We start from the raw sequence: 57671 nt of genomic DNA, 5'->3' as shown, positions 1-57671 counted from the left end.
CTTCTCTGCTGGATATACTATCAATGGATTACATCAGAACAGCTAAAGCAAAGGGATTATCAAACAGAAGAATAATTTTTAAGCATGCTTTGAAAAACTCTTTAAATCCGATTATTACTTCTTCAACCGGTTGGTTTGCTACAATGCTTGCCGGTTCTGTTTTTGTTGAATATGTTTTCGATTGGAAAGGAATGGGTACAATGATAGTAGATGCTCTTGATAAATATGATATGCCTGTTTTGATGGGAAGTATTGTTTTTATCTCGCTTCTGCTGGTACTTTTGAATATCTTGGCTGATATTCTATACGCTGTTGTGGATCCGAAAGTTAAGTTAATTGAAAAATAGAATAATTAATATTTGAATGAAGAAAATGTAAAAATTCGGAATTCAAAAACTAAAAAATAATATTATGAGAAAAACTATTGTTGCCGGAAATTGGAAAATGAATCTAACATTTACTGAGGCAGAAGATTTACTTTTTGATTTAAATGACCAACTAATTGATACTCCGCCAGACGCGGGTGTTGATGTTATTGTATTTCCGCCGTTCCCATTCTTGGAAATGGCTGCCGATGTTGCTGATGAAGGTAATATTAGATTCGGCGCACAAAACTGTAGCGAGCATGATAAAGGTGCTTACACAGGCGAAGTTAGTGCAGCTATGTTGAAATCGATTGATACTTCTTATGTTCTTGTTGGTCATTCCGAAAGAAGAAAATACTTTTTGGAATCCGACGAAGTACTTTTGAAAAAGATAAAGCAATGTCTTGAATGTGAAATAATTCCTGTATTTTGCTGTGGCGAAAGCTTGGAAGACAGAGAGGCAAATAAACATTTCGATGTTGTGAAAAATCAACTTGAAGAAGTTGTGTTCAAATTGAGCGAACACGAATTTTCAATGATTATTATTGCTTATGAACCGGTATGGGCTATCGGAACAGGAAAAACCGCAACTTCGGAACAGGCACAAGAAATTCACGCTTTTATCAGAAGTCTTATTGCAAAAAAATACTCTGAAAGAATTGCCGAACAAACTCATATTCTTTATGGCGGAAGTTGTAACTCTAAGAATGCTGCGGAACTTTTCGCCTGTGATGATGTTGACGGGGGATTAATCGGCGGCGCTTCCTTAAACAAAGATGAATTTTTGACAATAATATATTTAGCTTAAAAATCGAAATCTGAAAGTAGATTAAGTCGATGAAATAGATAAAAACCCGAACCTTAAAATGAAGTATACAGAATTAACCTGTCGCGTTAAAACCGAAGAACAAGCAGATATCCTTATCGCATATCTCGCTGAATTTGAATATGAAAGTTTTGCCAATGATGACCCAACAGAGCTTAAGGCATATATTAAAACCGAATTGTTCGATGAAAATATTGTGAAACAATTACAGAAAGAATTAAAAGACGATATCGATTTTACATATTCTTTCATAAATTGTCCGGAAGAAAATTGGAATCAAAAATGGGAGGAAAATTACCAAGCCGTTCTGATTGATGAAAAATGTTATATCAGGGCACCGTTTCACTCGGACTTGGAAAATATCGAATATGATATAATCATACAACCGAAGATGTCTTTCGGTACGGCTCATCATGAAACAACATCGCAAATTATTTCGGAATTGATGACAATTGATTGTAAAGACAAGTTGGTTTTGGATATGGGATGCGGAACAGGTGTGATTGCCATTCTTGCTGCGAAAATGGGTGCGAAATTAGTGTGGGCAATCGACAATGATGAATGGGCTTATGAGAATACTTTGGAAAACATCGAAAGAAATAATGTCGAACAAGCAGTAAAAGCTTTTCTTGGAGATGCTAATACTTTGGAGAATATTAAATTCGATATTATCATTGCAAATATCAACAGAAATATTCTTCTGGAAGACATGAAATATTATGTTGATGTTTTGGAAAATGGCGGAATAATATTGTTCAGCGGTTTCTATGAAGAAGATTTACAAATAATTAAGGAATATGCGGAAAGACAAGGATTAAAGTATATCTCGTCCCGTTCGCAGAATAAATGGGTAGTAGCTAACTTTGTTAGAATATAAGTCTGAAAATATAATATAGAAAACCGATAAAATCAGTATTATTTATGCTTTCCTCTTGAAAGTTTTTACTTGATTTATCGGTTTTCTATTTATTAATATAATCTTATTTTATCTGAAAATCTTAAATCTGTCTTCTACCGGTTCAAAAGTCTTTTCCCCCGGTTCGGCTGTTGGAGTACCGAAAGGCATTTGTGCCGTTAACTTCCAGGTATTTGGAATATTCCATTCCTTAGCAACGGCATCGTCAATTATCGGATGATAATGCTGCAAGGAAGCACCGAATCCCGTATCTTCAAGCAGTACCCAAGTCGCATATTGATGCATCGCGGCTGTGTGTTGCGACCAGATTGTGAAATTATCTGCGTAATTTGGAAATTTTTCTTGCATGCTTTTTACAATATCTTGGTCTTCGAAAAATAAAACGGTTCCATAACCGGCAGCAAAGTCGTTGATTTTTTTCTCAGTTCTTTCAAACGGTCTGCCCGCCATTTTTTCTTTTAAAATTCCCTTAACTATTTCCCAGAATCTTAAATGAGATTTATCAAGCAGTAAAATCATTCTCGTTGATTGGGAATTATATCCAGAAGGAGTATTTTTAATTATCGATGTCAGAATTTCAATTAACTTATCGTCGCTAATAGGAGAAGTATTGCTGATAGAATAATAACTTCTGCGATGTTCAAAAGCTTGTTGTGCGGTATTCATATATTTTAATATTTAAAGATTGTTCTGAGTTTAATGCAAAATTAATAAATTCTTTCTAAAATGTTTAAGGCAATTACTAAATTTGGGACATGAAGTGTAAAAATAAAAAAGGGTGCCGAAAGCACCCTTTTTTCATGATTATTTATTTTCGCTTAATCTCTTATATTGCTCGTATCTCCATTTAGCATTTTCTTCGGTAGCTGCAAACAATTCTTTTGCTTCTGCCGGGAAAGTCTTCATGAGAGAACTATAACGAACTTCATCTAAGATAAATTCTTGGAATTTACCCCAATCAGGTTCTTTACTGTCAAGCATAAAAGGATTTTGACCTGTGCCTTCAAGTTCGGGATTGAATCTCCATAAGTGCCAGTAACCGCATTCGACAGCTCTCTTTTCTTCGGTTTGTGTACGGCTCATACCGGTTTTATTACCATGATTGATACAAGGAGCATAACAAATTATCAATGAAGGTCCGTCAAAAGCTTCGGCTTCCTTGATAGCTTTGAAATACTGATTCTGATTAGCACCCATCGCAACTTGCGCAACATAAACATAACCGTAAGATTTAGCAATCATACCCAAATCTTTTTTACGGATTTTCTTTCCTGATGTAGCAAATTTTGCAACAGCACCTGCAGGAGTAGCTTTAGAAGATTGTCCGCCGGTATTAGAATAAACTTCAGTATCAAGAACGAGAACATTTACATTTTCGCCGCTTGCAAGAACGTGGTCTAATCCGCCGAAACCGATATCGTAAGCCCAACCGTCGCCACCGATAATCCATTGTGATTTTTTGACAAGATATTGTTTTAATGAAAGAATTTCTTTACAATAATCACAACTGCATTTTTCAGCATGAGCAACTATTTTATCACTGATTTTCTTGGTTTCGATTGTACTTTCGCGATTGTCTATCCAATTTTGGAATAAATCTTTTAAATCTTTCGGACAAACATTACATTTTTCGATAGCTTCTTTCATGATGCGTTCGATGCGATCACGCATTTGTCCTGTAGCTACTGCCATACCGAAACCGTATTCGGCATTATCTTCAAATAATGAATTAGCCCAAGCCGGACCGCAACCTGAACGATAGCTTTTACAATACGGAGTTGCCGGAGCAGAACCGCCGTAAATAGAAGAACAACCGGTTGCATTAGCTACTAACATTTCTTCGCCGAAAAGTTGAGTAATACACTTTATATAAGGTGTTTCACCGCAACCTGCACAAGCTCCTGAGAACTCAAACAAAGGTTGAGCAAACTGACTGTTTTTCACAGAAGCAAATTTATCTATAATATTGTCTTTGTAAGTAACTTTCTTTTGTGAATAAGTCCAATTCGGAATTTCATTTAGTTGTGTTTCCAAAGGTTTCATTACTAAAGCTTTTGCTTTTGACGGACAAATATCGGCACAGTTACCGCAGCCCATACAATCTAAAGCAGAAACTTGCATGCGGAAATGCATTCCTGCCATTTCTTTCGGAGCCTTAATGTCGAGGGTAGTCATGCCTTTCGGAGCAGATTTTAATTCGGCATCAGTCATAACTACTGGACGAATAGCTGCATGAGGACAAACTAAAGAACATTGATTACATTGGATACAATTTTCAGGAATCCATTCAGGAACATTAACAGCTACGCCGCGTTTTTCATATTCCGTAGTACCGGCCGGGAAAGTTCCGTCTTCATAACCCTTGAAAGCACTTACAGGTAAATCGTTACCTTTTTGTGCAAGCATAGGAGCAGCTACTTTGGTGATAAATTCAGGAATGTTAGTGTCAACTTTCTGGGCTTCAAGTTTTATTTTAGTCCATTCTTGAGGTATGTCAACTTTAACAACATCACCGCCAAAATCAACAGCAAGATTGTTCATTTCAATGATTTCCTTACCTTTACGGCCATAAGATTTGAGAATAGCTTTTTTCATTTCTTTTATAGCTAATTCATAAGGAATAACCTGAGAAATTTTGAAGAATGCAGATTGCAAAATGGTGTTAGTTCTGTTACCAAGTCCGATTTTTTCGGCAATTGCGGTAGCATTGATGATATACATCTTAATTTTCTTCTCAGCCAATGTCTTTTTAACATGGTCGGGGAGATTCTTTTTAGTTTCTTCAATATCCCAGATTGAGTTATATAAGAAAGTTCCGCCCTGTTTAATACCTCTTAAACAATCATATTTGTTCAAATAAGCCGGAACGTGAACTGCAACGAAATCAGGTGTATTTACCAAATAAGGTGCTTGGATCGGATAGTCTCCGAAACGTAAGTGAGAACAAGTGTATCCTCCGGATTTTTTACTATCGTAATCGAAATAAGCCTGACTGTATTTATCTGTATTATCACCGATTATTTTGATTGAGTTTTTATTTGCGCCAACAGTACCGTCAGCACCGAGACCATAAAATTTTGCTTCGTAAGTTCCTTTAGGAAGAACGGTGATGTCTTTTAATAAGGCTAAAGATTTTTTAGTGACATCATCAACGATACCTACGGTAAATTGATTTTTTGGTTTTGCCGAATTCAAATTGTTGTAAACAGCAAGTATATGAGCCGGTGTAGTATCTTTTGAAGATAATCCGTAACGACCGCCTATGATTACCGGTTTCTTTGAAACAGGAATATCGTTGTTATTAGCAAAAGCTTCCACTATATCAAGATACAAAGGATCGCCGTTTGCGCCCGGCTCTTTTGTTCTGTCGAGAACGCAGATACGTTCAGTAGTTTCCGGTAGAATAGCTTTCAAATATTTAACTGAGAACGGACGATAGAGGTGTACACTAACGAGGCCTACTTTTCCGCCTTTATTATTGATGTAATCAACAACGGTTTTAATAGTTTCTGTAATAGAACCCATTGCGATAACAATATCGGTAGCATTTTTAGCTCCGTAATAAGTGAATGGGGCGTATTTTCTACCGGTAATTGTGCTGATCTTTTTCATATAATCGGCAACAATATCTGGAATAGCGTCAACGAATTTATTTTGAGCTTCGCGGGTTTGGAAATAAATATCCGGATTTTGAGCGGTACCCCGAGTGATAGGATGCTCAGGATTCAATGCATTGTCGCGATAAGCTTGAAGAGCTTTTTTATCGATAAGTTTTGCAAGTTTGTTTTGATCGGCCGCTTCAACTTTTTGTATTTCATGAGAAGTACGGAATCCGTCAAAGAAATGCAAGAAAGGAATTCTTCCTTTTATAGCCGATAAGTGAGCAACAGGAGCCAAATCCATTATTTCTTGTACCGAACCGGTAGCTAACATAGCGAAACCGGTTTGACGAGTACTCATAACATCGGAATGATCGCCGAAGATTGATAGTGCCTGTGCGGCAAGAGCACGAGCAGAAACATGGAAAACACCCGGAAGTAACTCACCGGAGATTTTGTACATATTCGGAATCATCAGCAAAAGCCCTTGCGATGCAGTAAAAGTAGATGTCAGGGCGCCCGCTTGAAGAGAACCGTGAACAGCACCGGCAGCACCGGCTTCAGATTGCATTTCTACAACTTTTACTGTTTCTCCAAAAATATTTTTTCTTCCGAAAGCCGACCATTCGTCGACATATTCTGCCATTGTTGAAGACGGCGTAATCGGATAAATTGCGGCAACTTCGCTAAACATATATGCAACATGTGCTGCTGCGTAGTTACCATCGCATGTTAAAAATTTTTCTTTAGCCATAAATATTTAATACTTAGTGTTATAGATGTAAAACTTATATTTTATAATTGATGTGCAAATGTACGATATTTTTTTATATATACCTTAATTTATAAAGTTAAGAATTAAGAATTATAAATTTAGAAATAAGGTTTTTAAATTAAAATACCTATCTTTGGATTTTAAAAAAGATAGATAGATGAAACCATTAGTAAGTATAATTATGGGTAGTACCAGTGATTTGAAAATCATGGAGAAAGCTGCTCTTTTTTTAGATGAAATGGAAATCCCCTTTGAGATGAATGCTTTGTCGGCGCATCGTACTCCTGAGAAAGTTGAACATTTTGCCAAAAATGCACAAACTCGCGGAATAAAAGTAATTATTGCCGGAGCAGGAATGGCCGCACATCTTCCCGGCGTTATTGCGGCAATGACTTCGATTCCCGTAATAGGTGTTCCTATCAGCGCCTCTTTGCAGGGCTTGGATGCTTTGCTTGCAATTGTTCAGATGCCTCCCGGAATTCCTGTTGCAACTGTCGGAATAGACGGAGCTCTTAATGCAGGAATCCTCGCTGCGCAAATTATTGCTACCGGAGATGAAAAGTTAGCTGAAAAAATAATCATCTATAAAGAAAACCTTAAAAATAAAATTGTTAAAGCTAATGAGGAGTTAGCAAATGTGACGTTTAAGTTTAAAGTTAATTAAACAGTGGAGTCGGAAAAAGTTATAAAATGATAAGCCGATGAAAGAGACAAAACAATTTTAATCTTTAAATCATTATAAATTTAATTTATGAGAAAAATAATACTTATTACAATATTTGTCATTTCTTCCGGATTTCTTTTTTCCCAAAGTTTCGATGGCGGATTGCTTGTTGGTGTGATTGCTTCGCATACCACAGGTACTTATGTAGGTGATGCTCCCGGAAGTTATAATAATGGATCTTTATTTAATAAATCATTCAGCAAACCGGGAATTACCGTAGGGTTTTTTACTAATTTGTTTTTTACACCAAGAAGTGCTTTAGACTTTGAAATTTCATATACCCAAAAAGGTTCACGCAAAATACCAAAATCAAATGATACTATACCGGGACAGGTTTATGAAACCAGACTAAACTTACATTATATTACTATTCCAATACATTATAAATTTATTGCCAGTAATCGTGTAACAATGTTTGTGGGGCCAAATCTCGGAATATTAATCGGTCATAAACACGTTCAAGATTATATGGATTACAGTTATATGTATGATGATCTTAGTAAATTGGATTTGGCAATCGATCTCGGCGCTGAAATATATATTATCGATCAATTAATCTTGAATTTAAAATATTCGGCAACTTTCTTTTTAACCCCAATAAGATCTTATAATAATTCTAATACCTGGTCATACGGGCCATTTAACAAGCTATTCTGGCAAAAAGGTCAATGTAATCAGCTTTTTGCCATAAGTATCAGGTGGGTATTTATGGGAAATAGAGATTTTAGTCTAAGATAAAAGGATTATTTTAAACCTTTCGCATTAGTTATGAGGCTTTAAAAATTCCGGACTTCAAACTATTATAATGGGAAATATACTCCAATCATATATGTAAGCATTACGGGAGTATTTCCCATGGATCTACTGTTAAAAGCAGGTCCTTCATAAACGCGAAATCCTAAGCCTAAAGATGCGGTAAAAATTTTCCTTGCTCTAAAAACAAATATTGGAGATATAACGCTCTGTGTATGCGATCGTCCCATCCCTTGGTTCATGTATTGTAATGAAATAAAAGAACTGCTAATATTATTTGGTTTAATATGGTAATTAATTCCGAAACCAAAACCCACATAACCTATACCTGCTTGAAATCCAAATCTCTTACTGAAAAGATATTCTAAATCTGCCCCAATCAGACTACCACCGCCATGTAAGAAACCAATAGAAATAGCAAAGTTTTTTGTGTCAGTATTTTGGGATATATTGTTTGTGTTTGAATTGGGATCTCTTTGACCGATAGTTACATAAGAAGTTGTTTCCTGAGAAAAAGTTGACAATGATATTAACATTGCAAATAAAATAAATAAAGATTGTTTCATATTAGTATAAATTTTAACTGATAAATAAAAAAAATAACTTTTTAAATTAGGCACAAAGATAATGAAAATTTGTTAATTTAAAGTTGATTTTTTATATTTTTCAGATCTTCTCTCGTATCTATACTAATTGTTTGATAGTTTGAATAATCAACATAAATGCTATATCCATTTTCCAACCATCTTAATTGTTCCAAATTTTCAGATTGTTCCAAAGGGGATAATTCTAATTTTATAATTTTCCTTAAAATACCTGTTCTAAAAACATACAGACCTATATGTTTCAAATATTCTTTTTTCTCAGGCTCCTTGCTAAAAGGAATAATCTGTCTGCTGAAATAAAGAGCTTTATTGTCTTTTCCAAGAACAACCTTTACTCTATTGTGATCGCGGGCATCTTCATAATTAATCTTTTTTACAAGTGTTGCGATATCGGCATTGTCGTTTTTTATTAATACTGATATAGTTTCGTCAATTTGTTGCGGGTGTATATAAGGTTCATCGCCTTGAATGTTGGCAACAATATCAAAATAGAAATTTCTTTTTTCGAGTATTTCTATAGTTTCGGCAACTCTTTCTGTTCCGTTAAGATGATTTTCCGAAGTCATTAAAACATTATCCGTAAAGGACTTTACATGGTTGTAAATTCTTTCATCGTCGGTAGCAACAAAAACCTGGGCGAGAAATTTAGTTTTACAGGCTTGTTCAAAAACCCTTTGAACCATACTTTTGCCGTCAATATCTGCAAGTGGTTTGCCGGGAAAGCGGGAGGAATTATAACGCGAAGGAATGATTCCAACAGCATTAATTTCAGAATAACCCATGGAATTCGGCGTTAATGTTATCTATAATATTTGCAAGATCTGCAGGGTTATTTTCAAAATCGAGATTATCAACATCAATTATCAATAATTTTCCCGAATTATAAGATTTTATCCATTTTTCATATCTGTCATTCAAGCTTTTAAGATAATCTATGCGGATAGAAGCTTCGTAATCTCTTCCTCTTTTCTGGATATTATTAACAAGGGTGGGAACAGAAGCTCTAAGATATATAAGTAAGTCCGGTGCTTCAATAAAAGATGTCATCAATTCAAATAAAGAAAGATAATTCTCATAATCTCTTGTCAACATCAGATTCATTGAATGTAAATTAGCAGCGAAAATATAAGCGTCTTCATAAATTGTTCTATCTTGAATAACAGATTTGTTTTCCTTTCTAATATCAACAATTTGCCTGAACCTACTGTTAAGAAAATATACTTGCAGATTAAACGACCATCTGAGCATATCTTCATAGAAGCTACTTAGATAAGGATTATTGTCGGCATCTTCAAAGTTAGGTTCCCATTTAAAACTTTTTGCCAGCAATTTCGTTAAGGTTGTTTTTCCGGATCCGATATTTCCTGCTATTGCTATATACATAATCTAAGATTTTTGTAACATAAAAAGAATTTCATCAACAATATTTCTATTATTAGATAAACGAGGCATTTTATTTTGTCCGCCTAATTTATTCTTACTTTTAAACCATTTATAGAAAGTTCCTTGCGATACCATAATAACCTCAGGTGGTCGCAATACCATATCATGGAAACGTTTAGCCTTATAATCCGAATTAACCTCCATTAAAGCATCGTCGAGATATTTTGTAAACTCATCAATATCATTAGGTTGTTTCTCAAATTCGACCAACCATTCATGTGATGTATTACCTTCTTTGTAAAATTTCGGGGCAACGGTATAATCCGATAAAATTGCGCCAGTCTTTTTGCATGCAATATTTATAGCTTTATTTGTATTGTCGAGGATAAGTTCTTCTCCTACAACATTGATAAAAGCTTTGGTACGGCCTGTGATTTTTATTTTAAAAGGATTCAAAGACGTAAAAGTAATGGTATCGCCTATAACATAACGCCATAATCCGCTGTTGGTTGAAATGACCATTGCGTAGTTTTCTCCGATTTTTACATCTTCAAGGCCAACGGCAAAATGGGAGCCTTCGCTAAGCAGATCAATAGGAACGAATTCATAAAAGATTCCATAATCAAGAAGTAAAAGCATGTCTTCGGTATTCAAATCATCCTGAAAGGCAAAATAACCTTCCGATGCATTATAAGCTCCCATATATCTCATATTAGGATTCTTTATCAGTGCATTATATCTATCTCTGTACGGAGCGAAATCAACTCCGCCATGGAAAAAGACTTCGAGATTTGGCCAGGTTTCATCGATAGATTTTCCTGATACTTCTTCTATCTTTCTAAGAATGACTAACATCCACGATGGAACTCCGAGAAAACTTACTACATTTCTTTTTACAACAGCTTCAGCTATCATATTTATCTTCTCTTCCCAATCGCTGATTAAGGTTAACTTCTTTGATGGAATTTTAATATATTCAGCCCATTTCGGCAGATTTTGCATTAAAATAGCGGAAATATCACCTACAAGATAATGGTTTTTTCCGCTTACTTCTTGTAAATAACTTCCGGAAACCGAAATATTTTTTCCGAATAGAAGTTTTGTATTATCTCTGTTGTCGATATATGTAGCAACCATCGCTCTTCCGGCATCATAATGACAGCCAAAAAGAGTTTCTTTACTTACCGGAATAAATTTACTTTTACCCGTTGTTGTTCCGGAGGATTTTGAAAACCATTGAATTTTATCAGGCCACAATAGATTTTGTTTGCCGTTCATTATTTCCTGAAAATACGGCTCAAGATCTTCATAAGTACTTAGCGGAACACTTTCCCTAAAATCGGCAATGCTAGAAAATGATGAATAGTTATAATTTTGTCCCCAGGTAGTGTTTGCAGCTCTGTTTATCAGATCTTTGAAAATCGCATTCTGTATTTCAATTGGTTCTTCTTTAAATCTTTTTATTTTTTGCAGATGTTTCCTGAAAAAAACGGAAGATAATGATTTTGTTATAGAAGCCATATTTTTTATTTGTAGTTTTGTAATACAGAATTATTTTAATACTTTTGGGCAAAATTTATAAAAATGATTATTTTCCCAGTTGCAAAGATAAACATTGGTTTGCAAATATTGTCAAAAAGAAATGATGGTTTTCGCAATATTTATACTTTTTTTTATCCTTTTAACGATTTAAAGGATATTTTGGAGATAGTAGAATCAAAATCCGGACAAACAAATATTTTTATTTCAGGAATTGATTTAGAAGGAAATAGTCGGGATAATCTTTGTATTAAAGCTTATAACTTATTATCAAAAGAGTATGATTTACCTCCGGTTGATATTTATTTACACAAAAATATTCCTGTAGGAGCCGGATTAGGCGGCGGTTCTTCGGATGCAGCTTCAACATTGATATTGTTAAATAAGATGTTCAATTTGAATATTTGCAACGAGAACCTAAAAAAAATTGCCGGAATGTTGGGTAGTGACTGTACTTTCTTTATAGACAGTAAGCCCGCTTTTGCGAGCTCGCGCGGTGAAGTTTTGGAAGAAGTTGATTTTAATTTGAATAAGAAGATTATTGTCAAAACTCCGGATATTCATATTTCAACTAAAGAAGCTTATTCTTTAGTAACACCAAACCCTGATGTGCCTGATTTGAAAACATTGGTTTTCGATGATATCAAGACTTGGAGGGCGAATATAAAAAATGATTTTGAAGAAGTTATTTTTCCGCTTTATCCTGAAATTGCAATGATAAAAGAGGAAATGTACGCAAACGGCGCCATTTATGCTTCCATGAGCGGCAGCGGTTCGGCAGTGTATGGAATATTTGAATGATCTGATATTTATATGATATGGAGATTTAAAACATATTGATATAAAAAATCTCAAAATCTTTATTTAGTTTACAGAATCTTTAATTGAAAATTAAAATGTCTGGTTTATGGATAAGATATTTACGGGCATTAACAATCTTTGTTTATATTTTCCTCTATCCGATTACTTTACTTGGGAGCCTTGATCATAATAACAATAGCAACCAATGAAAAGAAAATATTAGGTATCCAGGCAGCTAACCAAGGCATTAAATCACTATTTGTAGCAAAAACTTTTGTAATTTGCATCATCAATATATAAGTAAATGTAATTACAATACCTAATCCGAGATTAAGTCCCATTCCGGCTCTTTTCTTTCTGGATGCTAAAGAAAAACCGAGAACGGTAAGTATTATAGTAGCGAAGGAGTTTGCAATGCGGCTGTGTTTTTCGACTTCATATTCAACAATATTGCGTATTCCCTTATTTCGTTCCTCTTCAATAAAATTATTGAGTTGCTTAAAGTTCATTGTTCGCAAATCGTTAACCACAAAAATCATATCATCAGGCAATAAGTTTATTTTTATAGTTTTACTTGTACCCGACTTAATAACTTCCCTATCATCAAAAATCGTTCTTTCAATATAATTATTAAGCGTCCAGGTGCTATCGGTTTCCGACCATTTTATTAATTTTGATGATATTTTATAATCCATTCCTTCCTGAAAATCAAACTTTTCCAAAGTAAAATCATTTCCTTCATTGGTTTTTCCATTGAAATTCTTTACATATGCATATGTAGAGGGTCCTATTTGCATGTGAATATCATAAGCATAATTAGCATATTTTGCTGATTTTCTGAGATATTGATTTTCAAAATCATTGAGTTTGATATTGGTTTTAGGAATAACAAAGTTCGACAAAACGAATGCAATACAGGTAAGTGTTAAGGCACAGAAGATATACGGCCGCATAAGTCGATAAAAACTTATTCCGGAGCTTAACATTGCAATTATTTCCGATTTCTGTGCTAATTGTGAAGTAAAGAAAATTACGGCAATAAAAACAAATAAATACAGAAAAAGATTAAAGAAGTAGGGAATGAAATTAGCGTAATAATCGAATATTATCATACGAAATGGGATATTTCCGTCTAAAAACTTATCTATCTTCTCTGAGAAATCGAAAACTATAACAACAATTACCAGTAATCCGATTGCAAGAAAGAAAGCCGAGAAATATTTTCGTATTATATATAAATCTAACTTCTTCAAAATATTACATTCATTTTATAAACATGTTATTTTCATATTGCCGCCTTTTCAGGCTGTCAGCAATTCGTATGTTTTTTATTTAAAAGATACACAGGATAATTATTATACCGGTATTTTTTACTTTTATTTAATTTCAGATTACAAATTTAAAAATTCAAGAACTATTATCTATAATTGTGTAAATTACATATTAATTAACATAATTTCCGACCTCACTAAAAATAATACTTTGTTGCACTTCCAATTTATTTAGAATTATAATCTTTTCATAATCGTTTTTAGCGTACTTTCTTTCCAATTCTTAAAATCGCCGGCAAGAATATGTTCTCTTGCTTCCGTAACTAATTGAAGATAGAAAGCTAAATTATGTTGACTGGCAATCATACCGCCCAATATTTCATGTGCAGCAAAAAGATGCCTGACATAAGCTTTTGAATAACCGGCGCTTACGAAAGACGGACAAAGTTCATCAATAACGGAAAAATCTTTTTCCCATTTTTTATTTTTTATATTGATTATGCCCGAATTGGTGAACAACATTCCGTTCCGGCCGTTTCTAGTGGGCATAACACAATCAAACATATCAACTCCGAGTGAAATACATTCGAGAATATTTTCGGGAGTTCCTACGCCCATTAAGTATCTTGCCTTACCTTTTGGTAAAATATCACAAACATGTTCCGTTAATTCGTACATTATTTCTGCAGGTTCTCCTACAGCCAATCCGCCGATAGCGTTGCCTTCCGTTCCGAATTCAGCGACAAACTCCGCTGATTGTTTTCTTAAATCTCTATAAACACTGCCTTGAACAATAGGAAAAAGTTCTTGATGATAGCCGTATTTATTATCCGTTGTTCTATATCTTTCAATACACCTTTTCAGCCAGTTATGAGTTAGTTTAAGTGATTTCTCAGCATATTTGTATTCGCAGGGAAAAGGGGTGCATTCATCAAAAGCCATGATTATATCGGCGCCGATGCTCCTTTCTATGTCGATAACTTTTTCCGGAGTAAAAAAATGGTATGATCCGTCGATATGCGATTGAAATTTTACTCCTTCTTCGGTGATTTTTCTGATATGCGTAAGTGAGTAAACCTGATAGCCGCCGCTATCCGTAAGTATGGGTAAATTCCAACCGTTGAATTTATGTAATCCGCCGGTGGCTTCGAGAATTTCCGTTCCGGGACGTAAGTACAGATGGTAAGTATTTCCCAAGATTATTTTAGCATTGATATCATCTTTTACATCTTTAATATGTACGGCTTTTACCGTTCCGGCCGTTCCGACAGGCATGAAAATCGGTGTGGGAATATCTCCGTGATCAGTATGGAGCACTCCGACTCTCGCCTTAGTATCAGTATCTTGTGCTAATAATTCGTATTTAAACATCAAATAAAAACAAGTCGTTAATAACTTTTCGAAATTTTTGCCAAAAATACGCTTAATTTTCTTTTCAATTGAATAATTTTGCCTTTTGATTTTAAATAAAAAATGTTTTTCAATACAGAGATACTTAAAGATTCACTTTTTATAGTAATTGCAGGCATTACTGTATTACTTTTCATTATTCAAATTATTTCATTGATACGAGCCGGCTATTCTTTTATATTAAAGAAAAAAAACTTTGTATCCGAGAATACCCGCGAACTGCCTCCGGTTTCTATATTAATTTGCATGAGAGATAATTTTCATCTTATCAAAAAACATATCTCCGCATTGAGGAATCAGGAATATGGCGAATATGAAATCATAGTTGTAAATTATACATCGCAAGATGTTGAAAATGAAGATTTCATAATGTGGACAAGGCAGATACCGAATCTTACATATTTTAACATACACGAAAGAAATAATTTTCAATGTTCCAAGATTTATCCTCTTTCTGTGGGAGTAAAGGCAGCTAAGTACGAATTGATTTTAACGACGCATTTGGATTGTTTCCCTACAAGTATATACTGGCTCCGTTCAATGGTTTCGAGTTTGGGTTCTAAGAATAATGTTGCCGGAATTGCCAATTTTAAATCAGGAAAAGGATTTTTTAATAAGTTAATACGTTATGAGCAAAGTTGTTACAATATTGAATTTTTATCTTATATTTCTAATAATCATCCATATACCGTAAGTACAAGAAACTTTTTGTTTAAGAAATCCGATTTTCTCGTTCCGGTAAATTTAATGCATCATTACCAGACTTGTAATGACGGTACTGCGGTTTTCAACAAACTTACAGGAAAGGGTAAAACAGCTTATATTTTTGATGATTATTCCCAAATAAGCATTGATTCAAAGCAAAATATGAGCACTTGGTTTACTCATGTCTCACGAAGATTTTCTAATGTAAGGTATTCAAAATCATCAGGTAAAATAATAAAATTTTTATATACTTTAAGCACATTATTATTTTTTATCGCCTGTATTCTTCTTTGTATTTTATATACACAAATTGTTATACCGATTCTTGTATTGATTTTAATCAGAATGATTGTTTGGTTTTGTATCAAATATAATTCCCTGAAAAAATTAAATCAACCCGATCTGCTTTCTGTTTTTCCTTTTTTGGAAATAATATTATGGTTTTTAATACCGGTTTTTTATTTTTCATCATTGAAGATGAAGAAGAATTTGTGGGTGTAATTAGGATGTTAAAACTGTGATTGTGAAATTTGTAGCTTTATTTTAATATTGAACACTTATTTAAAATAAAAAAGCCTTTATATTTCTATAAAGGCTTTTTTATTGAATTATTATTTTGCGCAGATAATCTTATTTATCGGCTTTTTTGTCTTTGTCGCATGATTTTTCGCCGTCATGATTATGACCTTTGCAACCTTCTTTATCTCCGTGATGATGTCCGGAGCAAGATTTTTTACAGCAATTCATTTTCATGTCGATTAATTCTTTTTGTTCATTTAAACTTAAGGTTTCAAAAGAATCCCATTTAGCTTTCATTTCGGCCATTTTAACTTCCATTTCAGCTTTTTGTTCTTCGGTTAATTCGCATTTAGGAGCGTCACCTTCTTTGCAGCAAGGTTTTCCTTCTTCTTTACCTTTACATGGTTCACCGGTTTCTTTAGATTTGCAGCCTTCTTTTTCTCCGTCATGACCTTTACAACCTTCAGCTTTTTTATCCATGCAGGTTTTTGCTTTAGCAATAAGATCTGTTTTTGTTGCATCGTCTAAGTTATCCCAATTATTCCATTGGGCCATAAAAGCATCCATTTCAGCTTTTTGCTCTTCGGTTAATTGGCATTCTTTTTCACATTTTTGTTCTGTTTTAGGTTTTTCCTGAGTTGTTTGTTCGGTTGCTTTCTTTTGTCCGCCACCACAAGATGTTAATAAGAAGCATAATACTCCGATTAATAAGATTGACTTTTTCATAAATAATTTGGTTTTAATTGTTATTTTCTATTTTTACGTTAAAAATTTAACACTAAGTTTTAACTTGCAAAAGTATAAATAATTAGAAAATAATTAACATTTTTTGAAAAATATCTTTTCGAAAAGTAAAAGTATTATATATATGAGATACAAAAGAATAAAGGACAAACAGCATTGAGTAATTAGGGTTTTCTATTTAATAAATATCTAATGAGTATAATTAGTTGAATATAAGGCACATAAAAACAACAACAAACAACAAATTATCAGTATTATAATAATTGAATGGCTGTGTTTTTTAATATGAATAATTAGAAGTCCGAGAATATGTCCGAAACTCATCATTGATTTCAAGCGTCGAATCCATTATATTATTAATTGTTAACGGTTAATTGTTAATTAAAAAAGCTATTTTTGCAAATAAAATTTTTAGTTATGGATTCAATTAAAAGAATTTTCAAAATCGGTTACGGTCCTTCAAGTTCTCATACTATGGGACCGGTTAATGCGTGTAATAAATTTCTTGAAAACGTTAAAGATGCACCGAGTTTTAAAGTAATTCTGTACGGAACTCTTGCCGCAACAGGAAAAGGTCACTTAACGGATGTAGCTTTATTGCGGCAATTTCCTAAAAATAATCTCAAAATTGAATGGAAGCCGGATGTCTTTCTTCCGGAACATCCTAACGGAATGGAATTTTTTGCCTATGATGCCGACGGTAATGTAATCAAACAACAGAAATATTTCAGTCTCGGTGGCGGAGATATATCTACTGACAGTACACGCGGTAAAGATCATATAATTTACGAGCTTTCTACTATGGAAGATATTCTGGATTATCTGAAAACAAGGCGGTTGTGGGAATATGTTAATGAATGCGAGGGTAATGAAATCTGGGAATATCTTGGCGAAGTTTGGTATATAATGAGAGAATCAATAAAAAACGGTTTGGAACACGAAAGTACTTTACCCGGTGTTTTACAGCTTCCAAGAAAAGCTTCTGCGGTATATAGCAGATTACAAGGAATGAATCATGCGCTTAAACAAAGATATTCTGCGATGGCGTATGCTTTTGCTGTTGCGGAAGAAAATGCCAGCGGCGGCAAAATCGTTACGGCGCCTACATGCGGTTCGTCCGGTATTTTACCTGCGGTTTTGTATGTTTATACCGAATATTATGAAAAGAATGATAAGAAAATACTTCATGCTCTTGCAACGGCAGGATTAATTGGTAATCTTATCAAATATAACGCATCTATCAGTGGTGCTGAGGTCGGTTGTCAGGGTGAAGTTGGTGTCGCTTGTTCAATGGCCGCTGCCGCAATGAACCAACTGCAAGGCGGCTCACCGCAACAAATTGAATATGCTGCCGAAATGGGACTGGAACATCATCTTGGCTTAACTTGCGATCCGGTTTGCGGATTAGTTCAGGTTCCGTGTATTGAAAGAAATGCTTTTGCGGCTGTTAGAGCTATTGATGCCGGATTTTATTCTCTTTTTACTGATGGATCTCATCTGATAAGTTTTGATAGGGTAGTTAAAGTTATGAAAGCTACCGGACATGATTTGCCTTCTTTATACAAGGAAACTTCGTTGGGCGGATTGGCTTCGGGTCAAGGTTTTAATTGTGAAAATGAGTAATCATTATGTTAGATTATAAACCAAATATCAGAATAAATTCAGAAAATAAATATGAAATATTTGATCCGGTTAGAAAAATATTCGTCGCTCTAACTGAAGAAGAAGCGGTTAGACAATATATGATTTTTCTACTTCATTCCAAACATGGAATTTCATACGCGCTTATGGGAGTCGAAAAACAAATTAAGGTTTTCTCAATGACTAAAAGACCGGATATTATTGTTTTCGATAATAAAGGAAATGTTCAAATTATTGTAGAATGTAAGGCTCCTAATGTTGAAATAGACCAGAACACACTGGATCAGATTATTAGATACAACATGAAATTAAAAGCTAAATATTTGATTCTATCAAACGGCGGCAATATTTATTGTGTCGAATGCGGAGAAGGTGCCGCTAAACAAATTATGTTCGAAGAGTTAGAAGTTGAAAATTGAAAAATGTATGAAGGCAACCATATTAAAACAATTTTAAATCTGTAAAAAATTGAATTTATCAGCCAAAAAAGATTATAAAAAATGCTTTTGTAAATAAAAAATTTCTAACTTTGCAAGTTGTAAGAATTTTGTAGAGATTTTCTGGCGAAATCAATTGTAAAAAATAAATAATAAAATAGTATATGAAAAAAACCATCATTCAAATTGCATTATTAGTTGTAATCGTTGTGCTTACAATATTGCTCGTGCGTAGTATAATGGAACCGGTTAAATTTACGCAAGAGAAGAAATTCAGATATGATCTTGCTATTCAGAAGTTGAAAGATATTAGAGCGGCTGAGACTGCTTATCGTGCCGTTAACAAACAATATACAGGTTCTTTTGATACTTTGATTAATTTTGTTAAACATGGAGAAATGGCAATTATAAAAATGATCCCTGATCCTACGGATACTACTTTTAGAAAATCCATTATGGATACTATCGGTTATATTCCTATTATGGATACTTTGTTTAAAAATAGAGTTGATTTTGTGCCTGAAAATATGAAATATATCCCCAATTCCGGCGGTCAAATGTTTACTCTTGAAGCAGGTTTTACGGAAAAAAGTAAAATTATGATTCCCGTGTTTAGAGCATCGGCTCTTAATACGCAGATTCTTAACGGAATGGATGAGCAAACAATTTATAATGAAGATACTAAATTGATGGTCAACGACCTTTTTCCCGGTTTATATGTTGGTTCTATGACAGAAGCTTCAACAGATGGAAACTGGGAATAATTTCTTCGATCCTACTTATATTCATAAATATAATCTATCCGTCTTTTTAACTAAAGACGGATTTTCTTTTATTGTATCCGACGAAAACGGTAATTATTTGCTGAAAAAAAATATTCAAATAAAGAACAGCTCCGATAATTCATTGACCGATCAATACTTGTCGATAATAGAAGATAATAACATTTTAAAGGAAAATTTTAAAAAGAAAAAGATTATTTTCTGTACAGATAAATTTACTTTCATCCCTAAAGAATTTTTCGATCCGGGTGATATTGCTGAATATTATAATTTCAATATAGGTGAACTTGAAGAAAATCATTCGCCTTATTATGTACAGTCATCAGTTTCGAATTTATTTACGGTTTTTTCTTTTAATAAAGATGTTGTAGGGTTTTTAGAAAAAAACTTTACAGATGCGGAGTTTACCGCTTCAATTTCAAATTTTATAGATTTGGTTTCGGATGATGCTGTTGTAATCGGAAATGCTGTATTTGCACACAAAAGAAAAGATATTCTGGAAATTGTAATCTATAAAAACAATAAATTCTTTGCGGCAAATTCTTTTAATGTGAAATCAGAGAAAGATACTGTGTATTTTCTTTTGAGTGCATTTAATAATTATGATCTTGATGGGAACTTTGTTCCGCTTTCGGTTTCGGGAGATGTAAATGTAAAATCGGAAGAATTTAATTTATTGTCTAAATATATTAGTAATCTCGTAGTTTCCAATGAGGATAATAAGTGGTACTTATAAAGGAAGGCGGCTGAATCCACCTAATAATATTCCGGTGCGTCCTATAACCGATATGGCGAAGGAAGCGCTTTTCAATATTCTGAATAATATTATTGATTATGAAGAAATAGAAGCTTTGGATCTTTTTGCAGGACTTGGTAATATTTCTTTTGAACTTGTCTCCCGCGGTTGCCCTTCTGTTATTTCGGTTGACAATAATGTTAAATGTACCGGATTTATTAAAAAAACGGCTGAGGATTTAAAAATGCCGCAAATATCTGTTATTAAAACCGATGCATTTCAGTTTGTCAGAAGAATCTCTCAAAAGTTCGATTTTATCTTTGCCGACCCTCCTTATGATAGCCCGGGTATCCCAGAACTTACACAATTAATATTCGATGAAGATTTGTTAAATGATGACGGATTATTTGTTTTGGAACATCCTGATGATTATGATTTCAGCAACCACCCGAATTTTTTCGATCATAGAGTTTACAGCAGAGTAAATTTTTCATTCTTTAGAAAAGATTAACGAGCTTTTGCTCTTGTACTTCTAACCTTAGTTTTTACTTTTTTCTTCTTTTAGCACCTCAATAAATCTGTCTTTTGTGACGGGTGCATTATATCGTAAAATCTTACCGTCTTTATCAATCAAAATTGCAAAAGGATAATTCCGAATATTCAAATCAAGATGAACTTTACCCACATCTGCCGGTTTTAATAAAGTTAATTTGTCGGAATTAATTTTTGTTTTGCTGAAATCCAAGGAAATTAGAAGTGGAATAACACCGAAACTTTCCATGTCAACAGTTTCGATTTCTTTAATAATATCGGCGCAAATTTCAATATCACTGTTTACAAAAAGCAAATACATATTTTTTCCCGATTGCAAAATATCATAGCTATTACCGTTTTCACTTTCTAAGTTTAAAGCAGGAAGAGAACTTCCTTTACGGTAGCGCGTTAAATATGTCAGAATATTATTTCCGATTAATTTTGTTTCAAGATACTTAGTCTTGGAAATAAAACCTTTGATTAGATTTAGTACTTCATCTTTATCATAATCGCCATAAAAATCCATCATCAGAAAATACAAATAAGTAACTTCCTTCAAACGGGGATTATTTAAAGTGCTGTCGTTCAGAATATATTCCGTATGCTTGCAAACATCCTTCAATAATAAAAAATACTCGTGAGAATTATATGCAACATCTTTATCCGTAAAATATTTATCGATAAAATTCTTTCCGATTTTATCTACAAGTGAAATTTCAGTTAATCCGAAACTATATTCAACATAAATCGTAAAAAAATCATCAACATTTTTATTGATTTTTTTCAAATATTCGTTTTTGAATTTCTCGTGTTCGCTTAACATGTTTCGTGGCGACTGAAAGTATAATTTATCCAAAAGGAAATCGTCATATTCTTCGTTAAAGTCGGATATTAATCTGTTAACATCATGATTATTAGATGATGAAATGTTAATTTCTAAATATTGTCTGTTTTGAAAAGGATTGATGTTTGATATAATTTTAGGATAAGTTATTGTAATCGTGTATGAAGTGTTTGGCTGCAAATAAATTTGCACATCGGCATAATCAATTAATATTTTGTACGCTTCAGTATTTTCAGCTTTAAATTCATGTTTGATAATTCCGTTTTCGGGAATAATCGAACTAAAAACAACCTCCTCCATTTCGGTGATATAATCCGAATATTTTGTGAGATATAAGTGCTTTCCCGCAGCATTATTAACTTTGAAAGTTACTGAAATATTCTGTGCTTCGGAACTTAAAAAGAATGATAATAATATGAGTAATAAAAATGTTTTTTTCATGAATAATAAACCCAGCGATTCAAAATGATCTTAATTATTTAGTTTTCCATTGTTTTATTATCAATGGTTTATTTTCAGTTGGTTTCAAGATCTTCACTCGTGATAATAACTCCTTCGGGGACAAATATAGACGCATCGCCGCCGTTAATAACAATGTCTCTGACAATAGAAGAATTCAGAGAAGTAAGTTCCGGAGCGGCGAGTAGAAATACGGTTTCAATTTCAGAATAAAGTTTCTTATTCACCTGACCTACAATTCTCTCAAACTCAAAGTCGGCGGAAGTACGTAATCCGCGAATTATAAATTCGGCGCCGACTTTCTTACAAAAATCTACTGTTAATCCGGTATAACTTTCAACTTTAACTTGAGGATAATCTCTGAAAGTATGTTTAATCCATTTTTCACGGGTTTCAACGGAAAAAAGATACCTTTTTTCAATGTTAACACCTACAGCAACAATAATTTCATCGAAAATTCTCAAAGCTCTGAGAATTATAGCCTCATGCCCTTGAGTAATCGGATCGAAAGATCCAGGAAAAACAGCTGTTCTTTTTGCCATGGTTCAAAATATTTTAGACTGCAAAAATAAAAACAATTAATAATTAACCGTTAATAATTAACAATTAATAGTAATTGTTGATTTTAAGGAAGTTTTTTAGAGTTAATTACCTCTATGTAAGATATAAAATAAAAAATCGATTCTATTTTTATCTCTTCAAATATTTATCAATTATTTATTAATGACAATGTTCGTATTGTTATTTTTGTTATTTGATATTGAAAGTTGTTAATTTTCTATTGTCATTTATTATTTAAAAAATTATCTTTGCACAAATTATAAAAATAGACATTTATGTTATATAACAATGAGCTGGCCTATCAAGTTGCAAAATATTTACTTGAAATTAAAGCTGTGAAGTTAAATCCGGGTGAACCTTTTACTTGGGCTTCGGGAATAAAAAGTCCGATCTACTGTGATAACCGTAAAACTTTATCTTATCCGGATATAAGGACTTTCTTGGCGAAAAGTTTTGCAGATATTATCCGCCATAAATATCCGGATGTGCAAATAATTGCAGGTGTAGCAACAGGTGCCATTGCTATTGGTGTATTAGTGGCTCAGGAATTAAATTTGCCCTTTATTTATATCAGATCTTCTCAAAAAGATCACGGAATGCAAAATCAAATTGAAGGCGATTATAAAAAATATCAGAAAGTAGTTATTGTTGAAGATTTGGTTTCAACCGGAATGAGCAGTCTTGCAGCCTTTTCGGCTTTACAGGATGCTGAAATGAATGTTCTGGGAATGGTAGCAATTTATACTTATAATCTTACAAAAGCATTAAAAAGCTTTGAGGAAAAGAAGTGTGAACTTATAACATTAACAGATTACGATACAACGGTAAGTACTGCGATTAAGATTAATTACATAGAAAGCGCAGAGTTGGATACTTTGATCGAATGGAAGAAAGATCCTGCAAGCTGGTATGATAGTAAGACTAAAGATAAAAATTAAAAATGAGAAGGGACGAGGGTTGCAAACTGTAAGTTACAGGAACTTTTTAATAAGTCGAAATCCGGAACTCAAAATACAGAAATAGATTATTATGAAAACATTCACATCAAAGCCGATAATTGTTGAAAGACCCGCGGGGGCAATTTACGAGAGATTTTCGGATTTCAACAATTTCAGAGACATGTTGCCGCCTGATAAAATAGAACGGTTCGAATGTACAGCAACTGAATGTACATTTTCTATCAAAGGCGCACCCGATATTACTCTGGATATTATTGAGGCTATACCTGATAAAAAAATTGTTTACGGTACTAAGGATCAAAAACCGATTGATATTCAATTTGGTTTTGATATGCAACCTGTTTCGGAAAATTCTTCCGAATTAATTTTGTCTATAAATGCTAACGTTGACGGATTTATGGCGGCAATGATTGCTAAACCTCTTCAAAACCTTGTAGATACAATGGCAGAGAAGATTGAAAATAAGCAAGTTTAAATTTTTGTTAATCCGTTTGTTTTCTATTAAAAAAAAATTATTTTTGCAAAAAAAACGAATAGACCGATTAAGTCGGTTAATAAACAGTAAAACAGTTAATTATGTATTGGACATTGGAGTTGGCATCGAAGTTGGAAGATGCTCCTTGGCCCTGCACCCGGGAGGAATTAATAGATTATAGTATTCGTACAGGTGCACCGAAAGAGGTTATTGAAAATCTAACTGAAATGGAAGATGAGGGTGAAATTTATGAAAGTATCGAGGATATTTGGCCCGATTATCCAACCAAAGAAGATTTTTTCTTTCATGAAGATGAATATTAATATAAGATTGTAGAAGTCTGTATTAAAACAAGTTAAGAAGTTCGGGATTTATTCCCCGAACTTCTTATTAATAAAACGATTAATTAAATAAAATATAATATAATGGCCAGTTTTTTCAAAGATTTGTTTGGCACAAAATCAGATAGAGATATTAAATCAATAAAACCTATTGTAAATAAAATTAATAAGGAATTTGATACGATATCCCAGTTATCTCCCGATGAACTTAGAAAGCAAACAATTGAATTTAAAAAATATATCCGAGAATCAGGAAAAGAATATGAATCGAAGATTGCTGCAATAAAGCAAAAGATCAATGAAAATCCTGACATGGATGCTGATGGAAAAGAAAAACTTTACGATGAAATAGACAAGATAAAGGAGCAACTTAAAGAAAAACATAAGGAAGTTTTAGATGAGATTTTGCCGAAAGCTTTTGCAGTGATGAAGGCTACTGCTAAATTTTTTACTGAAAACACCGAAATTACCGTAAGTGCTACGGAAATGGATAGAGAACTTGCGGAGAAATTCGGTAATGTTAAGATATCCGGAGATAAAGCGATTTATTCAAATACCTGGATGGCAGGAGGTAATCCGACAACATGGAACATGATTCATTATGATGTACAGCTTTTTGGCGGCGTTGTGCTTCATCAAGGTAAAATTGCGGAAATGGCAACTGGAGAAGGAAAAACTTTGGTAGCTACTTTGCCGGTTTATCTGAATGCTCTTACAGGCAGAGGTGTACACATTGTTACCGTAAACGATTATCTTGCAAAACGTGACTCGGAATGGATGGGTGTTCTGTATCAATTTCATGGTCTTACTGTTGATTGTATTGATAAACATGAACCTAACTCGGAAGCCCGTAGAAATGCTTATAACAGTGATATTACTTTCGGTACAAATAACGAATTCGGTTTCGATTATCTTCGTGATAATATGACAAGTGATCCGGAAGAGCTCGTGCAACGCGACCATGTTTATGCAATCGTCGATGAGGTTGACTCCGTTTTGATTGATGATGCCCGTACTCCTTTGATTATTTCCGGTCCGACTCCAAAAGGCGACCAACAGGAATACGACCAATATAAACCTGCTATTAGAAAGTTATACGAAGCACAAAGAGCTGAAGTTACTAAATTTCTTGCCGAAGCAAAAAGACTTCTTGTTGATGAGGAACCGTCTAACGAAAATCAAAAACTCGGCGGAGAACTTTTACTTCGCGCACATAGAGGATTGCCGAAAAATCGTGCGTTGATCAAATATTTAAGTGAACCGGGTAAAAAAGTTCTTCTTCAAAAAACCGAAAATATCTACCTTCAAGAACAAGGTAAGAAAATGCATATAATTGATGATGAGCTTTTCTTTGTTATTGATGAGAAATCAAATACAATTGATATTACTGAAAAAGGTATGGAATTGTTGAATACTACGGTTGACGATCCTACTTTTTATATCATGCCCGATATCGGTTCCGATATGGCCGAATTGGAAAAATTAGAATTGCAACCGATAGAAAAAGCTGAGAAAAAGAATGAAATAATTCAGAATTATACAATCAAGGCGGAAAGAATTCACACCGTAAATCAATTATTGAAAGCTTATGCACTCTTCGAAAAAGATGTGGAATATGTTGTCATCGAGAATAAGATTAAGATTGTTGATGAGCAAACCGGACGTATCATGGAAGGTCGCAGATATTCCGACGGATTGCATCAGGCTATTGAAGCTAAAGAAGATGTAAAGGTTGAAGCTGCAACTCAAACGTATGCAACAATTACTTTACAGAATTATTTCAGAATGTATGAAAAGTTGGCCGGTATGACGGGTACCGCCGAAACGGAAGCCGGTGAATTCTGGAATATATACAAACTCGAAGTTGTTGTTATCCCGACGAATAGACAGATATCCCGCTTAGATCATGAGGATTTGGTTTATCGTACAAAACGCGAAAAATATAATGCCGTTACTGATGAGATTGAAAAAATTGTTGCCGAAGGTCGTGCCGTACTTGTGGGTACAACTTCCGTAGAAATTTCTGAGCTTCTCAGTAAATTACTTGCAAGAAAGAAGATTCCTCATAATGTGCTCAATGCGAAACTCCACCAAAAAGAGGCTGATATTGTTGCGGAAGCCGGTAAGAAAGGTACTGTTACTATTGCAACAAATATGGCTGGCCGTGGTACAGATATTAAGCTTGCTCCTGAAGTTCGTGATGCGGGCGGTCTCGCTATAGTTGGTACCGAGCGCCATGATTCACGCCGTGTCGACAGACAGTTGCGCGGTCGTGCCGGCCGTCAAGGTGATCCCGGAAGTTCCCAATTCTTTGTTTCTTTGGAAGATGACCTAATGAGGATGTTCGGATCCGAAAGAGTTGCTTCTATTATGGACAGGCTCGGATTGCAGGAGGGCGAAGTTATCCAACATTCAATGATTACAAAATCTATTGAACGTGCTCAAAAGAAAGTTGAGGAAAATAACTTCGGTATTAGAAAGAGATTATTGGAGTATGATGACGTAATGAGCGGCCAGAGGGATGTAATCTATAAAAAACGTAAGCATGCCCTTTTCGGAGAGCGACTGTCAATTGATATTTCCAATATGTTCTATGATGCAATTGAAACTATTGTTGATACCTTCCAAGCTTCAAATGATTTTGAAGGCTTTAAGATGGAATTATTAACTGTCACCGGAACAGAAACAAATATCACTCTTCAGGAATTTTCATCCCAACATGCGGATAAAGTTACTGAAATAGTTTTTGATCAAGTATATCAAAGTTATAAAGATAAATGTATTAACATTGCGGAAAAAGTTCTTCCTATTATCAAACATATTTCGGAAACTCAGCCGCAATACAAAAACATTATTATTCCTATTACCGACGGAAGAAAGCAGCGCGGTATTGTTGCAAATATTGCAAGATGTATTGAAAACCCGAATTATGAAATTCCTTTGTCGATTGAGAAGAGCGTTGTTTTAGGTTATATTGACGAAAACTGGAAAGATCAATTGAGAGAGATGGACGACCTTAAACAATCTGTCCAAAACGTTGTTTATGAACAGAAAGATCCTCTTTTGATTTATAAGTTGGAATCTTTTGAGTTGTTTAAAGCTATGATTCAAAAGACAAACAGAGAAGTTGTTTCTTTCTTACTAAGAGGTAATTTGCCTATGATGGAAGATAACAGTAATGTTCGTGAAGCTCAGAAAGTAAAAACCGCTAACAGACAACAGTTAAAGGAGGAAAGAAAAGACTTGTTGAGTCAGGCTCATTCCAACACTCAGGGACAGCAAAAACATCAACCCGTAAGAGTTGAGAAAAAGGTTGGCAGAAATGATCCTTGTCCTTGCGGCAGTGGTAAGAAATATAAGAATTGTCACGGACAATATCAGGATGTTGATTAGTTGATATGGTAATTGGTAAATATGCTGATTAGTTAAAGTGGTAAAAAGATAAAATGGAGAAAAGAAAAGGGTGAGATATCTCGTTTAGTCCGATGTAATACTCGAAATTCAAAACCCTAATCCCGGTACCCGAAACCAAATATTATGAAACGAATTCTTTTAAAACTCAGCGGTGAATCCCTAATGGGGAATTCTGCTTACGGACTTGATTCTACCGCTCTTGCGTATTATGCGGGAGAAATCAAGAAAATTGTCGATAAAAAAATTGAGCTTGGTATTGTTGTAGGCGGAGGAAATATTTTCAGAGGTGTTCAAGGTTCTTCTAAGGGTTTTGATAGAATTCAGGGTGATTATATGGGAATGCTTGCTACAACTATTAACTCCATTGCAATACAATCTGTATTATCGGAAATTGGGATTAAAACGAAATTAATGTCGGGGTTACCGATTGAGAGGGTAGCAGAAGCAATGTCGTCTAAACAAGCAATTGAGTATCTGGAAGAAGGTTTTGTTGTAATAATTTCCGGCGGTTCGGGAAATCCTTTTTTTACTACTGATACTGCTGCCGTTTTAAGAGCGCTTGAAATTAAGGCGAACGTAATAATTAAAGGAACTCGTGTTGACGGAGTTTATGATAAAGATCCGGAAAAATATAAAGATGCTGTGAAATATGATTCGGTAAGTTTTGATGAAGCTATTGAGAAAAATCTTAGAATTATGGATCAAACGGCATTTACACTATGTAAGGAAAACAATTTACCTATAATTGTTTTCGATGTTAATAAAGAAGATAATTTAGTGAAATTAGTTTCGGGTGAAAAGATCGGAACAATTGTTGAATAGTAAAAATATAAGAATATAATGGCAGAAGAAGTAAAAATAGTTTTAGATGAAGTAAAAGACGGTATGGAATCCGTAGTTAACTTCTTAAACAAAGAATTTCAGAAACTCAGAGCAGGAAAAGCATCTCCGGAGATGCTGGAAAGTGTAAAAGTCGAATGTTACGGTACGTTAATGCCTATCAGTCAGGTTGCTAATGTTAATGCTCCCGATGCAAAACAAATTATTGTTCAGCCGTGGGATAAAAATATGTTGGCTCCACTTGAAAAGGCGATTATGCAGGCAAACCTTGGATTTAATCCTGCAAATAACGGAGAAGTTCTCAGAATTCAAGTTCCTGCCTTAACGGAGGAGCGCCGTAAAGATATTGTTAAGAAAGCCCGTCAAGAAGCAGAACAAGCAAGGGTTAGCATCCGCAGTGTAAGAAAAAATGCTAATGATATGGCTAAAGAACTTAAAAACGAAGGTGTTCCTGAAGATGATATTAAGAAACTTGAAGAAAAAATCCAAGAATTCACTACTGAATATACAAAAAAGGTAGATAAATTATTGGAAACTAAGGAAGCCGAAATAATGACGGTTTAGTGAATTGATGTATTATTGCTGTGTTTTCTGTAATTCTAAACATAAAATGCAGACTCATAACCTATCTTATATTTCCGCATCTTCGTATCCGGTTGAAGTATTCACTTGGCGTTGAGATTTCTTAGTAGGATTCATATTACCGAATGCATAGGTAAGTGTTAAACTGAATGTTCTCCCGTTTCTCCAACTGCTGTATTCTTGTAAAAACCCGTCGCCGGAAGTAAATGTATGCCATTTTCTTGAATTTAAAATATCCCGCGCATTTATAGCAACACTAAACTTCTTGTCGAAGAAAGATTTTCTGAAACCCGCATCAAGTGCATAATTAGCTTCTTGAGTACCTTGGGCTACAATTCGTGGTGAGTTATAATTTCCGGTTATCTGTAAAGACATCGCATAAGGAAATACAAAATTTGCGATTAAACGGGCATTCCATGTGAAACCTTTACTTTCTTCACCGATTACCGGTTCAGGAATTCCCTCCGCTTCGTAAGTAAATCCTTCGAGTTTACTGTAAAATAAATTTACGGTGGAAGTTAAATTAAAGAATTTAAAAAATTCGTTTTTGGCAACAAGCTCTATACCTGCGCTTTGCATGCTTGAAATGTTTACAAAAGTACTTTTCATCACCTGATCGTCTCGATATCTGATCCTTTGAATTACATTGTTTACATCTCTATACCATCCGGATAAAGAAATTGTATGATTTTCCCAACTTTTTATATAATTAAGTTCAAAAGAATTTGAAAATTCAGGTTGAAGCAAGGGATTACCAAAAGAAATATTTGCCGTATCGGTAATATTAATGAAAGAATTTAAATGATGCCCGCGGGGACGGGAAATTCTGCGGGTGTAATTAACCTGGATTTCATGACCTTTCGGTAATTCGTATGTTAAGAATACGCTGGGAAATAAACTCAGGTAATCCTTAAAATAATATTCAATATTTTCTTCTATTTCGCTATATTCCAGTGATTTTGTATTAATGCCGGTATATTCTCCGCGTAACCCGATATTATATCCGAATTTATTTATTCTTCCCGAGTAAGTTGCATATAAAGCGTGAACATCAAGGTTATATATAAATCTATTGTATAGATCCGGATCGAAAACAGCGTTTTCCGGAGTTGATCCTGAAAAAGTTTCTACAGGACTATTTTCTCTTCCGAAAGAACTTTTATAACCGGCTTCAAGTTTTGAATTTTTAGTAAATCTGTTTACATAATCAACCTGTAATTCATAGCTGTTATTATTTATATCACTTGTTTGATTTTGATACGATGAATATGAACTGCCGGACTCAAAATAAGAATTTTGAAAATAATCACTGTTTCTGTTCATCTTCCATGCATTAGCAGAAACCGAAGCGTCAAGAGTACTGTTTTCATTAAATTCATGCTTATAACTCAACATTACGTTTCCGCCAAGATTATTATTATCTGTTGTAGCAGTACGCTGACTTGTGGAATACATGCCCGGAACATTACTTGTGTAATCATTAATGCTTTCTCTTTCTCCGGAGCCGTACATTCCGAAAACATCAAAATAGAAATAATCTTTTTTAGTCGGTCTGTAGGTTACTCCCGCGCGTGCGAATAAACCGTTATTATAATTGGTGGAAGTAGCATCTTGATTAATATAAGACAATTCGTTTCCTTCCTCATCTGTATTTGTTCTGTAAGTATATTCTTCGCCTTCGCCTGCCCTGCGCCTGAAACCAACATTTGCATAAGCTTCCCATTTTCCTTTGTTGAAATTAATATTTGCACTGGCATTATATCCCAATTTAGAATCTATTCCGGCTTGTACGCTTCCGTAGTAACCTGCTTTTCTATCTTGTTTTAAAATGATATTAATGATTCCTGAAGTTCCTTCTGGACTATATTTGGCAGACGGATTGGTTATCACTTCAATTCTTTCGATACTTTCGGCAGGAAGTTGTTCCAGTATTTGAGATCTGTTATCGGAGGATAACCCGGATTCTTTGCCGTTAATCCAAACAGTTACGTTTGTACTTCCTCTCAAAGATATTTCGCCTTCATTATCTACTTCCACAGAAGGGATGTTGCTGAGTACTTCGCTGGCGGAACCGCCGGCAGAAGCAATATTCTGATCAACATTAAAAACTTTCTTATCTATTTCAAAACGCATTTGAGAGGCCTGTGCAACGATTTCAGCACCTTCAATTTCTACAGAAGTTTCGGCAATTTCGATTCTTCTAAGATTAATAGTCTTATTATCACTGATAGTAACCTGTCTTTCAATGGTTTCATATCCCAAATAAGTAATCCTGATGATATAGCTGTTATTAGCTAATTCACCGATATAAAATTCGCCGGTTTGATCCGTTACCGTTCCTGTAAGAGGCGATTCAACACCTTGTTTCCAAATTCCAACCGTAACAAACTCAAGAGGTCTTCCGGTCTTTGCATCGACTATAGAACCCTTGATGCCTCCGCCGTCTTCAATAATATCGGCAAAAGCAAACATAGGAATAAAGAAGAATATCAAGTAAAGAAAAAAATGTTGTCGCATGATCTGATTTATTATAAATTCACGCGAAAGTACAAAAAGAAGGCAATACAGTGATTATTAGATATAATGATTTATGAAATATTAACTAATAGATAAAAGATGGTTTAAAGTTATTACTTAAACCTATTATTCGATTAGTATTTTCTTTGCAATACTGTTTTTACCTGTGTTGATTTTTACAAAATACATTCCGCTGTTTAAATGCTTTAAATCTAATTTTCCGTCTTTAAAATTATTAATTTCATAAACTTTTATTCCCGAAAGATTATAAACAGCAATATTATACTCTTTATTCAAACTTGTAAGAATATTAAATTCCCCATTTGATGGATTTGGGAAAATATTAATATCTTCGAATTTTAATATTTCATAAGTTTCAACAGCTTGCCCGGGCGATGAATAATCAATCGAAAGATTATCAATGTAAATTTTTTTAATAAAGTTCCAATCTTCTGCCCCCGATGATTCGAGTCTAAACCTTATTTGGACAAAATCATTATCGATATAATCATTTAATGATATTTCATATAATTTCCATTGCGCTTGTGCTCCATTTAATTTTAACAGCTTATCCCATCTTTTTCTGTCGGTAGTAACTTCAACGAAAAGATTTGAATTGTGCCAGATTCCGGAAATCGTTCCGCGATAATAGAAATTTAAATTAATATCCGTAATTGTATTAGGAATTGAAAACCATCGTAATTCCACTAATGTTAAATAATTATCCGGAAGATATGATGATATATTTGTTATACAAAAATTACCGGACTGGGGAGAAGCTCCGTATAAATTCCACTCTTCATCGTTAAAACGAAAATCCATCAAATCATCTTCAGATTCAAAATTATTATAATAGGGTAGGACTAATGTTTCTGAGATTTTAGCTGCATCATGATTAGATTCTCCACTTTCTATGTTATCATTTCTGATTCCAATAACATAATATTCATATTCGATCCCTTGAACAACATTCTCATCAATATAAAAATTTTCATCAAGTTCGGCAATTAAAAGATTATCTTTAAATAATTTATATGAAGAATTATCTGCCTCATCCCAACTTAGAAAAATATTGTTTTCGGAAGGAATTGCCGCAAAATTTTGTGGTGGTAAATATCCGTTTGCAAGTTCGATAGTGGCTGCGGTAACGGCTTTAACAAAAGCTTCAGCAAGTGGGAAGCTATTTACGCCATTTCCGATTGTGTCGCACAATTCATGATAACAAGGATGAAGTTCATGATATTCAGTATCGCCAATATATAAGGCGGGGTATTCATAAATATTAAAAGGCATGTGATCGCCGCCGTAACTATCGCCTGCGGTAAATCTAAAAGTAGGTACGTCCGGAACATAAATGTTGGCGACCTTGTAATAATATTCCCATAATTGTTGGGAAATAGGAGATGAGCCGCTACTCATAGTTATATCTCCCATTCCTTCAGGAAAGAAACCGATCATATCATAATTAAAAACGCCGAGAATGTTTAAATTTTCCATAGCACATTTCTGAGCGAAAGGCATGCTTCCTACCATCCAATATTCTTCGGCATTAAAAGGAACATACATTATTGTACGTTCTAATTCGTATTGACTTAATATTCTTGCCGTTTCAAGAACACCTGCCGTACCGGAAGCATTATCATCGGCGCCGGGGCCGTCGGGATGGTCGTAATGAGATGAAACAATAATTATTTCATCGGGATATTTTGAGCCGTATTGAATTGCTACAACATTCCCGGCATCTAAAGTGTCGCCATTACAATATTGTTCCGTGCAATAACCCAAATAATTATCTCCGCAAGGGAAAAAATGAATATAAGTTTCAAGACCTAATGATTCAAACCTCTCAATAAGCCAATTCTGAGTTTGCAATGCTTCTGTAGATTGAGCATCTCTGCATTCCAAGTTTTGCATCCAGCGGATATCATTTTCTAAGTTTATTGTATCAACCAGATTAATTATATCAATTATCTCCTGATTAGCTTGAATAATATTCGGATAAGTTTGTAAGCGATTACCCTTGTTATTAATATTAAGATTAAAATTTTGCCCGAAAATAAAATTGCACGAACAAATAAATAGTAGAGAAATAAATAGGTTTTTCATGACAAAATAGGTTTATTTTACAATAATTTTAATACGGTTTTATGAGATTAATTTTTAAATTCTATAAGATAAACATATTTAAAGATATATATTTTAATACCCGAAAATATCTTCTTTGCTCAAAGTCTTCACTGAACCCAAAGATTTCAATTTATCTAAATGTAAATCACTTTGACGACCTAACACACAATAAGTGTATTTTCTGTTTTTGATATTTTCTTGTTGATATTTTACAACATCATCAAGAGTTAATTTCTGAAAGTTTTCATAGTAATATTGTCTTCTGTCGAAATCAAAGCCCAATTCTTTTGCTCTTAAATAATTCCACAGTACATTCATCTTTGTTACACGCTGCGTTTCGTAATTACTTAACAATCCTTGTCTTGCAATGTCAAATGCAACTTCGCTTGCCGGCATGTTATTAATAATATCATCAAAAGCTTCAATTGCATCATTGAACTTATCATTCTGAGTTGCGATAAAAGCTTGGAAAGTGTAAGTATCGTTGAGGTCTTTTGGAGAAATCATATAAGCATAGGCAGAATATGCCAATCCGCGGGCTTCACGCATTTCCTGGAAAACAATAGCATTCATTCCGCCGCCGAAATATTCGCTGTATAACAGAATAATAGGTTCTTTACTTAAATCATACTTTTCGCCTTTATTGGAAATTTGTGCATAACGAATCTGGTTCGCATCGTATTCTACCAATAAAGTCGAATTGGTTTCGGTTTGTAAAGGATAATATTTTACTTCTGCCGGAACCTGTTTTAAATTTTCTTTAACGAAAATATTTTTGTTAATTGTTGCAAGCAATTCGTGTTCGGTAGAAGGGCCATAATACAGGGTTTTATACTCATATCCCAGCAACTCGTCAATTAACTTAAGTAATTCGTCAGATGATGTAGCTTCAATTTCTTCATTAGTTAAGGTTGTTGCGGTTACGTAATCTTTCCCATACATTGCGTAATTACGTAAAGCGGAGAAATTCGTGTTTTGGTTGAGTTTCGAGTCGCTTCGACTTTTATATAAATCGGCTTTTAGATTTTTGAGAGCTTCTTCATTGGGTTGAATATCATTAATAAAATCATTGAAAAGTTTTATAGCTTTCGGCATGTTTTCATTTAAACCGGAGAAACTTATATAACATTCATTTTCGGAATAAGATATTGAGAAACCGCAGGCAATATCATAAAATGCTTTATTTAGTTCTTCCAAAGACATTGTAGATGAACCGAGGTATTTCAGGTAGTCTGCTGCAATGCTTAATTTTGGAATTTCATTTGTGCCGAATTTATATCTGTAATATAAATTAAATAAATCCGTAGTTTTATTATGTTTGTATAGCACTTCCATTTTATTATTGTCTTTAGAAATGCTGAGGTCTTTATTAAAATCAAGAAATACCGGAGTAATTGGATTGGCTTGGAAGGCTTTTATTTCTTCGAGAAAAGCGCTTGCGGCATCTCTATTTGTTGCTATCGGGGTAATTTCCGGTTTTGCAATCTTCTGCTCGTTCGGATCTTTGCCTTCACGTTTGTAAACCACTACATAATTATTGTCTTTGATATTTTTATTTGCATAGTTGATAATATCTTGTTTTGTGATTTTACTTATTCTGTCGTAATATTCGACTTCGTCTTTCCATTCGATATCATTAATGAAGCTTGTTACAAAAGCGTTGGCACGACCTCTGTTCGTATCGTACTGCCTTTGTGTACTTAGTTTCCAATTTGATATGATGGAAGAAATCAGATTTTCGTCAAATTCACCATTCCTAAGTTTCTCTACTTCAGCAAGCAGAAGATCTCTCACTTCTTCAAGAGTTTGACCGCCTTTAGGTCTTGCTGTCAAACTTATCATCCCGTAATCCGTCATACAGTATCCCGAAGCCCAAGCAGAAAGCACTTTTTGAGTTTGTTTTAAATTAACATCTATCAATCCGGCTTTTCCGTTGGATAATAAAGCTCCTATTAATTCAACAATAATAGCGTCATTACTTTTGGCGCCATCCGTTCTCCATGCAATTTGAATAACTTCCGCATCTAAACCGTAAACTTCTTTAATAACAGGTTTTTCGATAGGTTTTTCCGGTTCGAAATTTAATTTAGGAAGATTATTATTCGGCTGCATATCTCCGAAATATTTATCAATGATTTCAATCATTTCATCAGGATTAAAATCACCGGCAAGACAAATTGCCATGTTATTAGGCACATAATATGTTCTGTAATAATTTTTGATATTCTTTATTGACGGGTTTTTAAGATGTTCTTGTGTGCCGAGAACAGTTTGTTGTCCGTACGGATGTTTGGGATATAATCCTTGCAACATTGCTTCATAAGCTTTTCTGCTATCATTTGTCAATGACATATTCTTTTCTTCATAAACAGTTTCAAGCTCAGTATGGAAACCTCTGATAACATTGTTTTTGAAACGATCCGATTGTATTTTTGCCCAATTTTCAATTTGATTACTTGGAATATCTTCCGTATAAACAGTTCTGTCGAAACTTGTTGAAGCATTTGTACCGCTTGCGCCTATTGCAGCCATTAATTTGTCGTATTCATTAGGAATGGCAATCTTGGATGCTTCGAAACTGATACTGTCTATTTTCTTATAGATTTCTTTACGTTCATTTTCGTCTGTAGTGTTTCTGTAAACATCAAACAGCGCTTCGATTTCATCAAGCAAAGGTTTTTCAGTTTCATAATTTTGCGTGCCGAATAGTTCAGTTCCTTTAAACATAAGATGTTCGAAATAATGTGCTAAACCTGTGGTTTCGGCAGGATCGTTTTTTCCTCCTACTTTAACGGCAATATAAGTTTGAATACGCGGTTGCTCGTCGTTAATTGACATGTAAACCTTGAGGCCGTTATCTAAAGTATAGATTCTTGTTTTTAGCGGATCGTTTTTAACCGTTTCATAAGGATATTTTTCATTTATGCAAGAAAATGCAATAACAAGAATAAATGAAAGAAGAAATAGTTTGAGGAAGTTTTTCATAAAATTATATTTTTATTGTTTAATGCGGATTATTTAAAAGAGCTAAGATAATTTATATTACAAGGGTAATATAAATTTATTAATAATCTTGATTGCAAATATAATTAATTATGGAAAATAAAAAAAATGTTAAGAAGAAATTAAGGTTAAAATTTATAAAATGTGCTTAATGCCGGATATATTGGCGAAGCGATGGTTTTCAAATACTTCCTACGTGATGATGTTCTTATAAATTTACATTACCGTTTATGCGGAGGTGATAATGTTTATATTTAAACAATATGATTGTTGGATATTGTTTTTATTTTTCTGCGGAAATCAACAACATCATCGGGCGACGTAATTCATCTTGCATTTCCGATAATTCGTTCAACATTTTTTCGCTTGGTTTAGGTTCGTTAATTTCTTTGATTTTAAAACCTTGTTTGAGTAAACCGCTTAAATACGTGGTCAAAGTTCTATGATATTTAATAATATTTTCTCCTAAAAATACAGCTTCTCTTTTTCCTTCCATGAAATAATTGTCAACAGGCCAAAACAATTTTTCTCCATTATCTCCATATATCCAATCCTGACTGCCGAATGCCGTAAAAACCGGATGTTCGACCGTGAAAATAAAATTCCCGTTAGGTTTAAGCCATTTATAAACATTTTGATTTATAATATCAAGTGATTCAATATAGTGAAAAGTTAAAGAACTAAGTACAATATCAAATTTTTCAGCAGGGTAGTCAACTTCTTCAAGAGCTTTTTTTATATAATCAATACCTTTCAGATTATTAATTTTCCTTGCTTCTTTAAGCATATTTCCGGAAATATCAATTCCGATTACCGACTTTGCTCCGTTTTCCATTGCGTACCGGCAATGCCAACCAAATCCGCAACCTAAATCCAGAACTTCTTTTCCAGTAAAATCTGGTAACATTTCCTTGAGAATATACCATTCGCCGGCACCTTCAAGACCTTTCAGGGAACGGTTCATTTTTTTATATTGCTCAAAAAATACTGACTCGTCATATTTATTTTCTTTCATTTGACCATAAAAATTAAATTTTTTATAACTAAATATCTTCTTCCTCAAATTCTTTTATGAACTCAATAGGTTTTTCTTTAAGTTTCATGATGTGATTATTATTCGTAGAATTACCTTTAATTATTCCGATAACGATATAACCTGTATGCGGTACAAATGAATAAGGCCCAGGAGCGTGATATTTATATTTGTTATTCTTAAAATAGTAATCAAAATCGCTCAGATATTCAGTTGCTTTTGTTAAAAAGGCATCTTCAACATCGGCAAGTGATTCGCTTCCTGCTCCTTTCGCTACTATTGAATAAGTTGCTGAATCTAATTTGTGTATATTAAAAGTAATATTAAAGTATTTTACTTTCTTGTAAGAGTCATTTTTTTTGTATTTAAGACGTTTCTCTAACAATGAATTAAGGCCTTCTGATATTTTCTTATATTCATTTATCTTAACGTTAAAAAATGAAATATTTTTTGTTATTTCATTCAATCTATTACCAGTTGAATCATACAGAGCTAATGAAAATGACTTCAATTCATCATAATTATCATGAGATGTTGTATTATACTTAATAAGTAAATCATAATAATGGTTCGATTTTTCAGGTTGATAATCAATGAAACTATCATATCCATTATTTGTCAATATATCATTTATCATTAAATCATAATCTCCAGAAGTCGTATTGTTAAAATCAATTTTAATTCTGTTTTGGCAAAATGAATATGTATAAATACATAAAAACAATAAAATAAATTTAATTTTCATATTATATTTTTTTGATTACCTTCTGTTTATATATTGACAATTTCCTCGCTGCTGACGCAAAACTTAAATAAGACGAACTTCAGATATCAGATATAGGTATGATAAAGAATAATCAACACATTATCATAGTAATTCGCAAAAATAACCGGCACTTTCAATTATCCCGCCACCAATTAGGTTATCGTTTTCATAAAATACAACACTTTGTCCGGGAGTAATTGACTCAACAGGTTCGAAAAATTCTATTAGAAGTTTTCCATTCTCTAAATTTTTAAACTTGGCAAGCGAACTTTTGCTTCTATATCTTACACGTGTTTGAAATTCGTTACCATCTTCAATATTTTCGTACTTCATCAGATTAATTTGTGATGCAATAACTTCGGTTCCGAACAATTCTTCCTTCGAACCCAAAATAACTTCATTTCGTTCCTTGTCAAGTCTGATAACATACATTGGAGTGCCGAGAGCAATTCCGAGACCTCTTCGCTGTCCGATTGTATAATTATATAATCCGATGTGCTTCCCGAGAATCCTTCCGTTTGTATCTACAAAATTCCCTTCTTTCCCGTAAATGCTTATGTTTTCAACATTTTCACTTAAGAATTTTCTATAGTCGTTATCAGGAATAAAACAAATCTCTTGACTTTCCTTTTTTTCCGATAATATTTTAAATCCGTTTTCCGAAGCAATTTCCCGGACATCTTGTTTTTTCAGATTTCCCAAAGGAAAAATTGTTCTTGAAAGTTGTTCCTGAGATAATCGCCACAAAAAATAGGTTTGATCTTTTGCCTGATCTATCCCTTTTTTCAGAAAATATCTGTTTTTTTCATTGACGATATTTGCGTAATGACCGGTTGCAATATATTTGCAATTAAGCTTATCGGCGAGTTTTAGAAGCAATCCCCATTTTATTGTAAAATTACAAAGAGCGCACGGATTCGGAGTTCTTCCGTTTAAATATTCTTCAACAAAATCCGAAATAACAATATCTTTAAATTCTTTTCGAACATCAAGAACATGATGTTCGAATCCGAGTTGTTTCGCTAAATTCTTTGCATCGTTAGCAGCATTTAAATTACCGCAGACTTTACTGCCTTCATCATTTGTTATATCGAAAGCCGTGAAAGTAACTCCAACGAGATCATAACCTTCTCGCATTAATAATATTGAAGCAACACTGCTGTCGATACCTCCGCTCATTGCCATCAGTACTTTGTCTGCCATGTTAAATCGATATACTAATTAATGAATATATAATATCAAACACTTTTTATTCTTAGACTTTATTTCGCCCTATTTTCCAACCGTAAACGGCAAAGAAAAGAATTATCAGATAGCAAGGAATCATAATCCAATATGCGGTTTGACGGGTGAAAACATCTGCGAGTGCGCCGTATATCGGAGGTAATATTGCGCCGCCGGCAATTGCCATGATTAGGAATGCCGACGCTAATTTCGTGTGACTGCCCAAGCCGTCTAATGATAGAGGCCAGATTGCTGGCCACATTATTGCGTGTGTGAAACTTAAAAGTACAACACAGATGATGGAAGGAAGTCCTTTTAATAAGACAGCCGCAATAACTAATATAATTGCGAGACAAGTCTGGAAAATCAAGGCTTTGCGCTGGTCAATATATTTCGGGATTAAAACAATTGCGAGTAAATAGCCGATTGTGAGTGCAACGAGACTTGCAGTTCCGAAATATTTGGATTGATCAATTGTATAACCGAGTTCTTGTCCGTACAGATTGAGAGAATCAATAGCAATAACTTCAACGCCGACATAGAAGAAAAGTGCAATAACACCTAAAATCATGTAAGGATATTTGTAAATCGGTTTGCTGGAACTTTTAACTTCTTCGGATTCTTCTATTTCAATATTCGGTAATTTTGAGAAATTAACCATTATGGCAAGTATAAACAAAATGACGGCCATTACGATATACGGAATGATAACATTCCGAGCAAGTTGATCAAGAAGGGCGGTTTTTTCAATTAATTGATTGGCATTGAGAATAATTCCGCTTTCTTCCAAGTTTTTGAAAACATTTATTTCTTCAATGATATGTGAAGTTCCGCCGAACAGAAGGCTCGAAAGCAATAAAATACCTATCATTCCGGCAACTTTATTACAAATTCCCATGATACTCATTCTCCGTGCTGCCGACTCAATCGGTCCCAGTATAGTAACATACGGATTGGCTGCCGTTTGCAACAATGACAAACCGACTCCTTGTGTAAATAATGCAATAAGGAATACAAAATAACTTCTGCTTGTTGCCGCCGGAATAAATATAAGCGAACCTACCATTATTATTATTAATCCCAATGAAATTCCTTTAGAATAACCTGTTTTGTTCAGTACGTAAGAGGAGGGAATTGCCATGAAGAAATAGGCAATATAAAATGCTGAAGTTACCCACCATGCTTGAAAGTCTGTAAGCTCGCATGCCAGTTTTAAAAAAGGAATTAATACATTGTTCAGCCAGGTTACAAAGCCGAAAATAAAAAACAATACGCCTATTATCGTCATATAATAAGCGTTTTTATTAGAATTTTTCATATAAATGTAGTTTTATTTTTATAGTCTTCAACTTTCATGTAATTTTACCATTGCCCATTTATTTTTTCCTTTTTACGGTACAATAATTTTCAACGAATGTGGAAAATTCTCTAATACAATTTCTTCTCCGATATCAAAAGATTCGCCGTCAACATTTATACAAGTGTCTTTGCTTGTCAATTTTATCTTTTTAGCTTTATAATCCTTCACATAATTTGAATAATAAACAGTATTTGTCCATAGCATTTGTGAAACAAAAGGAAGAATAACAAGGGGAATCTTTTTCGCGATACTGATATCAATATATCCGTCGGTTATGGATGCATCAGGTGCTATTGCCGCATTATATCCGTATTGATTTGAATTGGCAAAGCTTATCAATAAAGCTTTTGTGTCTATTTCTTTTTTATTGTCAAGAACCAATTTATAATCTTTTGGTTTATATGAAGGATAATCGGAAACAATTATATCCATATAAGAGTTAAAACCTCTGGTTTCGGTTTTGGAAAACTTTTGAGCTACTAAAGCATCGAAACCGATACCTGCAATACTGGTATAAAATCTTTCAAAATTATTATTGGAACTGATTTTTATAGTGTCAATATCAATGGTTTTACAGTTATTTATCACATTTAATGAGCGAACAATACCCAAAGGAATTTTTAAAAAACGAGCTAATCCGTTTCCGGAGCCAACAGGTATTATTCCTAATGGAATATTGGTTCCGATTAAAGCATTTGCAACATCATTTATTGAACCGTCGCCTCCGGCAACAACAATAATATCTATTCCGTCTTTTACGGCTTGCTCGGCAATTAACATTCCATGATGTGCATATTCAGTACAAACAATACTATACTCGAACTTACTTTTATCAATATGTGAATCTATTTTATTAATTATAGCCTTTTGCTTTCCTGTGCCTGAGATAGGATTGATAATGAATAGAATTTTTTCTGTCATGCAGCTTTAATGAAAATTAGGTGCAAATATAAGATTCTTTTATATAATTTTAAAATTGATTTATATAAATAATTTATAACTTTGCCCATTATTAATTTTATATGCAAGCCAAATATTGTTATCGGTTTCCGCACCCTTCGGTTACATCTGATTGTGTTGTGTTTGCGTTCGACGGAAAGGAATTATTTGTATTGCTGATTGAACGCGGTAATGAGCCTTATAAAGGTTATTGGGCTTTTCCGGGCGGATTTATGGAGATTGATGAACCTGCTGAAAATACTGCAGTCCGTGAGCTAAAGGAAGAAACAGGGCTTTCCATTTCGAAAATCCAGCAACTGCAAGCTTTCTCTGCCGTGCATAGAGATCCGAGGGAAAGGGTAGTGTCTATAATTTTCTATTCTTTAATGAAATTCAAAGATCGGAATGTAAGTGGCTGTGATGATGCTACAAAAGCTCAATGGTTTAAAATCAATAATTTACCCAAACTTGCTTTTGATCATGATAAAGCATTTATAATGATCAAACACAGATTAAAAACAAAGTTGCAATTTGAACCTGAGGATACGGAATATCATGAAGATCCTTTCTCCTCCGAAGAAATTAACAAGATAATATCAATTTTATAAATTATGTCACATAATCATTCACATAATCATTTGCACAGTCATAACGGTCATGACCATTCAAGCAGTAAAAATATTGCCGTAGCTTTTTTCTTAAATCTTTCTTTTACAGTAATTGAGATTATCGGCGGATTAATAACTAACAGTGTTGCAATTATTTCCGATGCTTTACACGATTTCGGCGATTCGATTTCTTTAGGATTAGCTTGGTACTTCGAGAAAGTTGCTAAGAAATCTCCTAATAAAAAATTTACGTACGGCTATAAACGTTTCTCACTATTGGGTGCTTTGATTAATTCCACAATACTTTTAGTGGGGTCAATAATTGTGATAATCGAATGTGTGAAAAGAATTGCGGAGCCGCAGGATGTTAACGTTAAAGGAATGATTATTCTTGCAGTTATAGGAGTTGTTATCAATGGAATAGCTGTTTTACGCACCAGAAAAGGAAAAGGAGTTAATGAAAAAGTTGTTTCTTTACATCTTTTAGAAGACGTTTTGGGTTGGGCGGCTGTACTTATTGTTAGTATTGTCATGCTTTTTGTTGATTTACCGATTCTTGATCCGCTATTGTCGATAGGAATTTCATGTTTTGTACTTTATAATGTGTATAAGAATTTGAAAGTTACATTCAAAGTGATTTTGCAGGGAGTTCCTTCGGATCTCGATGTTATTGAATTAAGAGAAAAGGTTCTTAAGATTCCTAATGTTGTTGATGTTCATGATTTTCATATTTGGAGTCTCGACAGTGAATATAATATTGCAAGCATGCATGTAGTAATTAAGGATGCTAAAGATCTGTATAGTTTGCAGGTAAAGCTTAAAACCGAAATAAAGAATCTTTTAAATGAAGAAGGAATTAAGCATACAACAATTGAGTTTGAAACTGAACAGGAAGAGTGTACACATTGTTATAATGATGATTTAATATAATTTTGCTGATTTAATAGCATTATTATATTACGACATCAATAATTTCGTTTAAGTCGGTTGTATATGCTCGTGAAAGATGCCGGCGTTTCATCTGCCATTCGTTTTCGAAAGCGTGTGTTGCAACTCTTATAGTATTCTGCCCGATTCTATCATTGACTTTATCCATTACCAACATAAGGTTTTTATGTTTCTCTCTGTCTAAATCATCGAATAAATCTTGTTGTACAGTATCATTCGGAACAATTTCGGTAATTATTACTCCGGCTTTTTTATATATGGTGCCTTCCTGATGAAATTGTTGAAGTTCTTTCATAGCGTAATGAATAATTTCGAAAGTACTGTCGGTGGCAACCGGAAAATGGATTTGTTTTGTTGAACGAAAACTTTCGTAAAAACCGCCTTTGTCACTTACTCTGAAGAATAGTATCATAGATTTTGCAAGTGAATTCTGCGCACGTAATTTATGTGAACTTCTTGATGCAAAAAAAGATATTGCATCTGAAAGGTTATCAATATCGGTAATTGTTTTCCCAAAACTTCGTGAAGTACAAATTTGCTTCTTTGCTTCGTCATGATTTTCAAGCCCTATACAGGCATCGCCGTGTAATTCACGCCAGGTTCTTTCGGTTGATATTTTCATACTCTTTCGTACCCATTCCCTATCCTGTCTTACAAAATCCGAAACATTATAAATGTTATGTGAATTTAGAAAGTCTTTTAATTTCCTTCCGATTCCCCAAACATCGCCTATATCAGTATTTTTTAATAACTCCTCATGCGTGTCGTATAAATTATTAAAATAAACTTTGTCTTTCCACAAACTTACTCCGGCTGTTTTCGGATTTTTTTTAGAATAATTATTACACAATTTGGCAAGTGTTTTTGTAGGCGCAATGCCTATACTTACCGGAATTCCGGTAGATCGTGTCGTAAATTCAGAGATTTTCTTTCCATATTCGAGCAAATCATGTGTTTTATCCAATCCGCTAAGATTGAGAAAAGCTTCATCAATGGAATAAACCTCAATATCGGGAGCAAATTGTTTCAATAAAGTCATAACTCGCATCGACATATCGCCGTAAAGTTCGTAGTTTGAGGAACATAAAACAACGTTTTTTGACTTCAAATAACCGCTTGTCTTAAACATGGGTTCTCCCATCTTAACTCCCAGAGCTTTTGCTTCGTTACTGCGCGCAATAACGCAAGCGTCGTTGTTTGAAAGTACTACCACCGGACGATTATTTAAATCGGGTCTGAAGACTCTTTCACATGAAACGAAAAAATTGTTGCAATCAACTAAAGCGAAGTATTTCATACTTTCAAATTATAAGGGTTTAGGGTCGATATTTATCATTTCGAATTAAATGAAATATTTCAAAAATCAGGAATCTACCGGTTGATGAAATCTATCTTGCTATATTCGATATGACTACCCGTTTCATATCATTATATTATTCTATAAATTTAATTATCCGTTCTTAACTCTCTGATTGAATATGTTACTACTCCCCAGATAATAATATTATCATTCAAAAGAATTTTCTTATTTACATTATCGCTAAGGAATATTTTATTCTTCTCAAAATTAATTTTTCTTAATGTAAATTCACCGTCGATATAACATACAACTATATCATTGTTTCTGGGTTGTAACGATTTGTCAATTATAAGAATATCATTATTGTATATGCCGAAATTATCGGTATAATTACCCTTTGCTTTCCCGAAAAATGTTGCGGCAGGCTGTTTAACGAGTTCTTTGTTAAGATCAATGCCGATAGCGAGATAGTCGCCGGCAGGACTGGGGAATCCGGATGTTTTGCCGGTTATTGTTTTCGAACTGTCATCTTCTATATTGTTGATGTTTATTTCTTCACTCATAATTAGAAAACGAAATTTGAGATCGAAAATAATATAGCAAAGGCTAAAACTAATTGTGCCGTTTTGGAATCCAGACTCATAATAATTTCCGGAGATTTATCTGAAAATTTTGACATCTGTATTATGTTTCTGATAGCTAAAGGTAAAGTTAACAAAACAGATAGACAAGAATATGGTACTATTTTCATCATAATTAAAATAATAACAATAACATAACTAAGAATTAACAAAAGCGCATATTTTATTTTTGCACCTTTAATTCCTAATAATATTGCTGAGGTTTTTATACCGATTTGTTTATCGTGTATCATATCTCTTGTATTATTTGCGTGAAGAATAGCAGTTATCAATAATCCGAGCGGCACAGAAACGAAGAGTATTTCATAGCTTAAAATTCTTGTAATAACATAATAGCTTCCTAATCCTATCATTAATCCGAAGATCAAAAAAATCAAGAAATCACCCAATGCGCGATACTTTAATTTGTAATAAAATAAAGTTCCCACTACGCCTGCTAATCCGATAAACAACAAATAGATCCCGCTTTGGAAACAGAGATAAATTCCGATTATACAACCGACTAACAGAAGAATCAGACCATACTTTAAAACGGTTTTTGCTTCAAAGATTCCGTCTATCACCATTCTATTTGAACCAAAAGATTCTTTTCTATCAACATTATTAATAAAATCATAATAATCGCTGATTAAGTTTCCTGCGGCTTGAAAAAACATCGCACCGAGAAAAGCGAGAATCGCATCAATACAATTAATATCAGAAATAATATTGTTTTTATACTGATGAAAAGCAAAAGAAAAAGCTACCAGCACCGGCATAGTTGCTGCCGGAAACGACCACGGGCGAGTGACTAATATCCACTGTTTCAGGGTATGGCGCATATAAATTTTAGACTTCCTTTCAATTAAATCTCAGGTGCTAAAGGAAAATCTACCGGAAGTTTAATTGTGTTATTCAGCCAGTTTGTAATTGAGATTGCCGCAACAGTATTGATAAAATCTACAAGATGAGCATCGGTGTAACCTGCCGAATAAAATTTGTCGATTGTAGAAGCAGGAATATGTCCGTCGGTTCTAACAAGTTCGGAAGTCATTTCCGCAAGCGTTGCCAATTTTTTATCAAAGTCGATTTTTCCTTTACGGATCATTATGATTTCTTCATCGGTAAATCCGGCTTGTTTTGCTAAACCGGTGTGAGCACTTAAACAATATTCACACTTACGCATTTGGCTGGCAGTTAAATTAATTACTTCTTTTTCCTTTTCAGTAAAAAGGGTTTCGAGACGATTAAAAGCCATAAATCCGTTTAATCCCGAAGGAGAATTTGCAAGAAATGAATAGATATTCGGAGTAAATCCAAGTGACTTATTTAGGCTTTCAAGGGTTTTAATGTTATTTGAAGGAAGCTGATCCTTCGAGGGAATGTCAAATTTTTTCATGGTTAAAATAGTTTAGTAATTATGTTACAAAGATAATCTTTATAATTGACAATGAAAAAATGGAAAATGAAAAATTAGATTGAAATTAGGTAAAGTAAAGTTTGAAAGTAAAAGATTGAGGATAGAAATAGAACGGATTGATAATCTTAAACTTCATTTTACATAAAGCTGGCAATTAAAGGCAATTAAATTAGTTAAAGTGATAATTGTTCCATTAATGAAATGCAGTCTTTTGAACAAATAAATTATTGTCGATTTATCTTTTAATAAAAAACGGACTCCCAAAATCCTGAGAATCCGTTTCTATTATTAAACTATAACAATGTTAGAATTTCAAACCGAAAGTTCCGCCGATCCAGAAATCTAATCCTAAAAAAGTATTTTCACGTATATGACTAGTATGTGTAAAAATAGTATACGGTGGAATTATCGCTAATTTATCCCCACCATCTTCAAAATTTATACAAAGCAAGTTGAATGTGGGGCCAGCAAATATTTTTAAATGTTTGCCGAATGTATAATTGAAATATGGAGCTAAACGAAAGAAATTATTATTTACATATTTAAAGCTCGGAGAACCAACATGCATTAAGTTATAATGCATTAATTCTAAATTCAAATCCAACTTCTTATATAATCTAATCGTGCTACCAAATCCAAATCCCAAAGCCAACATATTATCATAATTATTATTAGTATTAATATATTTGGAGGCGTATATTTGTCCTTTAGTCCAGCCAACACTCAAAATAGAATAAAACGGTCTTATTCCCGAACGAAAAGTTGCTGCAGCAAAAATAAACTCTCCGAATTCTATTCCGGCTTCCATAACGCCGCCTTTTGCAATATTAATTAATCCTATTGAAACTCCGTCAACCGTGTCTCTTACGTTAACTATCCCGAGTTGTACTTTCCCTTTTTTTGTAACGTTTACTACACCCAATTGAAATTTTGAGGCTTTTGCAACATTAAGAAGAGCCGTAATCTGAGTCATAGTTGTATCTGCCGAATTCATTATGGCAGAAATCTGAGCGTTGTTGTTATTAGAAATATTAACTCCTGCGGAAATCTGACAATAGCTTTTGGTTTTTGCTATGTTTCCTATGGCTCCGATTTGTAAGGCATTTATATCGGCATAATTAATTCCGGCAGTTATCTGCGCCGGAGAAGAAAATTTAGCAATGTTTGCTATGGCAGATAATTGAAATTTACTGCTCTGTGCAATATTAATTCCGGCAGAAAGTTGAGTATATACATCACTTGCAATATTTCCTATTGCGGCAACTTGAATTGTTGCATCTTTCGCAACATTGAATCCCGCTGCAAATTGTGTTGAAGTTCCAAAGCCCGTATAATTAAATATGGCTGCAATTTGAAGGGCATTACTTTCCTCAACTAACTCGTTCCGTTGTTCACCGTCTTTACAATGACAAGCCGATGCCGAAGCCAAATTAAATCCTGCCGAAATCTGTGCTCCTTTTACACCGTACCTATTTACATTAAAAACCGGAGCAAGTTCGACGCCCTTGGTTTTTCCGATTACATTTCCGATTAAACTCAAAGAGAAATTGTATTCGTTTCTTGCCGAGTTTACCCAATCGCTGCCGAGCGGGTAAATTAAAGAGAAATTAAAAGGCTTGTAGGTACCTTCCTTTTGTTCCTTCTTAATTTCGGAATTAACATCACTGTTTTGCTTTGTTTCCTGTGCAATAATAGTATCGGCAACAATAACCGACGCTAATAAAATTGTCATAAAATGTTTCTTCATATCTTCATCGTTAATTTTATTTACATGATTAAGACAATTCGATTCTATTTTACCTATATCCTTATATTCGATTTTTTTTACGGGAAGAAGAATTTCTTTTTCAATGCTAACATTTTCAATGACTTTTTCCGTAGGTTTTATTTTGACTTTCGCTTCTTTCTCAATAATTTTTTCGCTTAAGATAATATAATTATCTATATTTTTATATGAAATTTTTCCTTCGAAAATAGAATTTAAAACCTCATCTATTCCGGCATTATAAATATTTATAGAGATTATTTTTTCATCGTCGATGATTTGCGGATTGTAAGAGAATTTTAGTCTGCCTTGATTTGAAATAATGTTCAGAATCTGGCTTATCGATTTTTCATTTTCGTTTAATGTTATTTTTGCTTCGGAGACTTTCTGCTGAGCGAAAATATTATTTGATATTGTGAATATCAGTACGAAAAATAAAAAAAATGAAAATATCTTATTTGGTAATTTTGTATGCATTTCCAATGTTTATGATTTTTACAGACAAAGTTTCGGCAATAACATTCAAAATCAAATCTAAAGATTCATTATGCTCAAAGTGAACGGTAAGCAATAGATTATCAAGCGATTTGTCGTCGATAATAATTTCAACTCCAAATGTTTTTTGTAAATAAACTACTACGTCTATCAAAGGTTGGGAGTTGAAAACAATATCCGGAACTTTTGGAGATTCAAGAGGAGTAATAAGTTCAAAAACGTTATTCAATTCATAATAAATTCCGGTTTCATTTTCCTTTATACTTATGCCTGTATTTTCTTCGGTAAAAAATAAAACTTCACCTTCCTGCACTTCAACTCTTACCAAATTATCATTATTAGCAGTTACGGTGAAAATTGTGCCGATATCTTTAATGATTGTCTTTCCTGCATAGACAATGAAATTCTGATTATCAGGAGAATTGATGTTAAAAGTAACTTCACCGGTCATTTTTACCTCATTCAAATTATCTTTTTTGTATTCGATTGTCGAATGTTGATTTAAAACAATATTAATATTTTCCGAGAATGTTATTTCCTTATTTTGATTATCGGCAGCAATTATCAAATAATTATTCTTTTTATTTGTGATAAATAAAATAGAAACTGTAATTAAAAGAAATATTGCCGCTGCTGTCCAGTATCTTATACGAAATCTGTCTTTTTTCTTAGCCTGAAGAATAGGAATATCTTGATAAATATATTTTTTGAAATTCGGCAAAGCCTTTTCGGTATTGAAGCTCGATTGCTGCTTCGGAGAAGTTTTTTGGAACAAAATAGTCATTTCCGTGAAATATTTTTCATTTTCCTCCGATTCGGCCAACCAGTTTTCCATTTCATGAAGTTCGTGTTTATCAGCTTCTCCGCTGAAATACTTAGCCAATATGTTATCTATTTTATCATTCATGGCATTAAGGTTAAAAAGAAACAGAACAGCAGCAATAAATAGTCTTTTAATTCATTCCTCAGAGATTTTAATGCCTTTACCATTTGTGTTTCAACGGTTCCGACGGAAATATCCAAAGTTTTCGAAATTTCGGCATAGGATAAATTTTTCATTCTGCTTAAAAGAAAAACTTCCCTGCAGCGCGGCGGCAATTTTTCAATAGCATTTTTAATATTTTCATCCAATTCGGTTGTCATAATTTGTAAATCGGCATTATAATATTCTATTCCGGATTCCTGTTGTGAATAGTTCACATAATCGGCTTTTGTTTTTCTTTGTTTGATAATGTTTATGCAGTCGTTATGAATACTCCTGTAGAGATAAGATTTAATTGAAGTATGGATTTCAATATCTTTATGTTTATCCCAAAGTTTGCAAAACAGTTTCTGCACGGCATCTTGAGTGTCGTCTTCATGTTGCAGAATACTGAAAGCATATCCGCACAGAGGTTTATACCATTCACTGAAAAGCATTTCGAAAGACTTATGATCTCCTTTACGCAGTTTTTCTATGATTATATTATTCTTCAAAAAGAATCAAATTAAAAACATGCAAAGGTAGATAATTTTAGTAATATGACAATTTGAGGAGTGTTTACCTGTATGTGTTATAAAGAAAAACCTCAATTTTATACGGCTTTTACGTGATATCGGTTGAAATTGAATTAACTACGCAAGAATTTTTTATATCGTATTTATATTACGGCAATGATAAATATTATATGGATAGAGATAACCTTCCGTTCCTATTTGTATATCTACAAATAATATATTTTCTATTGAACAAAATTGTTTGTAGGCATTGGTTCTTTACTCAGTTTTATTCAAAGTCCAGATTATCGCTTTTTCTTTCGTCGCCCTGAAAATTGTATTATGCTCCTCTTTGGGTTCGTCCGAATATTTCCACTGTATGTTTGTAAGATTTTCAGTTTTGAAAATGTTCGCCAATTCTTTAGTGAAACATGATATTCCTTCAGTGTTAGAGCCTGCAAACCAAATTCGTTTTTTACTTGCCGGAAATTTTTCCAGATGTTCTTTTGCCGTTCTCACTAAGTAATGATTGTTCCACCATAATGAAGGGTCAAATGCAATATAATTGTCGAACATTTCGGGAGTCAGAAAAAATGTTTCCATCACAAAAAGTCCTGATGCGGATTCACCGATTATACTTTTTTCGTTTGTTATTCTGTATCGTTTATTGATTTCGGGAAAGAGTTCTTCTTTAATGAAGGCTCTGAATTTTTCCGAACCACCGACAACCGGTGCGATTTCTTTGTCCTCCGCAACTTCCGTAAATCCTGTCAAATCCCTTCTTCGTTGAGTATTTTCTATACCGACAAGAATTATTGGCTTGATTTTCTTCTGCTCGATAAGTTCAGACAAAGTATTTGCAATATGGGGAAAGTCTTCATTTATTCCACCGTCTGCCATGTACATAACAGGCAAAGAGTTCGGATTTGTTTTGTAGTCTGCCGGTGTCCAAACATTAATTGTTCTTACCTCACCGACTTGTTCGGATTTAATTGTGAAGGTTTCGTATTCAGGAATTGAATCATTTAATTGTGAGGTATTTGAAAAACCGGCAAGTGATAAAAGTATAAAAAGTATGTTACAATAAATAAGCTTCATATTTTCTTAATTATGTTTGATGTTTTTAATTTTATCACAAAAATAGTTTTTATTTTGTTAAAATCATCCGTATTGCAAAACTTATTTAAGAGCTGAAATAATTTTCGTGTCGGTTTTGACAAATGGAACAATTGTCAATTCGATATATTTTCCTCTAAAGCTGTTTTAAGATCTTTTAATGCTTCTCTTGAGGCTTTTAGAATGAACTTTGTCGGAAAACTTATATCCGATAAAGTTATTTGTTGTTTACTTATATTTATGTAATAGATGTATTCTTTATTTATAATCAATTGTTTACCAACTCGAATTAATAATTGGGCCTCACTTTTGAGTTGTTGTTTTATTATCTTTTCAAATGCCGAAAGATTGAAAGAAAACACATGTTTTTCACTATCTGTCAATATCATTGAAGAATAATTGCCATAAGAACTGATATAAACAATTCTTTCAACTGATACTCGTACGACCTCATTGATGTTAGTTACTATAATATGTCTATACATACTACTCTAATTTTATTGCAAATGTATTTGTTTTTATATTCATAATCTTGTCTTATCCCGTGTTTTTAAGGATATTGTGTGAAATATTATTTCGGTTGTACGAAATAGCGTTTCAATTGCACAAAATAAAAAAAAGTCGCTCCCCAAAAAGGGAAACAACTTTTAAATATTGCATGCTTTAAAATGTTTTATATATTCTTTAACTCAATTTATCATATTTGTTTGATGGACCTAAATGAAATTAGATTGAGGATTATTTAAAAAAATATGATATTCGGAATTGACGCTGTAATATTTTTTATTACTCAAAAAAATCAGACATCGGCATTTCACACTCATCAAAAAACTGTTTAGGAGTTAAACCAGTCATTGTTTTAAAATCGTTGATAAAATGGGATTGGTCGTAATAACCGTTTATATACGTCAATTCGGTCATTGATACATTTTTATGCTTAGATTTGAAATGAATTGTTGCCTGTAAACGAATCGTTTTCAGATATTGTTTTGGTGAAATTCCGATATATTCGGAAAAAATTCGTTCGAACTGTTTTCTGCTTAAACAGGCATTCGAGGCTAAAGTATCAATGTCAATATTTCCTTTTGTTATTCTGATAGATTCAATGGCATTGTTTATCCGCCGGAATTCGAAATCTTTTTTGTTGTTAATTAACAGTTTGAAAAGGCATTCTTCTACCATATTGACTTTTAATTGAAAAGAACTTTCTTTTGCCAATTTTGATTCTAATTCGGCATATAAATCTTTGTTTAAGTATTTCAGCGGAACAGAATTGTTCAGAAGCTCATTGTATGGAATTGAAAAGAATTGACTGACTCCCTGTGGTTTGAATTGAATGGAGAAAACGGATAAATTGTCTGAGATAAGAATGTCATAAAAATCATTCTGCTGACCGTTTAGTAAAAAAGAATCTTCCAACGACCTGTTTTTCGTGTCGACTGTCGGCTTATGGCCTAAATATAAAATAAGTTCGGGTAATCCGCTCGGGATAATCCGCTGTGTATATTGCTCTCCGTTTTTCAAAACATTTTCAACTCCCCAATATTGTTTAATATAAGGTTTGAATTTTTCCGATGGTTGAGCAAAATTATAATTCATATTCTTAGAATAAAAATGATGCCGGTATAAGCCGACATCATTTTGGTTGTTTTGTTAGTTTCCGTATAATCCGATTTTATTTCCTTCGGAATCTAAAACCAAAGCGAAATAATCTCTTCCTTCGGCTTCGATTTTTGTCTTAGGTTGAACTATTTTTCCCCCGTTTTTTTCGATACGGGCAATAGTTTCTTCAATGCTGTCAGGAACATTCAGGTTAATTATTACTCCTCTTTCCGAGGGTTTATAATCCTTCTGATAGAAGATAGCTCCTTCTCCGGTTGGAAAACATGCCATTTTTTCAGTTTCACAATCAATTTCTTCCATGGAAAGCAAAAAAACTTTGTTGTAAAAGTTTACGGCACGTTTGAAATCAGTACTTGGTATTTCTACCCATTCGATTAATTTTTTCATTTTTCTTTTTTTAATTAAACATTGATTGATTATCGAATGCAAAATTATAATCAATGCTAATCGGAAAATTGGAAATTCGCGACATTCTATGCATTCCGCCTTACTTGACACCAACATTCGGTGCCTTGATATTCGAACGGAGCGAAGTCTGCAGGAACTGTAAAGCTATAATTATATTCCGTTTGACGGCAAACAGCTTGTTGCCAATCGGCGTTACTTATTCAATTTTTATCTTTCAATTTACTCGTTTATAATTTTTTCCTCGCTTTTGAAGATACAATAATTTGTTTATTATTCAACAAGGATTTTTTTAATAAATAAAAATTCATCGGACAGGAGTATAATCAATCGTTGACGTTTCATCTGTAGTTTCCAACTTAAAGATTACCGGGCGTAATCCGTCGTTGCAACTACAAATAGCAACACCCGGTTTTCGTATCCAGTCTCCGTAATAAAAAACTCCGTTACCTGCCCCGTGAGCCAAGGCAAACGCATATTGGTAAATGGCTTTCCAAGCCTCATCACAAAATCCTTCCGGCTTTGCATAGTCGGCATAAAAAACTTGCCCTGCTTTGTGCATCGGACAGGCTTTCAATTCTTCCACACCATATTCTTTAGCTAATTCTGAATCAAGAGTTGTCTTTAAGACGGTTATTTTTACCTTTTTCATATTGATTTGGTTTTTATCGTATTCAAAATTTTCATGGTTTTTTCTAAAATATTTACGACATTATTCAATCTACATATTCTTTTTTCGTGTATCCTGAATATTATTTTGATCTGAAAAAAATGGAGTCTGATTTGAAATAATATGAATTATTCAATTCAATGTTTAGTAATTTTTTCATTTTTCTATTTACAGAGAAATACCATTAAGACAATAGATATATTCGAAATATTATTTCTCCGCATAAACTGTTATACTTCTAATAACGGTTGTATTGTGTTTGTATTGTGCAATTTCTTCATCATTAAGATATTGTGCAAGAATATCATCAGGAACAATAATCGGTTTGTCTTTTTGCAAAGTAATGTTTCTAAATCCCGCTTGATGTATATATGATAAGTATTCGTCTTTTTGAATAGCACTTGCCACGCAGCCCGCATACATTTCTGCGGCGGATTTGATTTTCGGTGGCAAATCACCTGTGAGTACAATATCGGAGATACTGAAATGTCCGGTTGGTTTTAGTACGCGATATAGTTCTTTAAATACGGCCTTTTTGTTAGGGACAAGGTTCAGCACGCAATTACTGACAATAACATCGGCTGTGTCGGATTCGACAGGCATATTTTCAATGTCGCCCTCTCTAAATTCCACATTGGTATAGCCTAGTTTCAGAGCATTCACCCTTGCTTTTTCAATCATGGGTGAAGAAAAGTCAATACCTATTACTTTTCCGCTTTCGCCCGTTTCGGCTCTGGCAACAAAACAATCGTTTCCTGCTCCGCTTCCCAGATCGATAACGGTGTCGCCCTGTTTGATTTGGGCAAATTGTGTCGGCAATCCGCAACCTAAGCCCAAATCGGCATCAGGATTATAGCCTTCCATATTATCGTAGCCTTCACTCATAATGTTGTACACTTTGTTTGGTTTGTTCGAACAACCGCATGAGGTTTCTTTACCCTGTAAAGCAATTTCACTGTATTTCTGCTTTACCATTTCTTTGATTTCTTGTTCTTTGGACATACTCTTTTCGGTTTAGATTATTAATATTTATTTTTCTGTGGGTATTTTCCACTTGATTTTATTATTCCGTTTGCCACAATTGCAGTGATAGTGTTGATATTATATTTCATAATCTCCATAATATTTTCCTGCTTGACAATTGCGGTTTCGATTTGATTTTTTTGTTGTCACTTTTTAACTCTTTCGTACAGGGCATCGAATTTTGTGCAATCCGTTCCTGAAATTATAATTTCCATATTTTTTATCTATTATATATCGTAAATATACGATAATTTGTTATAAAAAATTTTATCCGAAAAATTCTGCAAACATTTTTTTTGCTTCATCGAAGTTTTCGGGTTGAATGCAATATTTTACTTTCGGCGGATTGATTTCGCCTTGAATGAGTCCTGCATTTTTTAACTCTTTCAAATGTTGTGAAACGGTTGACTGTGCAATGGGAAGTTTTTCGACAATGTCACCACAGTAGCAACAGGGCTGATTTGCAAGAAACTTCAAAATAGCTATTCGTGCAGGGTGTGACAACGCTTTGGCGTATCGTGCCAATAAAACTTCTTTTTCTTCAAATTGTTCTGCCTTGCTGAACGCCATGTTTTATATTTTTAATATTTATCGCAAAAATACGATAAATATTGTTATTAGACTAATACTTTTTTCACTTTTTACATTTTTTATGCATTAGTCCAAATAATATATAATGTTTAATGATTTGAAAAAGTGTGGGATATGTAAATATTTCTATGGGCAAAAGATTTTCAAGTTAAGGCAAAAATTTTTCCAGACAAAGTCCCCGGCATTATGCCAAATCACTTTTAGTTGTTCGTTTTTATTCTTTATAACTTTCCCGTGAAGTTATTATTGTTTGTTTATTTTTCGATGCCCAATCCACTAATCCTTCAATATGCGGCAAGAGCGAATCTCCGACTTTTGTAAGTTGATATTCCACTCGCGGCGGAATTTCGGGATAAATAGTTCTGGTAACCAAGTTGTCGGCTTCTAATGTGCGAAGCGTTACCGTTAGCATTTTCTGAGAAATACCTGAAATACTTCGATTCAACTCATTGAATCGCATGATTCCGTTTTGTTTCAAATTCAACAATACTAAAATCGACCATTTATCGCCGAAACGGTCTAATATATTTCGTATGGGACAAAAATTTTCAGTCATAATTAAAATTTTTCTTTTTGATTTTCAATATTAATAACCTAAAAGTAAGTCTCTTACTTTTAAGTATCTTCTTGTTTTATTGATGGTTTCTATTATATCTTTGCACTGCAAAAGTAAGTAACTTTTGTTTTTAAACCAAATAAATCTTATAAACTAAAAAAAATTAAAATCATGTCAAAAAAAGTAGCAGTATTAGTGGTAAATCCTGTAAACGGATTCGGATTATTCCAATATTTGGAAACATTTTTCGAAAACGGCATTTCGTACAAAACATTTGCGGTAGCCAATTCTACACAAGTAAAAACAAATTCGGGCATTGCATTACAAACCGATGATGTTGTTGCAAATCTGAAAAATCATGAAAGCGAATTCGATGCATTGGTATTTGCCTGTGGTGATGCGATGCCGAAATTCTCTGAAAATGTCGGGGAACAGTATAATCAAGATATGTTGCTGGTAATGAATACTTTCAGTGAAAAAGGTAAAATTATGATTGGACATTGTGCGGCAGGTTTACTTTTCGATGGCCTTGAAGCGGCTAAAGGT

The 57671-nt window shown here is 33.6% G+C and carries 55 protein-coding genes (2 of these 55 only partly in view); 21 read left to right on the top strand and 34 right to left on the bottom strand.

Features of this window, described 5'->3' with window-relative positions; all coding sequences use genetic code 11:
* The 3 genes from LBP67_01435 to prmA form a co-directional block, all read left to right on the top strand.
* A protein-coding gene (locus LBP67_01435; GenBank protein ID MDR2083643.1) for an ABC transporter permease crosses the window boundary here: on the top strand, window positions 1–347 show its final stretch. 739 nt of this gene lie to the left of the window's left edge; the window shows 347 of its 1086 coding nt (coding positions 740–1086); its start codon lies off the left edge, out of view; its stop codon occupies window positions 345–347.
* 64 nt (window positions 348–411) lie between these two features.
* Entirely contained in the window at window positions 412–1173 is a 762-nt protein-coding gene (tpiA, locus tag LBP67_01430; protein MDR2083642.1) for a triose-phosphate isomerase, read from the top strand.
* A gap of 58 nt (window positions 1174–1231) precedes the next feature.
* Window positions 1232–2068: a 50S ribosomal protein L11 methyltransferase gene (gene prmA, locus LBP67_01425; GenBank protein ID MDR2083641.1), complete on the top strand. Its 837-nt coding sequence runs from the start codon at window positions 1232–1234 to the stop codon at window positions 2066–2068.
* Window positions 2069–2176: 108 nt separating this feature from the next.
* Here the strand turns inward: prmA and LBP67_01420 are convergent, their stop codons facing one another.
* Both LBP67_01420 and nifJ read right to left on the bottom strand, forming a co-directional pair.
* Complete coding sequence (locus LBP67_01420; protein ID MDR2083640.1) at window positions 2177–2773, bottom strand: nitroreductase family protein; 597 nt, start codon at window positions 2771–2773, stop codon at window positions 2177–2179.
* A 138-nt stretch (window positions 2774–2911) separates the two neighbouring features.
* On the bottom strand, window positions 2912–6460 hold the full coding sequence (gene nifJ, locus LBP67_01415) for a pyruvate:ferredoxin (flavodoxin) oxidoreductase (protein ID MDR2083639.1): 3549 nt from the start codon (window positions 6458–6460) through the stop codon (window positions 2912–2914).
* A 178-nt stretch (window positions 6461–6638) separates the two neighbouring features.
* Between nifJ and purE the strand changes: the two genes are divergently transcribed.
* Together purE and LBP67_01405 are read left to right on the top strand one after the other, a co-directional pair.
* Window positions 6639–7145, top strand: coding sequence for a 5-(carboxyamino)imidazole ribonucleotide mutase (purE, locus tag LBP67_01410; protein MDR2083638.1), 507 nt, complete (start codon window positions 6639–6641; stop codon window positions 7143–7145).
* An 87-nt stretch (window positions 7146–7232) separates the two neighbouring features.
* Entirely contained in the window at window positions 7233–7943 is a 711-nt protein-coding gene (locus LBP67_01405; GenBank protein MDR2083637.1) for a PorT family protein, read from the top strand.
* Window positions 7944–8005: 62 nt separating this feature from the next.
* On the opposite strand, the gene LBP67_01400 is transcribed toward LBP67_01405, so the two are convergent.
* From LBP67_01400 to LBP67_01385, 4 genes are all read right to left on the bottom strand, one after another.
* A complete protein-coding gene (locus LBP67_01400) occupies window positions 8006–8524 on the bottom strand; it encodes a hypothetical protein (protein MDR2083636.1) in 519 nt (172 codons plus the stop codon).
* A gap of 77 nt (window positions 8525–8601) precedes the next feature.
* Window positions 8602–9345 carry a 3-deoxy-manno-octulosonate cytidylyltransferase gene (gene kdsB / locus LBP67_01395; GenBank protein ID MDR2083635.1) on the bottom strand — a complete coding sequence of 248 codons (744 nt, stop codon included), beginning with the start codon at window positions 9343–9345 and terminating at the stop codon, window positions 8602–8604.
* Window positions 9332–9946 carry a deoxynucleoside kinase gene (locus LBP67_01390; GenBank protein ID MDR2083634.1) on the bottom strand — a complete coding sequence of 205 codons (615 nt, stop codon included), beginning with the start codon at window positions 9944–9946 and terminating at the stop codon, window positions 9332–9334. The genes kdsB and LBP67_01390 overlap by 14 nt, the downstream gene beginning before the upstream one ends.
* Window positions 9947–9949: 3 nt before the next feature.
* Window positions 9950–11467: a GH3 auxin-responsive promoter family protein gene (locus LBP67_01385; GenBank protein ID MDR2083633.1), complete on the bottom strand. Its 1518-nt coding sequence runs from the start codon at window positions 11465–11467 to the stop codon at window positions 9950–9952.
* Window positions 11468–11530: 63 nt separating this feature from the next.
* Here LBP67_01385 and ispE point away from each other — a divergent pair, with 63 nt between their 5' ends.
* Window positions 11531–12286, top strand: a complete 756-nt coding sequence (gene ispE / locus LBP67_01380; GenBank protein MDR2083632.1) for a 4-(cytidine 5'-diphospho)-2-C-methyl-D-erythritol kinase — start codon at window positions 11531–11533, stop codon at window positions 12284–12286.
* Between the two features lie 167 nt (window positions 12287–12453).
* Here ispE and LBP67_01375 read toward each other — a convergent pair whose 3' ends face one another.
* Window positions 12454–13539 carry an LptF/LptG family permease gene (locus LBP67_01375; GenBank protein ID MDR2083631.1) on the bottom strand — a complete coding sequence of 362 codons (1086 nt, stop codon included), beginning with the start codon at window positions 13537–13539 and terminating at the stop codon, window positions 12454–12456.
* A 255-nt stretch (window positions 13540–13794) separates the two neighbouring features.
* Window positions 13795–14928, bottom strand: coding sequence for a tRNA guanosine(34) transglycosylase Tgt (tgt, locus tag LBP67_01370; protein ID MDR2083630.1), 1134 nt, complete (start codon window positions 14926–14928; stop codon window positions 13795–13797).
* Window positions 14929–15030: 102 nt separating this feature from the next.
* Between tgt and LBP67_01365 the strand changes: the two genes are divergently transcribed.
* Window positions 15031–16173: a glycosyltransferase gene (locus LBP67_01365; protein MDR2083629.1), complete on the top strand. Its 1143-nt coding sequence runs from the start codon at window positions 15031–15033 to the stop codon at window positions 16171–16173.
* A gap of 129 nt (window positions 16174–16302) precedes the next feature.
* Here the strand turns inward: LBP67_01365 and LBP67_01360 are convergent, their stop codons facing one another.
* Window positions 16303–16917 carry a hypothetical protein gene (locus LBP67_01360; GenBank protein ID MDR2083628.1) on the bottom strand — a complete coding sequence of 205 codons (615 nt, stop codon included), beginning with the start codon at window positions 16915–16917 and terminating at the stop codon, window positions 16303–16305.
* A gap of 435 nt (window positions 16918–17352) precedes the next feature.
* Between LBP67_01360 and LBP67_01355 the strand changes: the two genes are divergently transcribed.
* The 5 genes from LBP67_01355 to LBP67_01335 all read left to right on the top strand — a co-directional run bounded on the left by LBP67_01355 (window position 17353) and on the right by LBP67_01335 (window position 21042).
* Window positions 17353–18558: an L-serine ammonia-lyase gene (locus LBP67_01355; GenBank protein ID MDR2083627.1), complete on the top strand. Its 1206-nt coding sequence runs from the start codon at window positions 17353–17355 to the stop codon at window positions 18556–18558.
* Between the two features lie 5 nt (window positions 18559–18563).
* Window positions 18564–18995: a type I restriction enzyme HsdR N-terminal domain-containing protein gene (locus LBP67_01350; GenBank protein MDR2083626.1), complete on the top strand. Its 432-nt coding sequence runs from the start codon at window positions 18564–18566 to the stop codon at window positions 18993–18995.
* Between the two features lie 182 nt (window positions 18996–19177).
* A complete protein-coding gene (locus LBP67_01345) occupies window positions 19178–19777 on the top strand; it encodes a hypothetical protein (GenBank protein MDR2083625.1) in 600 nt (199 codons plus the stop codon).
* Window positions 19761–20531: a DUF3822 family protein gene (locus tag LBP67_01340; protein MDR2083624.1), complete on the top strand. Its 771-nt coding sequence runs from the start codon at window positions 19761–19763 to the stop codon at window positions 20529–20531. The genes LBP67_01345 and LBP67_01340 overlap by 17 nt, the downstream gene beginning before the upstream one ends.
* Entirely contained in the window at window positions 20506–21042 is a 537-nt protein-coding gene (locus tag LBP67_01335) for an RsmD family RNA methyltransferase (protein MDR2083623.1), read from the top strand. Before LBP67_01340 ends, LBP67_01335 begins: the two co-directional genes overlap by 26 nt.
* A gap of 27 nt (window positions 21043–21069) precedes the next feature.
* On the opposite strand, the gene LBP67_01330 is transcribed toward LBP67_01335, so the two are convergent.
* Together LBP67_01330 and coaD are read right to left on the bottom strand one after the other, a co-directional pair.
* Window positions 21070–22350, bottom strand: coding sequence for a hypothetical protein (locus LBP67_01330; protein MDR2083622.1), 1281 nt, complete (start codon window positions 22348–22350; stop codon window positions 21070–21072).
* Between the two features lie 74 nt (window positions 22351–22424).
* Entirely contained in the window at window positions 22425–22910 is a 486-nt protein-coding gene (coaD, locus tag LBP67_01325; GenBank protein MDR2083621.1) for a pantetheine-phosphate adenylyltransferase, read from the bottom strand.
* A 294-nt stretch (window positions 22911–23204) separates the two neighbouring features.
* On the opposite strand from coaD, the gene pyrE reads away from it, so the two are divergent.
* The 6 genes from pyrE (at window position 23205) to frr (ending at window position 29522) form a co-directional block, all read left to right on the top strand.
* Window positions 23205–23867, top strand: a complete 663-nt coding sequence (pyrE, locus tag LBP67_01320; protein MDR2083620.1) for an orotate phosphoribosyltransferase — start codon at window positions 23205–23207, stop codon at window positions 23865–23867.
* Between the two features lie 91 nt (window positions 23868–23958).
* Entirely contained in the window at window positions 23959–24363 is a 405-nt protein-coding gene (locus LBP67_01315; GenBank protein ID MDR2083619.1) for a hypothetical protein, read from the top strand.
* A 101-nt stretch (window positions 24364–24464) separates the two neighbouring features.
* Entirely contained in the window at window positions 24465–24686 is a 222-nt protein-coding gene (locus tag LBP67_01310; protein MDR2083618.1) for a DUF2795 domain-containing protein, read from the top strand.
* A 102-nt stretch (window positions 24687–24788) separates the two neighbouring features.
* Window positions 24789–28097, top strand: coding sequence for a preprotein translocase subunit SecA (gene secA, locus LBP67_01305; GenBank protein ID MDR2083617.1), 3309 nt, complete (start codon window positions 24789–24791; stop codon window positions 28095–28097).
* 144 nt (window positions 28098–28241) lie between these two features.
* Window positions 28242–28940 carry a UMP kinase gene (gene pyrH / locus LBP67_01300; GenBank protein ID MDR2083616.1) on the top strand — a complete coding sequence of 233 codons (699 nt, stop codon included), beginning with the start codon at window positions 28242–28244 and terminating at the stop codon, window positions 28938–28940.
* Between the two features lie 18 nt (window positions 28941–28958).
* On the top strand, window positions 28959–29522 hold the full coding sequence (frr, locus tag LBP67_01295; protein MDR2083615.1) for a ribosome recycling factor: 564 nt from the start codon (window positions 28959–28961) through the stop codon (window positions 29520–29522).
* A 66-nt stretch (window positions 29523–29588) separates the two neighbouring features.
* On the opposite strand, the gene LBP67_01290 is transcribed toward frr, so the two are convergent.
* The 8 genes from LBP67_01290 to LBP67_01255 form a co-directional block, all read right to left on the bottom strand.
* Complete coding sequence (locus LBP67_01290; GenBank protein MDR2083614.1) at window positions 29589–32057, bottom strand: TonB-dependent receptor; 2469 nt, start codon at window positions 32055–32057, stop codon at window positions 29589–29591.
* Between the two features lie 126 nt (window positions 32058–32183).
* Entirely contained in the window at window positions 32184–34163 is a 1980-nt protein-coding gene (locus LBP67_01285) for a M28 family peptidase (protein MDR2083613.1), read from the bottom strand.
* 93 nt (window positions 34164–34256) lie between these two features.
* A complete protein-coding gene (locus LBP67_01280; protein ID MDR2083612.1) occupies window positions 34257–37169 on the bottom strand; it encodes an insulinase family protein in 2913 nt (970 codons plus the stop codon).
* A gap of 301 nt (window positions 37170–37470) precedes the next feature.
* A complete protein-coding gene (locus tag LBP67_01275) occupies window positions 37471–38202 on the bottom strand; it encodes a class I SAM-dependent methyltransferase (protein MDR2083611.1) in 732 nt (243 codons plus the stop codon).
* Window positions 38203–38230: 28 nt separating this feature from the next.
* On the bottom strand, window positions 38231–38965 hold the full coding sequence (locus LBP67_01270; GenBank protein MDR2083610.1) for a hypothetical protein: 735 nt from the start codon (window positions 38963–38965) through the stop codon (window positions 38231–38233).
* A 123-nt stretch (window positions 38966–39088) separates the two neighbouring features.
* Entirely contained in the window at window positions 39089–40189 is a 1101-nt protein-coding gene (mnmA, locus tag LBP67_01265; GenBank protein MDR2083609.1) for a tRNA 2-thiouridine(34) synthase MnmA, read from the bottom strand.
* A 52-nt stretch (window positions 40190–40241) separates the two neighbouring features.
* The gene (locus LBP67_01260) at window positions 40242–41528 is read right to left on the bottom strand and encodes a sugar MFS transporter (GenBank protein ID MDR2083608.1); all 1287 of its coding nucleotides are present in this window, start codon (window positions 41526–41528) and stop codon (window positions 40242–40244) included.
* A gap of 72 nt (window positions 41529–41600) precedes the next feature.
* Window positions 41601–42491, bottom strand: a complete 891-nt coding sequence (locus LBP67_01255) for a diacylglycerol kinase family lipid kinase (protein ID MDR2083607.1) — start codon at window positions 42489–42491, stop codon at window positions 41601–41603.
* A gap of 101 nt (window positions 42492–42592) precedes the next feature.
* Here LBP67_01255 and LBP67_01250 point away from each other — a divergent pair, with 101 nt between their 5' ends.
* On the top strand, window positions 42593–43117 hold the full coding sequence (locus tag LBP67_01250) for an NUDIX hydrolase (protein MDR2083606.1): 525 nt from the start codon (window positions 42593–42595) through the stop codon (window positions 43115–43117).
* Between the two features lie 3 nt (window positions 43118–43120).
* Window positions 43121–44047 carry a cation diffusion facilitator family transporter gene (locus tag LBP67_01245; GenBank protein ID MDR2083605.1) on the top strand — a complete coding sequence of 309 codons (927 nt, stop codon included), beginning with the start codon at window positions 43121–43123 and terminating at the stop codon, window positions 44045–44047.
* A 22-nt stretch (window positions 44048–44069) separates the two neighbouring features.
* Here the strand turns inward: LBP67_01245 and LBP67_01240 are convergent, their stop codons facing one another.
* From LBP67_01240 to LBP67_01170, 15 genes are all read right to left on the bottom strand, one after another.
* A complete protein-coding gene (locus tag LBP67_01240; protein ID MDR2083604.1) occupies window positions 44070–45362 on the bottom strand; it encodes a Y-family DNA polymerase in 1293 nt (430 codons plus the stop codon).
* Window positions 45363–45511: 149 nt separating this feature from the next.
* Complete coding sequence (gene umuD, locus LBP67_01235; protein ID MDR2083603.1) at window positions 45512–45928, bottom strand: translesion error-prone DNA polymerase V autoproteolytic subunit; 417 nt, start codon at window positions 45926–45928, stop codon at window positions 45512–45514.
* 2 nt (window positions 45929–45930) lie between these two features.
* Entirely contained in the window at window positions 45931–46827 is an 897-nt protein-coding gene (locus LBP67_01230; protein MDR2083602.1) for a prenyltransferase, read from the bottom strand.
* A 23-nt stretch (window positions 46828–46850) separates the two neighbouring features.
* The gene (locus tag LBP67_01225) at window positions 46851–47384 is read right to left on the bottom strand and encodes a carboxymuconolactone decarboxylase family protein (GenBank protein ID MDR2083601.1); all 534 of its coding nucleotides are present in this window, start codon (window positions 47382–47384) and stop codon (window positions 46851–46853) included.
* 325 nt (window positions 47385–47709) lie between these two features.
* Window positions 47710–49647, bottom strand: coding sequence for an STN domain-containing protein (locus tag LBP67_01220; protein MDR2083600.1), 1938 nt, complete (start codon window positions 49645–49647; stop codon window positions 47710–47712).
* Complete coding sequence (locus tag LBP67_01215) at window positions 49625–50572, bottom strand: FecR family protein (GenBank protein ID MDR2083599.1); 948 nt, start codon at window positions 50570–50572, stop codon at window positions 49625–49627. The genes LBP67_01220 and LBP67_01215 overlap by 23 nt, the downstream gene beginning before the upstream one ends.
* The gene (locus LBP67_01210; GenBank protein ID MDR2083598.1) at window positions 50569–51141 is read right to left on the bottom strand and encodes an RNA polymerase sigma-70 factor; all 573 of its coding nucleotides are present in this window, start codon (window positions 51139–51141) and stop codon (window positions 50569–50571) included. The genes LBP67_01215 and LBP67_01210 overlap by 4 nt, the downstream gene beginning before the upstream one ends.
* 279 nt (window positions 51142–51420) lie before the next feature.
* The gene (locus tag LBP67_01205) at window positions 51421–52239 is read right to left on the bottom strand and encodes a hypothetical protein (protein MDR2083597.1); all 819 of its coding nucleotides are present in this window, start codon (window positions 52237–52239) and stop codon (window positions 51421–51423) included.
* Window positions 52240–52373: 134 nt separating this feature from the next.
* On the bottom strand, window positions 52374–52742 hold the full coding sequence (locus tag LBP67_01200; GenBank protein ID MDR2083596.1) for a LytTR family transcriptional regulator DNA-binding domain-containing protein: 369 nt from the start codon (window positions 52740–52742) through the stop codon (window positions 52374–52376).
* Between the two features lie 301 nt (window positions 52743–53043).
* Window positions 53044–53856, bottom strand: coding sequence for a helix-turn-helix domain-containing protein (locus tag LBP67_01195; GenBank protein MDR2083595.1), 813 nt, complete (start codon window positions 53854–53856; stop codon window positions 53044–53046).
* Window positions 53857–53910: 54 nt separating this feature from the next.
* Window positions 53911–54267: a VOC family protein gene (locus tag LBP67_01190; GenBank protein MDR2083594.1), complete on the bottom strand. Its 357-nt coding sequence runs from the start codon at window positions 54265–54267 to the stop codon at window positions 53911–53913.
* A 325-nt stretch (window positions 54268–54592) separates the two neighbouring features.
* On the bottom strand, window positions 54593–54937 hold the full coding sequence (locus LBP67_01185; protein MDR2083593.1) for a TIGR04076 family protein: 345 nt from the start codon (window positions 54935–54937) through the stop codon (window positions 54593–54595).
* Between the two features lie 228 nt (window positions 54938–55165).
* Complete coding sequence (locus LBP67_01180) at window positions 55166–55957, bottom strand: arsenite methyltransferase (GenBank protein ID MDR2083592.1); 792 nt, start codon at window positions 55955–55957, stop codon at window positions 55166–55168.
* A 288-nt stretch (window positions 55958–56245) separates the two neighbouring features.
* On the bottom strand, window positions 56246–56548 hold the full coding sequence (locus tag LBP67_01175) for a metalloregulator ArsR/SmtB family transcription factor (protein MDR2083591.1): 303 nt from the start codon (window positions 56546–56548) through the stop codon (window positions 56246–56248).
* A gap of 235 nt (window positions 56549–56783) precedes the next feature.
* Window positions 56784–57125: a helix-turn-helix transcriptional regulator gene (locus LBP67_01170; GenBank protein MDR2083590.1), complete on the bottom strand. Its 342-nt coding sequence runs from the start codon at window positions 57123–57125 to the stop codon at window positions 56784–56786.
* 171 nt (window positions 57126–57296) lie between these two features.
* Here LBP67_01170 and LBP67_01165 point away from each other — a divergent pair, with 171 nt between their 5' ends.
* On the top strand, window positions 57297–57671 hold the 5' portion of the coding sequence (locus tag LBP67_01165; protein MDR2083589.1) for a DJ-1/PfpI family protein. Its footprint extends 153 nt past the window's final position; only the first 375 of its 528 coding nucleotides appear in the window; its start codon is at window positions 57297–57299; its stop codon lies beyond the right edge, outside the window.

This window comes from Bacteroidales bacterium, from assembly GCA_031276035.1.
Taxonomy (GTDB): Bacteria; Bacteroidota; Bacteroidia; order Bacteroidales; family BM520; genus RGIG7150.
The sequence above is the reverse complement of the archived record's forward strand: the minus strand, read 5'-3'. Positions and strand labels throughout refer to the sequence as shown.

Coding starts and splice junctions, on each gene's coding strand:
- tpiA (MDR2083642.1), top strand. CDS start 412: ATGAGAAAAACTATTGTTGCCGGAAATTGGAAAATGAATCTAACATTT.
- prmA (MDR2083641.1), top strand. CDS start 1,232: ATGAAGTATACAGAATTAACCTGTCGCGTTAAAACCGAAGAACAAGCA.
- LBP67_01420 (MDR2083640.1), bottom strand. CDS start 2,773: ATGAATACCGCACAACAAGCTTTTGAACATCGCAGAAGTTATTATTCT.
- nifJ (MDR2083639.1), bottom strand. CDS start 6,460: ATGGCTAAAGAAAAATTTTTAACATGCGATGGTAACTACGCAGCAGCA.
- purE (MDR2083638.1), top strand. CDS start 6,639: ATGAAACCATTAGTAAGTATAATTATGGGTAGTACCAGTGATTTGAAA.
- LBP67_01405 (MDR2083637.1), top strand. CDS start 7,233: ATGAGAAAAATAATACTTATTACAATATTTGTCATTTCTTCCGGATTT.
- LBP67_01400 (MDR2083636.1), bottom strand. CDS start 8,524: ATGAAACAATCTTTATTTATTTTATTTGCAATGTTAATATCATTGTCA.
- kdsB (MDR2083635.1), bottom strand. CDS start 9,345: ATGGGTTATTCTGAAATTAATGCTGTTGGAATCATTCCTTCGCGTTAT.
- LBP67_01390 (MDR2083634.1), bottom strand. CDS start 9,946: ATGTATATAGCAATAGCAGGAAATATCGGATCCGGAAAAACAACCTTA.
- LBP67_01385 (MDR2083633.1), bottom strand. CDS start 11,467: ATGGCTTCTATAACAAAATCATTATCTTCCGTTTTTTTCAGGAAACAT.
- ispE (MDR2083632.1), top strand. CDS start 11,531: ATGATTATTTTCCCAGTTGCAAAGATAAACATTGGTTTGCAAATATTG.
- tgt (MDR2083630.1), bottom strand. CDS start 14,928: ATGTTTAAATACGAATTATTAGCACAAGATACTGATACTAAGGCGAGA.
- LBP67_01365 (MDR2083629.1), top strand. CDS start 15,031: ATGTTTTTCAATACAGAGATACTTAAAGATTCACTTTTTATAGTAATT.
- LBP67_01360 (MDR2083628.1), bottom strand. CDS start 16,917: ATGAAAAAGTCAATCTTATTAATCGGAGTATTATGCTTCTTATTAACA.
- LBP67_01355 (MDR2083627.1), top strand. CDS start 17,353: ATGGATTCAATTAAAAGAATTTTCAAAATCGGTTACGGTCCTTCAAGT.
- LBP67_01350 (MDR2083626.1), top strand. CDS start 18,564: ATGTTAGATTATAAACCAAATATCAGAATAAATTCAGAAAATAAATAT.
- LBP67_01345 (MDR2083625.1), top strand. CDS start 19,178: ATGAAAAAAACCATCATTCAAATTGCATTATTAGTTGTAATCGTTGTG.
- LBP67_01340 (MDR2083624.1), top strand. CDS start 19,761: ATGGAAACTGGGAATAATTTCTTCGATCCTACTTATATTCATAAATAT.
- LBP67_01335 (MDR2083623.1), top strand. CDS start 20,506: ATGAGGATAATAAGTGGTACTTATAAAGGAAGGCGGCTGAATCCACCT.
- LBP67_01330 (MDR2083622.1), bottom strand. CDS start 22,350: ATGAAAAAAACATTTTTATTACTCATATTATTATCATTCTTTTTAAGT.
- coaD (MDR2083621.1), bottom strand. CDS start 22,910: ATGGCAAAAAGAACAGCTGTTTTTCCTGGATCTTTCGATCCGATTACT.
- pyrE (MDR2083620.1), top strand. CDS start 23,205: ATGTTATATAACAATGAGCTGGCCTATCAAGTTGCAAAATATTTACTT.
- LBP67_01315 (MDR2083619.1), top strand. CDS start 23,959: ATGAAAACATTCACATCAAAGCCGATAATTGTTGAAAGACCCGCGGGG.
- LBP67_01310 (MDR2083618.1), top strand. CDS start 24,465: ATGTATTGGACATTGGAGTTGGCATCGAAGTTGGAAGATGCTCCTTGG.
- secA (MDR2083617.1), top strand. CDS start 24,789: ATGGCCAGTTTTTTCAAAGATTTGTTTGGCACAAAATCAGATAGAGAT.
- pyrH (MDR2083616.1), top strand. CDS start 28,242: ATGAAACGAATTCTTTTAAAACTCAGCGGTGAATCCCTAATGGGGAAT.
- frr (MDR2083615.1), top strand. CDS start 28,959: ATGGCAGAAGAAGTAAAAATAGTTTTAGATGAAGTAAAAGACGGTATG.
- LBP67_01290 (MDR2083614.1), bottom strand. CDS start 32,057: ATGCGACAACATTTTTTTCTTTACTTGATATTCTTCTTTATTCCTATG.
- LBP67_01285 (MDR2083613.1), bottom strand. CDS start 34,163: ATGAAAAACCTATTTATTTCTCTACTATTTATTTGTTCGTGCAATTTT.
- LBP67_01280 (MDR2083612.1), bottom strand. CDS start 37,169: ATGAAAAACTTCCTCAAACTATTTCTTCTTTCATTTATTCTTGTTATT.
- LBP67_01275 (MDR2083611.1), bottom strand. CDS start 38,202: ATGAAAGAAAATAAATATGACGAGTCAGTATTTTTTGAGCAATATAAA.
- LBP67_01270 (MDR2083610.1), bottom strand. CDS start 38,965: ATGAAAATTAAATTTATTTTATTGTTTTTATGTATTTATACATATTCA.
- mnmA (MDR2083609.1), bottom strand. CDS start 40,189: ATGGCAGACAAAGTACTGATGGCAATGAGCGGAGGTATCGACAGCAGT.
- LBP67_01260 (MDR2083608.1), bottom strand. CDS start 41,528: ATGAAAAATTCTAATAAAAACGCTTATTATATGACGATAATAGGCGTA.
- LBP67_01255 (MDR2083607.1), bottom strand. CDS start 42,491: ATGACAGAAAAAATTCTATTCATTATCAATCCTATCTCAGGCACAGGA.
- LBP67_01250 (MDR2083606.1), top strand. CDS start 42,593: ATGCAAGCCAAATATTGTTATCGGTTTCCGCACCCTTCGGTTACATCT.
- LBP67_01245 (MDR2083605.1), top strand. CDS start 43,121: ATGTCACATAATCATTCACATAATCATTTGCACAGTCATAACGGTCAT.
- LBP67_01240 (MDR2083604.1), bottom strand. CDS start 45,362: ATGAAATACTTCGCTTTAGTTGATTGCAACAATTTTTTCGTTTCATGT.
- umuD (MDR2083603.1), bottom strand. CDS start 45,928: ATGAGTGAAGAAATAAACATCAACAATATAGAAGATGACAGTTCGAAA.
- LBP67_01230 (MDR2083602.1), bottom strand. CDS start 46,827: ATGCGCCATACCCTGAAACAGTGGATATTAGTCACTCGCCCGTGGTCG.
- LBP67_01225 (MDR2083601.1), bottom strand. CDS start 47,384: ATGAAAAAATTTGACATTCCCTCGAAGGATCAGCTTCCTTCAAATAAC.
- LBP67_01220 (MDR2083600.1), bottom strand. CDS start 49,647: ATGCATACAAAATTACCAAATAAGATATTTTCATTTTTTTTATTTTTC.
- LBP67_01215 (MDR2083599.1), bottom strand. CDS start 50,572: ATGAATGATAAAATAGATAACATATTGGCTAAGTATTTCAGCGGAGAA.
- LBP67_01205 (MDR2083597.1), bottom strand. CDS start 52,239: ATGAAGCTTATTTATTGTAACATACTTTTTATACTTTTATCACTTGCC.
- LBP67_01200 (MDR2083596.1), bottom strand. CDS start 52,742: ATGTATAGACATATTATAGTAACTAACATCAATGAGGTCGTACGAGTA.
- LBP67_01195 (MDR2083595.1), bottom strand. CDS start 53,856: ATGAATTATAATTTTGCTCAACCATCGGAAAAATTCAAACCTTATATT.
- LBP67_01190 (MDR2083594.1), bottom strand. CDS start 54,267: ATGAAAAAATTAATCGAATGGGTAGAAATACCAAGTACTGATTTCAAA.
- LBP67_01185 (MDR2083593.1), bottom strand. CDS start 54,937: ATGAAAAAGGTAAAAATAACCGTCTTAAAGACAACTCTTGATTCAGAA.
- LBP67_01180 (MDR2083592.1), bottom strand. CDS start 55,957: ATGTCCAAAGAACAAGAAATCAAAGAAATGGTAAAGCAGAAATACAGT.
- LBP67_01175 (MDR2083591.1), bottom strand. CDS start 56,548: ATGGCGTTCAGCAAGGCAGAACAATTTGAAGAAAAAGAAGTTTTATTG.
- LBP67_01170 (MDR2083590.1), bottom strand. CDS start 57,125: ATGACTGAAAATTTTTGTCCCATACGAAATATATTAGACCGTTTCGGC.